49 protein-coding genes and 5 pseudogenes (1 of these 54 running past the window's edge) are annotated in these 57671 nt (G+C 32.6%); 19 read left to right on the top strand and 35 right to left on the bottom strand.

The genetic code is table 11. From position 1 onward, the window contains the following. On the bottom strand, positions 1 to 416 hold the 5' end (the start) of the coding sequence (locus ABH960_RS15975; RefSeq protein WP_404446540.1) for a glycoside hydrolase family 5 protein. Its footprint begins 817 nt before the window's first position; only the first 416 of its 1233 coding nucleotides appear in the window; the start codon lies at positions 414 to 416; the stop codon falls past the left edge of the window. Between the two features lie 422 nt (positions 417 to 838). On the opposite strand from ABH960_RS15975, the pseudogene ABH960_RS15970 reads away from it, so the two are divergent. The 3 genes and pseudogenes from ABH960_RS15970 to ABH960_RS15960 all read left to right on the top strand — a co-directional run. After that, a pseudogene (locus tag ABH960_RS15970) lies at positions 839 to 1213 on the top strand (aldo/keto reductase); the annotation flags it as partial. Positions 1214 to 1699: 486 nt separating this feature from the next. Further along, a complete protein-coding gene (locus ABH960_RS15965; RefSeq protein ID WP_404446537.1) occupies positions 1700 to 3355 on the top strand; it encodes a pyridoxal phosphate-dependent decarboxylase family protein in 1656 nt (551 codons plus the stop codon). Between the two features lie 100 nt (positions 3356 to 3455). Further along, positions 3456 to 4100, top strand: coding sequence for a GNAT family N-acetyltransferase (locus tag ABH960_RS15960; RefSeq protein ID WP_404446534.1), 645 nt, complete (start codon positions 3456 to 3458; stop codon positions 4098 to 4100). 843 nt (positions 4101 to 4943) lie between these two features. Here ABH960_RS15960 and ABH960_RS15955 read toward each other — a convergent pair. Further along, positions 4944 to 5354, bottom strand: a complete 411-nt coding sequence (locus tag ABH960_RS15955; protein ID WP_404446532.1) for a hypothetical protein — start codon at positions 5352 to 5354, stop codon at positions 4944 to 4946. A 116-nt stretch (positions 5355 to 5470) separates the two neighbouring features. Beyond that, positions 5471 to 5659, bottom strand: a complete 189-nt coding sequence (locus ABH960_RS15950; RefSeq protein WP_048524960.1) for a helix-turn-helix transcriptional regulator — start codon at positions 5657 to 5659, stop codon at positions 5471 to 5473. 160 nt (positions 5660 to 5819) lie between these two features. Between ABH960_RS15950 and ABH960_RS15945 the strand changes: the two genes are divergently transcribed. Next, positions 5820 to 6143 (top strand): helix-turn-helix domain-containing protein, encoded by a 324-nt coding sequence (locus ABH960_RS15945; RefSeq protein WP_131935256.1) that lies wholly within the window; start codon positions 5820 to 5822, stop codon positions 6141 to 6143. A gap of 160 nt (positions 6144 to 6303) precedes the next feature. On the opposite strand, the gene ABH960_RS15940 is transcribed toward ABH960_RS15945, so the two are convergent. Further along, on the bottom strand, positions 6304 to 7416 hold the full coding sequence (locus ABH960_RS15940) for a tyrosine-type recombinase/integrase (RefSeq protein ID WP_404446528.1): 1113 nt from the start codon (positions 7414 to 7416) through the stop codon (positions 6304 to 6306). Positions 7417 to 7828: 412 nt separating this feature from the next. Further along, positions 7829 to 11881 carry an HD domain-containing protein gene (locus ABH960_RS15935; RefSeq protein ID WP_404446525.1) on the bottom strand — a complete coding sequence of 1351 codons (4053 nt, stop codon included), beginning with the start codon at positions 11879 to 11881 and terminating at the stop codon, positions 7829 to 7831. 307 nt (positions 11882 to 12188) lie between these two features. On the opposite strand from ABH960_RS15935, the gene ABH960_RS15930 reads away from it, so the two are divergent. Beyond that, entirely contained in the window at positions 12189 to 12365 is a 177-nt protein-coding gene (locus ABH960_RS15930; protein ID WP_404446523.1) for a hypothetical protein, read from the top strand. Positions 12366 to 12545: 180 nt separating this feature from the next. Here ABH960_RS15930 and ABH960_RS15925 read toward each other — a convergent pair whose 3' ends face one another. Both ABH960_RS15925 and ABH960_RS15920 read right to left on the bottom strand, forming a co-directional pair. Next, positions 12546 to 13106 carry a recombinase family protein gene (locus ABH960_RS15925; protein WP_404446520.1) on the bottom strand — a complete coding sequence of 187 codons (561 nt, stop codon included), beginning with the start codon at positions 13104 to 13106 and terminating at the stop codon, positions 12546 to 12548. A 460-nt stretch (positions 13107 to 13566) separates the two neighbouring features. Continuing rightward, entirely contained in the window at positions 13567 to 14136 is a 570-nt protein-coding gene (locus ABH960_RS15920) for a zinc-ribbon domain-containing protein (protein ID WP_404446517.1), read from the bottom strand. 364 nt (positions 14137 to 14500) lie between these two features. Between ABH960_RS15920 and ABH960_RS15915 the strand changes: the two genes are divergently transcribed. After that, positions 14501 to 16063, top strand: coding sequence for a hypothetical protein (locus tag ABH960_RS15915; RefSeq protein WP_404446514.1), 1563 nt, complete (start codon positions 14501 to 14503; stop codon positions 16061 to 16063). Between the two features lie 362 nt (positions 16064 to 16425). Here the strand turns inward: ABH960_RS15915 and ABH960_RS15910 are convergent, their stop codons facing one another. Both ABH960_RS15910 and ABH960_RS15905 read right to left on the bottom strand, forming a co-directional pair. Further along, complete coding sequence (locus ABH960_RS15910) at positions 16426 to 17265, bottom strand: hypothetical protein (protein WP_404446511.1); 840 nt, start codon at positions 17263 to 17265, stop codon at positions 16426 to 16428. A 307-nt stretch (positions 17266 to 17572) separates the two neighbouring features. Next, a complete protein-coding gene (locus ABH960_RS15905) occupies positions 17573 to 18748 on the bottom strand; it encodes a hypothetical protein (protein ID WP_404446508.1) in 1176 nt (391 codons plus the stop codon). Between the two features lie 722 nt (positions 18749 to 19470). Between ABH960_RS15905 and ABH960_RS15900 the strand changes: the two genes are divergently transcribed. After that, complete coding sequence (locus tag ABH960_RS15900) at positions 19471 to 19599, top strand: hypothetical protein (RefSeq protein ID WP_404446505.1); 129 nt, start codon at positions 19471 to 19473, stop codon at positions 19597 to 19599. Positions 19600 to 19722: 123 nt separating this feature from the next. On the opposite strand, the gene ABH960_RS15895 is transcribed toward ABH960_RS15900, so the two are convergent. Next, complete coding sequence (locus ABH960_RS15895; protein ID WP_404446502.1) at positions 19723 to 20697, bottom strand: hypothetical protein; 975 nt, start codon at positions 20695 to 20697, stop codon at positions 19723 to 19725. A gap of 285 nt (positions 20698 to 20982) precedes the next feature. Between ABH960_RS15895 and ABH960_RS15890 the strand changes: the two genes are divergently transcribed. Further along, positions 20983 to 21273: a BRO-N domain-containing protein gene (locus tag ABH960_RS15890; RefSeq protein WP_404446499.1), complete on the top strand. Its 291-nt coding sequence runs from the start codon at positions 20983 to 20985 to the stop codon at positions 21271 to 21273. On the opposite strand, the gene ABH960_RS15885 is transcribed toward ABH960_RS15890, so the two are convergent. From ABH960_RS15885 to ABH960_RS15875, 3 genes are read right to left on the bottom strand one after another with little or no spacing between them, the layout of a single operon-like run. Further along, on the bottom strand, positions 21251 to 21715 hold the full coding sequence (locus tag ABH960_RS15885) for a hypothetical protein (protein ID WP_404446496.1): 465 nt from the start codon (positions 21713 to 21715) through the stop codon (positions 21251 to 21253). The genes ABH960_RS15890 and ABH960_RS15885 overlap by 23 nt on opposite strands. A 54-nt stretch (positions 21716 to 21769) precedes the next feature. Next, the gene (locus tag ABH960_RS15880) at positions 21770 to 22105 is read right to left on the bottom strand and encodes a hypothetical protein (protein ID WP_404446493.1); all 336 of its coding nucleotides are present in this window, start codon (positions 22103 to 22105) and stop codon (positions 21770 to 21772) included. 38 nt (positions 22106 to 22143) lie between these two features. Continuing rightward, positions 22144 to 23148 carry a hypothetical protein gene (locus ABH960_RS15875; protein ID WP_404446490.1) on the bottom strand — a complete coding sequence of 335 codons (1005 nt, stop codon included), beginning with the start codon at positions 23146 to 23148 and terminating at the stop codon, positions 22144 to 22146. 845 nt (positions 23149 to 23993) lie between these two features. On the opposite strand from ABH960_RS15875, the gene ABH960_RS15870 reads away from it, so the two are divergent. Further along, positions 23994 to 24554: a hypothetical protein gene (locus ABH960_RS15870; RefSeq protein ID WP_098542558.1), complete on the top strand. Its 561-nt coding sequence runs from the start codon at positions 23994 to 23996 to the stop codon at positions 24552 to 24554. A 677-nt stretch (positions 24555 to 25231) separates the two neighbouring features. After that, a pseudogene (locus ABH960_RS15865) lies at positions 25232 to 25351 on the top strand (recombinase family protein); the annotation flags it as partial. A gap of 431 nt (positions 25352 to 25782) precedes the next feature. Here ABH960_RS15865 and ABH960_RS15860 read toward each other — a convergent pair. Further along, the gene (locus tag ABH960_RS15860) at positions 25783 to 26415 is read right to left on the bottom strand and encodes a hypothetical protein (RefSeq protein ID WP_404446487.1); all 633 of its coding nucleotides are present in this window, start codon (positions 26413 to 26415) and stop codon (positions 25783 to 25785) included. A 757-nt stretch (positions 26416 to 27172) separates the two neighbouring features. Here ABH960_RS15860 and ABH960_RS15855 point away from each other — a divergent pair. From ABH960_RS15855 to ABH960_RS15845, 3 genes are all read left to right on the top strand, one after another. Then, positions 27173 to 28591, top strand: coding sequence for a right-handed parallel beta-helix repeat-containing protein (locus ABH960_RS15855; protein ID WP_404446763.1), 1419 nt, complete (start codon positions 27173 to 27175; stop codon positions 28589 to 28591). Between the two features lie 581 nt (positions 28592 to 29172). Further along, a complete protein-coding gene (locus tag ABH960_RS15850; RefSeq protein ID WP_404446484.1) occupies positions 29173 to 29538 on the top strand; it encodes a hypothetical protein in 366 nt (121 codons plus the stop codon). 138 nt (positions 29539 to 29676) lie between these two features. Next, entirely contained in the window at positions 29677 to 29949 is a 273-nt protein-coding gene (locus ABH960_RS15845) for an HU family DNA-binding protein (protein ID WP_404446481.1), read from the top strand. A gap of 297 nt (positions 29950 to 30246) precedes the next feature. Here ABH960_RS15845 and ABH960_RS15840 read toward each other — a convergent pair whose 3' ends face one another. Together ABH960_RS15840 and ABH960_RS15835 are read right to left on the bottom strand one after the other, a co-directional pair. Further along, positions 30247 to 31773, bottom strand: coding sequence for an FAD-dependent oxidoreductase (locus ABH960_RS15840; protein ID WP_404446478.1), 1527 nt, complete (start codon positions 31771 to 31773; stop codon positions 30247 to 30249). A 1144-nt stretch (positions 31774 to 32917) separates the two neighbouring features. After that, complete coding sequence (locus ABH960_RS15835) at positions 32918 to 33052, bottom strand: hypothetical protein (protein WP_258550636.1); 135 nt, start codon at positions 33050 to 33052, stop codon at positions 32918 to 32920. 247 nt (positions 33053 to 33299) lie between these two features. Here ABH960_RS15835 and ABH960_RS15830 point away from each other — a divergent pair, with 247 nt between their 5' ends. Further along, positions 33300 to 33410 carry a YjcZ family sporulation protein gene (locus ABH960_RS15830; RefSeq protein ID WP_000540371.1) on the top strand — a complete coding sequence of 37 codons (111 nt, stop codon included), beginning with the start codon at positions 33300 to 33302 and terminating at the stop codon, positions 33408 to 33410. A gap of 88 nt (positions 33411 to 33498) precedes the next feature. Here the strand turns inward: ABH960_RS15830 and ABH960_RS15825 are convergent, their stop codons facing one another. Both ABH960_RS15825 and ABH960_RS15820 read right to left on the bottom strand, forming a co-directional pair. Further along, positions 33499 to 33813, bottom strand: coding sequence for a fucose 4-O-acetylase (locus tag ABH960_RS15825; protein ID WP_113937343.1), 315 nt, complete (start codon positions 33811 to 33813; stop codon positions 33499 to 33501). Between the two features lie 274 nt (positions 33814 to 34087). Then, the gene (locus ABH960_RS15820; protein ID WP_404446472.1) at positions 34088 to 35269 is read right to left on the bottom strand and encodes a DUF7018 domain-containing (lipo)protein; all 1182 of its coding nucleotides are present in this window, start codon (positions 35267 to 35269) and stop codon (positions 34088 to 34090) included. Positions 35270 to 36105: 836 nt separating this feature from the next. Here ABH960_RS15820 and ABH960_RS15815 point away from each other — a divergent pair. Next, on the top strand, positions 36106 to 36594 hold the full coding sequence (locus tag ABH960_RS15815; RefSeq protein WP_113937345.1) for a hypothetical protein: 489 nt from the start codon (positions 36106 to 36108) through the stop codon (positions 36592 to 36594). An 886-nt stretch (positions 36595 to 37480) separates the two neighbouring features. Here ABH960_RS15815 and aiiA read toward each other — a convergent pair. Both aiiA and ABH960_RS15805 read right to left on the bottom strand, forming a co-directional pair. Then, positions 37481 to 38233 (bottom strand): quorum-quenching N-acyl homoserine lactonase AiiA, encoded by a 753-nt coding sequence (gene aiiA / locus ABH960_RS15810; RefSeq protein WP_113937346.1) that lies wholly within the window; start codon positions 38231 to 38233, stop codon positions 37481 to 37483. 385 nt (positions 38234 to 38618) lie between these two features. Then, complete coding sequence (locus ABH960_RS15805; protein WP_404446469.1) at positions 38619 to 39893, bottom strand: alpha/beta hydrolase; 1275 nt, start codon at positions 39891 to 39893, stop codon at positions 38619 to 38621. Between the two features lie 258 nt (positions 39894 to 40151). Here ABH960_RS15805 and ABH960_RS15800 point away from each other — a divergent pair, with 258 nt between their 5' ends. Next, on the top strand, positions 40152 to 40601 hold the full coding sequence (locus tag ABH960_RS15800) for a MarR family winged helix-turn-helix transcriptional regulator (RefSeq protein ID WP_000798525.1): 450 nt from the start codon (positions 40152 to 40154) through the stop codon (positions 40599 to 40601). A 168-nt stretch (positions 40602 to 40769) separates the two neighbouring features. On the opposite strand, the gene asnB is transcribed toward ABH960_RS15800, so the two are convergent. Beyond that, positions 40770 to 42596: an asparagine synthase (glutamine-hydrolyzing) gene (gene asnB / locus ABH960_RS15795; protein ID WP_113937348.1), complete on the bottom strand. Its 1827-nt coding sequence runs from the start codon at positions 42594 to 42596 to the stop codon at positions 40770 to 40772. A gap of 400 nt (positions 42597 to 42996) precedes the next feature. On the opposite strand from asnB, the gene ABH960_RS15790 reads away from it, so the two are divergent. Together ABH960_RS15790 and ABH960_RS15785 are read left to right on the top strand one after the other, a co-directional pair. Further along, the gene (locus tag ABH960_RS15790; RefSeq protein WP_113937349.1) at positions 42997 to 43566 is read left to right on the top strand and encodes a TetR/AcrR family transcriptional regulator; all 570 of its coding nucleotides are present in this window, start codon (positions 42997 to 42999) and stop codon (positions 43564 to 43566) included. 55 nt (positions 43567 to 43621) lie between these two features. Further along, positions 43622 to 43849 (top strand): annotated as a pseudogene (locus tag ABH960_RS15785) (IS4 family transposase); the annotation flags it as partial. Positions 43850 to 44387: 538 nt separating this feature from the next. Here the strand turns inward: ABH960_RS15785 and ABH960_RS15780 are convergent. From ABH960_RS15780 to ABH960_RS15765, 4 genes are all read right to left on the bottom strand, one after another. Beyond that, complete coding sequence (locus tag ABH960_RS15780) at positions 44388 to 44915, bottom strand: nuclear transport factor 2 family protein (RefSeq protein ID WP_113937350.1); 528 nt, start codon at positions 44913 to 44915, stop codon at positions 44388 to 44390. Positions 44916 to 45069: 154 nt separating this feature from the next. Beyond that, positions 45070 to 45462, bottom strand: a complete 393-nt coding sequence (locus tag ABH960_RS15775; protein WP_085313303.1) for a nuclear transport factor 2 family protein — start codon at positions 45460 to 45462, stop codon at positions 45070 to 45072. A gap of 4 nt (positions 45463 to 45466) precedes the next feature. Continuing rightward, positions 45467 to 46288 carry an MBL fold metallo-hydrolase gene (locus ABH960_RS15770; RefSeq protein WP_113937351.1) on the bottom strand — a complete coding sequence of 274 codons (822 nt, stop codon included), beginning with the start codon at positions 46286 to 46288 and terminating at the stop codon, positions 45467 to 45469. 285 nt (positions 46289 to 46573) lie between these two features. Beyond that, a complete protein-coding gene (locus ABH960_RS15765; protein WP_113937352.1) occupies positions 46574 to 47194 on the bottom strand; it encodes a DsbA family protein in 621 nt (206 codons plus the stop codon). Positions 47195 to 48394: 1200 nt separating this feature from the next. Between ABH960_RS15765 and ABH960_RS15760 the strand changes: the two genes are divergently transcribed. Then, positions 48395 to 48799, top strand: coding sequence for a DUF3221 domain-containing protein (locus ABH960_RS15760; protein ID WP_113937353.1), 405 nt, complete (start codon positions 48395 to 48397; stop codon positions 48797 to 48799). Between the two features lie 83 nt (positions 48800 to 48882). On the opposite strand, the pseudogene ABH960_RS15755 reads toward ABH960_RS15760, so the two are convergent. From ABH960_RS15755 to ABH960_RS15710, 10 genes and pseudogenes are all read right to left on the bottom strand, one after another. After that, a pseudogene (locus ABH960_RS15755) lies at positions 48883 to 49277 on the bottom strand (IS3 family transposase); the annotation flags it as partial. A 211-nt stretch (positions 49278 to 49488) separates the two neighbouring features. Next, complete coding sequence (locus ABH960_RS15750) at positions 49489 to 49728, bottom strand: hypothetical protein (protein WP_113937458.1); 240 nt, start codon at positions 49726 to 49728, stop codon at positions 49489 to 49491. Between the two features lie 335 nt (positions 49729 to 50063). Then, on the bottom strand, positions 50064 to 51746 hold the full coding sequence (locus ABH960_RS15745; RefSeq protein WP_404446460.1) for a DUF2075 domain-containing protein: 1683 nt from the start codon (positions 51744 to 51746) through the stop codon (positions 50064 to 50066). Positions 51747 to 51893: 147 nt separating this feature from the next. Next, on the bottom strand, positions 51894 to 52223 hold the full coding sequence (locus ABH960_RS15740; RefSeq protein ID WP_078205664.1) for a nucleotide pyrophosphohydrolase: 330 nt from the start codon (positions 52221 to 52223) through the stop codon (positions 51894 to 51896). Positions 52224 to 52291: 68 nt separating this feature from the next. After that, positions 52292 to 52654: a hypothetical protein gene (locus ABH960_RS15735; RefSeq protein ID WP_404446457.1), complete on the bottom strand. Its 363-nt coding sequence runs from the start codon at positions 52652 to 52654 to the stop codon at positions 52292 to 52294. Positions 52655 to 52711: 57 nt separating this feature from the next. After that, a complete protein-coding gene (locus ABH960_RS15730) occupies positions 52712 to 53635 on the bottom strand; it encodes an HNH endonuclease (RefSeq protein WP_404446454.1) in 924 nt (307 codons plus the stop codon). 566 nt (positions 53636 to 54201) lie between these two features. Next, positions 54202 to 54948 (bottom strand): zeta toxin family protein, encoded by a 747-nt coding sequence (locus ABH960_RS15725; protein ID WP_340853228.1) that lies wholly within the window; start codon positions 54946 to 54948, stop codon positions 54202 to 54204. A gap of 577 nt (positions 54949 to 55525) precedes the next feature. Continuing rightward, a complete protein-coding gene (locus ABH960_RS15720) occupies positions 55526 to 56896 on the bottom strand; it encodes a lytic polysaccharide monooxygenase (RefSeq protein WP_404446450.1) in 1371 nt (456 codons plus the stop codon). A 129-nt stretch (positions 56897 to 57025) separates the two neighbouring features. After that, positions 57026 to 57220 (bottom strand): annotated as a pseudogene (locus ABH960_RS15715) (ArpU family transcriptional regulator); the annotation flags it as partial. Between the two features lie 103 nt (positions 57221 to 57323). Continuing rightward, positions 57324 to 57446: a DUF3983 domain-containing protein gene (locus ABH960_RS15710; protein ID WP_087943100.1), complete on the bottom strand. Its 123-nt coding sequence runs from the start codon at positions 57444 to 57446 to the stop codon at positions 57324 to 57326. Positions 57447 to 57671: the final 225 nt, after the last annotated feature.

The raw sequence follows: 57671 nt of genomic DNA, 5'->3' as shown, positions 1-57671 counted from the left end.
CATCGATCACCAGGTAAAGATAACATTGTAAGAACAACTTTCATTCCTTGCGATTGTGCGGCATCTAAATCCGCTTTTAATTTTTCTAGATCCTCCTTTACTAATCCCTGATAGTTATCTGCATTACCTATCAGAAAATCCTTTCCAGAAGTATCTGGTTTATCCTCAAATAAAAAATCTTTATCTTTTGCCCATTTATCAGGTGCTAAACGAACATATTCAATATTAGCTTCCTTTGCACTTTTATAGTTTTCAGGTAATGAAGTGCTATTCATAAAATTAGTACCTTTTCTTTTTGAATCCCAAAAATGAATTTTGGAATCGCTCTTTTGATAAGTATCAGCTTTCACATTCATTTCCTGTACTCCAAAACTTATGATGCCTAATAGTGCAACGATTGGCAAAACTTTTTTCACAGTTTTTCCTTCTTTCTATATATATTTTACACACATAACATACCTTTGTTTTGTTACAGGAATATGGCAATTTCCCAAAAATACCTTTTAAGTTTATAAAGTGAAAGTTCATTCACATATAAAAAAGACAGAGATATTTAGAATGTTGCTTCGTTTTCTAAAAAATAAAAAAGGAACCCTTTACGGATTCCTTTTTGCCTTGCACTCTTTTTCAAATAGTGCATTTTTGCACCTATTTTTAGTATACCTTATAATTCCTATAAAATAAATAAGATTAAACGAAATTTGCTACTATATTTTCATAAAAGGATTCGAGTCAGAAAACTAATACAAGTAAGTTCACTTGCGAAAAATTTATGTTCTTTCACAAGTAATAAAACGTCATACTTTCTTAGGATTCTACAGATAGAATAGAGTATTATAAAGAACCTGAAAAAGACATCCTTCCTTATATTGAAAAACATAATTTAGGTGCTGTGATTAGAGGTCCACTTAAGATGGGGATTTTAACTGGGAAATTTAATCATGAAACTCAATTTCCAGACGACGATTTAAGAAAAGATTGGCCAAAAGAAAATTGGTTTAAAGATAGCTTAAACAAAGTAGAGAAATTAGGTTCACTTGTACGATCAAATCGAAGTCTAGCGCAAATCGCCTTACGTTATGTTTTAAGCCACCCAGCCGTTTCAGTTGCGATTCCTGGTGCAAAAAATTCTACTCAGGTTGAAGAAAATTCTTTACACTTAACTCGTCCATTATTATTAAATAATGAAATTGAATTCATTAAAAAACTTTGATCCAATAATTATTCTTCCATAAAAATTCATGCTAATTTTACTATCAAATCCATACCACTACTTCTTCTCCACTAGAACATATCTTTAACACTTCCACCTTATTTTTTTATCTTTTCCTAACAATATCTACAGTCTATAAGGTAGTTGAACACTTTTATTCAACTACCTTATAATACGTTCTACATTATATTAAAATATCTACTACACTAGTTCAATACATGTTAGGACAACATATAAATTAAATAAACAATTAATTCAGATATATTTTTAGAAACTTCATTATCTCACAATTACTTTTTTAAAAATCAATCAAAAAATTTTTCTTTACTTTAAATTCCATAGTTCATATAATTTTCTATGGAATTACATTTTTTTCTAAATAGCTCCTCATTTCTAAGGATTCAAAAGGGCAATTACAAATTATTATACCCTTATGTTTAACCAAGTAAAATAAAAATCCAGTTTTTTACAAGGAGAAGTGACTGCATGCAAGATATTTTAAAACTATTTCCGAGCGTTGACGGAAATGAAGAAAAACAACAACTTTTATTAGAATCTATGCAGAAAATAATTAAAAATCTTGACCAATTAAAAAATGAAGAGCGAGCTACTTTAGGTAAATGTGAGGAAAAATCAGAAGGATACTATAATAGCTTAATTCACCAAAGTCATATACCACTAGCTGGAATCACTATGTCTGAGGTTATAGAAGAGCTAAACCAATTTATGAATGGCCATCCTTATCCCAATAAATACTACTTGTCTAATGCTGTACCACTACCAAGTATTCCATCACTATTGGGTATACTAACCATGGCACTTTTAAATGGTAATGGCGTTTGGGATGTCTATGGCCCAGGGGCAGCTGAAGCAGAGGTAAAAGTTGTATCCATGCTTTCAAAACTGATTGGTTATAATCCACATAATAGCGGTGGTTATACAACATGGGGTGGACAAGGTTGTGTATTTTCGAGCTTACGTTTAGCAATTTCTAAACAATTCCCATTAGCAAAAGAACATGGTGCTCCACAAAATGTTTATTGCTTTGCTTCTGAAAATGCACATTATAGTTTATTAAAGTCAGCTGAAGCAACTGGCATAGGGTCAAATCACTTAATAAAAGTGAAGACTGATCCTTATACAAATTCTATGGATATAGAAGATTTAGAGGCTAAAATGATACAAGTTATTAAAAATGGCGGTATCCCCCTTTATATTCTAGCTACTATGGGGTCAACAGATACATTTACCATTGATGATATAAAAAAAATTAAAGAGAGCGCTGAAGCAATACAAAAAAAATATAAATTAAAACCTATTTATATCCATGCGGATTCTGCAATGGGCGGATTCTATAGTTTCTTTAATAATTATAGTTTTGAAGAAAATTCACTCTCATTTGAACCTAATGTAAAAAATGCCTTACAATACGTACAAAATAAAATGCAATATATGTCCCTTGCAGACAGTGTATGTTTTGATTTTCATAAATTAGGACAAACACCTTATGCTTCAAGTATTTTAATCGTAAAAAATCATACTGATTTACAACTGATGGACATTGAACAAGATGATACACCTTATCTTGGTAATAGATCCTATGGGAGTTATCATACAGGCTATACCTTAGAATGTTCACGAGCTGGTAGCGCTATTCCCATGTATATCAATCTATTAGCCTTTGGAATTGAAGGATATCAAAAATTATTAGCAAATTATGTTCGTGTAAATCTATTATTTAGAGAGAAGTTGCGTGTAGCTCTACCTCAAGTCGCAATCACAAATGATTTTACATATGGACCAATTACAACTTTCCGGTACTATCTGAATGGAGATGGCCAAGAAAATTGGGAAAAAGAACGAATGGGTCTTGCAACAAAAGAAGAGATTGAGGATACAAACCGATTAAATATAGAACTATTTAATTATCTAGGAAAAAATCGCGATCAAGTATTTTTTGGTGATACAACTCGTTCTTGTGTAGTAGATGTATTAAACAGTAGCGATAGAAATCCGATTTCCACATTAAAATTCTTTTCTATCTCTCCATATACAACTGTTGAATGTTTAGATGATATCGTTTCATTTCTTTATAAACATATTTCGATTGCTACTAAACAGATTCATTCATATGTTTCATAACCATATTTGTTAGCGCTTTAATAGTTAAACTTAACCAAATGAAATAAAATTTTTAATCCTTTTAATTACTATTAACTATATTAGGAAAGAGGAAAAACATATGAATATTGAGCTACTTGATACACACCACGTGAAAGACGCAGCACATTTACTTGCACATTCTTTTGTGAATAACGAACCTCTTGTAAGCAGTTTACAAATTCCCTTTGCTCCTTTTCACAAAATGTGCGAAGAAATGATAAAGCAAGCTGTATCTCAAGCTATGTCATTTGTAGCAATAGATAATTTTCAAATTGTCGGCGTTCTTTTAACAAGAAAAGTAACCCAGCCAATAATAGATAAAGATAAGGCAACTGAACTATGCCCACAAATGGATCCTATTTTTCAACTTTTAGATACATTAGAGACAGAATCTATTGAGTTTTCTCATTTAGATAAAGAAAAATTGGTCTATCTGGATATGGGCGCTTGTCATCCAGATTGGATGGGAAGTGGGATAGTCACCAGCCTTCTTTCACATGCCATTCAAGAAATAAGTAAAAAAGATTTTGATTTTATTGCTGCTTGTACAAATAAAATTTCTCAAAAAATCCTAAAAAAACTGTTTACGACCTTGGAAATGAATGAAATAGTGTATAGTAATTTTTCTTATAAAGAAACATATCCATTTGCTAACACGACAACTTCCTTAGCAGCTCAATTACTATATATACCTCAATCCCAATTCGTCATCAAGGCCATATAAATTTGTGTAGAAGTCTAGCTGTACTTTTGTACAGCTGCTTTTTTATATAGAGTAAATTAGCAATAGATATCCTTACATAAGTGACACCTTTCATACTTTAACTTCTTCGAATTCAAAAGCCACTTTCTCAGCATGCCTTATTTCTCTCCTTAGCCTACCTCAAGATCCCCTTCTATTTATTTCAACATGTTTCATCGTGTTTTAATTTGTTATGCTCCATTATTTCATCTATACAAGTAACTTAAATACTATTCCCTATCTTAATGTCTAATCTTTTACTTCTTAAGTAACGAGTGATACATAGATTCCCACTCTTAAACACTTTAAAACATATTACCTGATAACCCCTTAATATTCCCTATAATACTGACGGTTACAAGTCTCTATCATTTCATTTATCTATTCATATTACATACCCTATAGCTATCTACTCTCCTTTAAAGAATCCCATTTAAAATACATGATAAAAGGAAACAAACGTGTGATATTTAGCATTTAAGAAAAAAGAGTGAGAATTACTGGATTCCTCTTTCTTCTCTTCCTTTTAAAAAGCTCTATTAAGTCAAATTCAATTATATTCTTGCTTAATAACATGCTCACTAATCATTAACAATTTGTATAACTGTATAAAGACATTACTAAATTACTAAAGGAATCTCCTTTCCCCTATCGAATTATTGTAGAGGAAAGGAGAGGAATACATGGAAATTCTAGGATTAGACCCTCGCGCATTAGCGACTTTAGGTGCACTTGAATACACCAATCGCCGTAATAAATTAATCGAAGACTCGGAGAATAATTTATACGAATGTAAAGAAATAAAAGAAATACTTCAATCACTTCCTAAAGAGAAGCAGATTGAGGTTCTTGAGAATCAAGCTCACTTTGAGGCTGTGGCAAAGATGATTGAACAAAACAATTTAATTCTTTTAGAACAGATGAAAGCTCTACAGCTAATTCAGAAATAATAAACTTATGATTAATTAATTCTACATATGCTTCCATAAATAATGTATCTTTATTTATACCATCAGCCTCTGTTTTTGCAGGGGCTTTTGTTTTGCCTTGATTCATATTTTGAATTTGAACAGTTTCTTTCACATGTATGAATAGATCTTCTAATAAACCTGGTGTAGACTCTAATTCCTGCTTTTCAATTTCCTCTGTTACAGCACTTATAAACTCCCATAGTACTTTTGCACCTAGTAGTTCTGCTAATCGTTTTTCACGCATTTCAAATGTTTTCATGTTCATATTTAAACACTCCCCTTATCTAATATTTTCTTGAAAATAATTAATAAATTATTTCGTTTTAGGAAAACAATATAGAAACAAACTTCTCACCCCTATAAATTACACGTATCGTGACATTATTCTTCAAAAAAAAGAGTCCAATCAAAATTTAGTACCTTAGCTATATTCTTTGCGACAGGAACACTTGGATTTCTTTCACCACTTTCAATCATTGCATACATACTTCTAGATATTCTTGCCTTATATGCAATATAATCTTGTGTTTTTTCTTTATGTTTACGTTTTTCCAATAACCAAAACCTCATTATTCCCCTCCTTTCATTGTCACAGTATGTGTAACTAATGATTATATTACACAATAATAAGTTTAATATCAATGTTTTTTACACATTTCGTGTACTTTATTAAATGTTACATATTGTGACGTTATAATTGATATAGAAAACATCTAAAAGGAGGTAGCATATGTTTGGCACAAGACTACACACTCTTCGAAAAGAACGCAAACTACGTCAAGAAGACATGGCAAAACAACTAGGGATTGCCCGAACTACATATGCAATGTATGAACAAGGAAATCGTGAACCCGATTATAATACATTGATAAAATTAGCCACTTTCTTTGAAGTATCAATTGATTACCTCCTCGGTACAACTAAAATAAGACAAGTTACAGACATACAAGATCCTGACCTTTATCAATGGTTTAAAGATATAAGCAATGCGCCCCCTCAAAAACGTGAGGAATTAAAAAAGTTTTGGGAGTTTATAATACAAAGAGAAGACTAGATTATTTAAAAACCCTCCACCTTGACAAGGTGGAGGTCGTGAGTTCGAGCCTCTCCGGGGTCATAGTATTAGAAACCGTGCCAAATCAACGTTTGATGCGGTTTTTATTTTGTAAACTTGTATTCAAAGGGCGGCGTGGTCACAGAATTGGTCACATTACCTACAAAATCTCTTCTATTTTGTTAACCGCATCTTCTTGCATCGTTGGTAGTAAATGCGAATAAGTGTCTAATGTGATTTTGATATTACTATGTCCTAGTCGCTCAGAAATCACTTTCACATTCACACCTTTAGCCAATAATAGAGTTGCATGTGTATGACGTAAATCATGAAAGCGAATCTTTGGAACAGCTGCTTTCTTAATCAAAGCGTTTAGACTTCTTCTAACATTAGCAGGATTGATTGGCGTTCCAGAAGGAGTACACATCACCAAGTCATTGTCTTGGTACTCCTCACCTTGACTCAGCTTCTCTTTCAATACGACTGCTCTATGCTTCTTTAGCTTAGCTACAGTCGATGCAGGCAATAGTATCTTTCGTAAACTTGATTTTGTCTTTCCTCCAAGTAAGAACGTCTTACCATCATGACTTAACGTTTGGCTAATGGTTAAATGTCCCTTTTCTAAATCAACATCTTTCCATCGCAACCCCAATAGTTCTCCTTGTCTCATGCCAGTTACAAGAGCTAAGTGAAATACCATAAAGTATCTGCTATCCCTTGCAGCTTTTAGAAAGAGTTGTACCTCTTGTTCATTCCATACCACTAACTCTTCCTTATCACCTTTCGGTAATTTAGTTTTAGCAGCAACATTTTTACTCACTAGTCCTAAATCCATGGCATGTTCGAGGGAGTTCCTAATGATCTTTATTATCTTTTCAATTGTCCCTCGTTTCAGTCTTTCATCCCTGAGTGAATTAACATAGTTTTGCATCTGCAATGATGTTAATTGAGCTAATTTGATATTACCTAATACAGGAACTATACGGCTATTGAGGTAACCTTCAAGTACTCTAGCAGTCTGAACGCCCAAGCTATGCTTCTTTGTATTGAACCAGTTCTTTAGGTACTCACTGTAGAGAAGCTTACTTGGCTCTACATATGTTCCAGTATGAATTTCTGAGAGTGACATAGCTAAAGCATTTTCTGCTTCCTTTTTTGTACTAAATCCTCTTTTCTTTTTTTGCTTTCTCTTACCTGTTAACGGATCAGTGCTGATGTCAACAATGTAAAAATATTTTCCTGTTTTTTTATCTTTTTTAATGCTTCCTTGCATAGTTAAGAGCCTCCTTAGAGTCCTTAACTGTACTGTATATGGTGACTTCATTATAACAAATAATGTCTAATAGTGATTAAGATTTTCCCTATTTTCGAACGGGATAGTATCACTCACTAGCAACTGAGCAATAGGAATTATCAGCCCTTCATACCTAATGCTGTGAAAACTTCCTCATATACATTCTTCTACTCCACTCATCCGATACCAAGTGATTTATTTTCAATTGTATCAACATCTTAATAAAAAATATCTATATATTTACTAGAGTTGTTATGTGAAAAATGCATCTCACACAAGAGCAAAGTAGAATTAAATTAAAAACAGCACTCTATAACAAGAGTGCTGTTTAGTCAATGTTATTTCTAATAATTCTAAACAAGGACGTAAGGAGCGATCTTAAAATAACCTCTTATTTATCCAAGCAATTCATTTCACTATTAAAATACCAAGGAAAATCGTTTATATCAACTTGGGGCATTTGCTCTCTTTCATCCACTAAATCCTGATTCACTAATTTGCCCCAAAAGGATACTAATTCTCGCCTGAATTCTTTAAAAACCTCTGGATCTCTAATAAATATACCTTTTGCTATCTCTGCATGTCTACGTGAATGCAGTATTTTTAACCACTCTATATCTATGTCTATTTTATTGACTGAGGTTGACATTATAGAATTGAAGTTGGTACAAAGTTCTCTAAAAAGGTATTTAGCTTGTTCATTCTTATATCCATTATTATTAAATAGTGGTCTAATCAAAGGATGAGACTTATTAAATCTATGATAAAATTGTCCTCTATTACTGGGAACACACAACATCTCATTCTCTGCATTATTTAAACTACATGTAATATGGTTTACTATGTCATAATCGTCAATAATATTTTGACTTCTCTCCTTATCAAATACCTTGATTTCTATACCCGAAACTGGAGAAACAAGAGTTATATCCGCAAGAAATAAACGAAGTCCGCCACCATATAATTGATTAATAAAATCGTCCCCATGAACATTTTTCGAAAATTTACTAAGTGCAATAATAGGTAAATTTTCCTTGGATGCATACTCTGCTATATTAGGTAAGAATTCTTCTGACCAAGTTCTATCTATTACACCTAAGTAGCGATATTCTTTCAAATCTTTAGCCTTTTTTCGTAAAATTCTTCCATCAAATGTAACGATAGGGAAATAAATAAAATCGAAGAAGAGTTTTTTAGCCTCCTTGGAAAGTAACCGAGTTTTTATTGGCGCTCCTAAAAAACCAATATCAATTAAAGAATCCATGTAGCTACAATATTCATCAAAAGAATGAGAATCAATATATAAATTCAGGTGTTTCCTAATCTCAGAGATAATTAATCCTTCAATTTTTTGCTTTAATTGCTGATACTTATCATCCAAAAGTACATCTGTACGATCTGGAGTGATAGTTAGACACCCTTTCTCAACAAGGTTAATATTTGAGTAAACGTTTGTCCATTTCGGAAAAAGATCTTGAATATTATTAGTCGTTGTTATTTTAAAATCCTCTTTACTATGATTAGGAGAACCTATTTGAAAATTACGCTGAGATACATTCCCAAATAATCTTCCCTCAAAATTTAAATAATCTACACTATTTACTATATACAACTGACCTTCAATCCCTAGTTTTAACAATTCATTGGAATCTATTTCAAACAAATAATGAGTGGGTTTGGCATTTCGCTGACCCTTTTGTTCATCAAAATCGCTATTAAGCTTATCATCTTCAAATCGTATTAGCTTACCTCTATTTATATCTTTTTTATAAATTACCTTTCCATCATCAGTTTTAATCTCTATAGGGAAAGGTGGATGTGGAATAATTTGTTCCACTACTTCTTTTATTGATTGGGTAGTGAACGGGTGATTCTCCTTTAAAAGTAACTCAACACTTGTTCCTACATTTATTCGATTAGAATGCCTCTTTACACAATAACCATGAGCCGTAGGAATTTCATAATATATTGGTAAAGGCGGATTGAGACGGTCCTCTAGCTCACTCAAACTTTCAATTACCATTGAATCTGCAATCATGAATACTGACAGTACACCAATACCAAAATCGCTAGTAATACCGAGATCAGCTTCTTTAAACCTTCCTGTGGAATAATAGCTCTTCCCAACTTGTAAAAAGTAATCAGTAAAAACTTTATCATCCATACCAATTCCGTTATCTTCAATAATTAATTTATTACCTCTATATGTAATAGAAACTGATGGTATAAAATTCTCTAATCGATTGTTATATAAGTATTGTCTTGCCTTTATCGCATCTATAGCATTCTGGAGTAGCTCCCTTAATGCTGTTATTGGATTACGATAAAGACGCTCACCCATCAATAAATTTATCATCTTCTGATAATCCAGTTCAAACTTAACTTCATTGTAAATATATGATCCATCAGAAGTTACTCTATCCGCTGTAATAGGTTTGTTTAAAAGTAGAATATATTTTTGTGAGATAGAATCTGTATATCCTTTTAACAACTCAATACTTTCTCTTCTCTCTAACTCAATCCATTGAAGAAACAGTCTTAGAGTTCTCTCAACTTCTGGGAAGTTACACTCTGCCTCAACCACTACATAATTCGGTGTTATATCCCATCCTATTAAAGACCTATGTTTCCGCCATTCTTGAATACTCGCATTGTTCTTGGGGTTAACAAATTCATGGAGTACCCTAGGTGTCCTCTCTGGGTCTAAGTCTAGAATATCTGCTAACCTTAAAATAATCGTGAGGTACTGAATGTTAACATAATGCCCTTTTATTAGTTTATCCCTTGGCCATAATTTAGTATTATACAAGGATGTCACGGGTTCACCATGTCCATTACAAATAGCAATAACATATTTAGAAAGTGAAATATCATCAATTGATAATTCAAACTTTCCACCATTTAATAGTCTCTCAATATATTCTGCGCTTCTTTTCACATGATTCTTCCTTAAATACTCTCTGAATATATTGTCTTCAATAAAAGTTGCTGCACGGTGGTCACCTGTTTTTTTGTAATTCAGGTAATCTTCATATTTAGAGTCTGCTTTTATGAGTTGTTTAAACTCATTGGATTCTATTATCTTTTCACGTTCTTCTGTTGAACAAGTCATACCTATGTCATGTATATAACCTGATACAATAAGTAAAGTTAATTCTATACTATTTAATTTTTCCAGAGTTTCTTCTGGAATTATCTTACCCATTATATTAATAACCTTAATGCTGTGGGTGGCATCGTGCAGAGTATATTCTGGCATGTTCTCAGGGATTCGTGCTAAGAGTGGATCAATATGACGAACTATTAATTTTACTTTTTCCGATAATTTTTCCTCTGGATTTTCTCTATCTATTAGTAGTTGATAAAGCCTAGTCTCCTCCAAACCTTTAATAGGTCCTTCCACCTTAATTTCCCCAATATTAGAATTTGGTTTACTTTCATTTATTACAGTTAACTTTTCTTCCCTCCTTCCCTGTTCACTGTCTAAAAAAAGTTTTTTTCCCTGTTTTTTTTCCCATTTAGTGTTTCTTGGATCAAATTCATAAGGAACTTGTATTCCAACTCGAGTTTGCTTATTTATTTTCAAAATCGAAAAATTATTCCTATATCTTGCACCACTATAAGCTGCTCCACCAATTACAAGATAAGATCGATCAAATTCCCTTGAAGCATTTTCAATTGCACCATGGACGTGTCCTGATAATATTAAATGAGTTCTTTGGGCTAGGTATCTATAAGTACTTGGGCGTGGATCGTAAGTATGTTGCTCTTCATCGCTTAGCCAACTTTTAGGGTGGTGCGTTACTCCGATTGATATAATACCTGTGTCAAATTCGTCAGGATGTAAAATCTGTTTTGTAGCTTGCATTAATTCCAACTGGGGCAAGCCAATCCATAGCTTCCCTCGGTCTTGATTTCCACGACAAAACCATGCACTATTAAGAACAATGAATTTGATTCCTTCAATTTCTCTTTGACCTATTAAATTAGACTCTTGATTTAAAATGGAGAGTTTTGGAATACCCAAATCCTCACAAAAACTTTCGAATGCAGAGAATGGACGAGTGAAATTTTCCAGATTCTCAATACTTAACCATGAATCAGCCTCTGCTGAATTGCGTGGTGGATTTATACCTAAAGTCTTATTTCTTTCAATATCGTGATTTCCAGCACATACAACCAGTTCATTAGAAGTAAGATTAACTGCGGATAGCAATTGTAGTATCCACTGTTTTGCTAAAGTATAAGCATTACTCTTTCCTTGCCATGCTATATCACCAGAAATTACAACTATATCTGGTTTATCTTCCTGCTCCAACCTAGACAGAGCTAGAATCATTTCATCTAATGAATTTTTCCTATGTGCTTGCATTGTGATATCTCTTGTTGATTCCATACCAAAATGAATATCAGAGATATGTAAGACATTGACATTTTCTTCCATCTTGTATCCCCCATAATATGTTAATTATTCTTTAGTACTGTATATTTAGTTTAAATATACTTAGTATAAAACACAATCACAAACTATTCGCATTATCATAAAAGAACCTAACAATTATTCATTGCTTTTCTACTAAACAAAGTAACTTCATAAAATCAAAATTTTATAAAGTTTTATCGCCTCACTCACCATTTTTTAAGCTGAAATTTTACTTAGTCTAAATTCTTGCTTTTTGCTAAACTATCAACTAAGAATGATATAATAAAAAAAACGTGCCTAAGCATCTAATTTCGAAGGAGTGATATCAATGAGAACCAATAAAGAAATTTGTCCTTACTGCAATACTGATTTACAAGGAGAACCTATACCAAAACAATCACAAAAAACATATGATGCAACTCATTTTTCAAGAAAAATTGGGATCAGTAGCATTGAAGCTGATAAAATCGTTAAATGGCGTTGTCCAGACTGCAGTAATGAGTGAAAAGTAAAATAGTTAGCCAGCATGAAACTTCTATTAATAACCATCGTTTCGTAGAAGCTATTTTTTTCGTGAGGTGGATTTTTACCTACTCACCTCCTACCTTAGGATTGGATAGGCATTAGAAGTGGGAAATCCCCCCCCATTCAAATGTAAATAAAAAGAGACCCCTTTAAGAGTCTCTTAGCTTTCTATCTGATGCTCTTTGATTAACTTGTCTAGTGTTGGTCTTGATATCCCTAGTTCTTTAGCAAGCTGAGACTTAGACACTTCTCGATTCATATATCTTTGATAGTGTGTTTCAAAGTCTGAGATAGATACTTCTTTTCTTCCTTTGTACTTTCCTTCTGCTTTTGCTATCGCAATGCCTTCACGCTGTCTCTCAAGCATGTTTTCACGTTCAAAATCGTTAATAGCACTAATCATCTTTAACATTAGTCTGCCAGTTGCTGTTGAAGTGTCAATATTCTCCTTAATTGATACTAATTGAACTCCTTTTGATGCTAATAGTTCGACTAGTTGTAATAAGTCTTTAGTAGAACGTGCTAATCTTGAGAAGTCTGCAACAAAGATCGTATCCCCTTCTCTTACAAAATCTAGCATCTCTTGTAACTTTGGTCTATCTGTATTTTTGGCTGAGGCTTTTTCTTGATACACCTTATCTATTTTATATTGTTTCATAGCTTCAACTTGTCTTGCTTCGTTCTGTTCAACTGTTGATACTCTGATATATGCTATGTTCATGTTCATCGTTCCTTCTGTACTTTACTAATGAATCAAAGGTAGCATATTGTAAATTTAGATTCAATAACTTTATTTGCATTTTGTAAATAAATCATAATATCAACTTCAGATTTACAATAAAATGATGCTTATCGGCTGCAAACTTAAGGCACGATCTAGATTTACATATAACTTAATGACAATAATATTTTAGAGGAATATCGTTCCTTTGATATAACACCCGATTGGATACACCTATGTTATCGGTTATCAGCATCGAACAACATCAGTTTATTACTATCTGATTTAACACTTTACCTATCAAAAACTTAGCATTTATTTGAGTCGTGTCGAAATATTCCCTATTGAGTGTATGTGGATGAACCTACTATGGGTTTATCCCTCGCTTATATCCCCGTAAAAATTTTGAAATATACCCCATATCCCCAATCTGAAACATACTAACATTAGTATGTTTATTTTACTTTCCTCTACACTTTGGACACCATTTCCCTTGCTGAATATTATTAGGTTTTGCTTCCCATATATGTCCTTCTTGGCATTCCCATTCTAAGCGAGTATTCATATTAGAATAGATCTTAGAAAGACATTTTCCTCCTTTTAGTTCAGCTAATTTTTGCATATCTTCTATTGTTTTCCTTCTTTTTTTACCCGCTTTTTCTCTACCACAAATTGGACACCATTTACCCGCTTTAATAGTATTAGGAGTAGCCTGCCAGATATGATTCTCTTGGCATTTCCACTCTAAATAATTGTTATTGCCCTGATAACTCTTAGAAATACACTCCCCACCATTTTTCACTGCTAAAGCTTGCATATTTTCAAGTGTATCTCCTCGTTTCAATCCTCTACTTTTTCTCCCACATATAGGACACCATTTACCATACTTAACATTACTTAAAGTAGCTTCCCAAGTGTGTCCCAGTTCACATTCCCATTTAAGTTTATATTTCCAGCCATCAAACGATTTAGATAAACATTTTCCTCCTCGTTCAATTGCAATAGCTTGAATCTCTTTTATAGTAATCATAGGTTAAATATGCCCCACTCATTTTTATACTTATCATATAAAAAAATTCTAAATAAAAACAAACGAATGAAATCGGAATTTCATTATAGGAGACTCTTTGAACGCCATCACAAGCCATTCTGAGCGTCTGGGTGTGCTTTATTGCCAACGCTTTATTTCTGATAAGCTTCTCTTCCGCTTTACATATCCATTTATAATGCATCAGTAAGATAAAGATAAGGATGAGGTCGATGGCTACCGAATGCCAGAAATTCCAGCGTCCATAATGAAAGTATGGCTAGATAAATTTAACAATTTAAGTTAATCTTATATTATAACAATTGGGATATTTACTAATAGAGATAAATATAAGGTGGGTTTGAACATGTCTTTTTTGGCTACAGCATATCAAGTATTAATCGCATCCCCCTCTGATGTTTCAGAACAAAGAAAGAAAGTCCCTGAGATTCTAAACAAGTGGAACACATTAAACTCTGCTTATTACGAAGTAGTTTTTCTACCTATAAAATGGGAGACTCATACCGTTCCAGAAATGGGGGACAGACCGCAAGCGATTATAAATAAACAAATAGTAGATAATTCAGATATTTTAGTTGGAACGTTTTGGACTAAGCTCGGTTCTCATACTGGAGTTGCTGAATCTGGTACAGTTGAAGAAATTCAAGAGTTTATGAAGAAGGATAAGAAGGTTATGTTGTACTTTTCATCTGCACCTGTAGTCCCTGATAGTATCGATTTTGACCAATATCAGAAATTAAAGGTTTTTAAAGAAGAATGTCAACAAAAAGGTTTATATGATAGCTACTCATCTTTAGAGGAATTTGAAGAGAAGTTATACAACCACTTAACTTCCTTTGCACAGAGTCAAAAAACAAAAAAAAAAGAAATAATCAATAGCAAAAATGAGAATGAATTATTAGTTCAATACTACTTACCTAAATACTGTGATTTTTCAAGTCGTTTTAAAGCTTTTAGGAGAGATGATTTGGCAAACTCTAAATTTATACATGAGAAACAGGGAAAGCTAAAGGAACTAATTAAAGATATATCAGAAATTAAGTTAAAAGCATTTAGTGAAATAAATAAGGGAAAATCCGATGGTGAGGATGAAACCCACAGCATTAATCTTTCAGCTTTTGGAGGTAGCCTTTTAACCTCTAAAGAATTGTCACCTAAGAAACGAGCGGATGTGATTCAAAAGACAAGTAATCTGCTAAACATACAACTAGAGGATAGTTTTTTTAACGTTGGTGGATTAATGGAGTCACGGTTAAGTTTTTCTAGTCCATATTTTAACAATAAGAGTATAGAGGGGACTGAAACAGAGAAAGAGAAAGGTGAAAAAATCCAAGATTTTTTAAGGGGATTGAAAGCTTTAGAAGGATATTTAGAAATGTTTAACTATATAGGTTCGTATTTTGTTATCCCTTTAGTTTTAAGGAATACAGGACAAGAATTTAACGAGTCAATTACTGTAAAGTTAAAATTCCCTAAGGAGGTTGAAATTCTAGAACCTCAGGACCTTAAAGTACCGTCTCCTCTAGTTATTGAAGAATTTACTGATGGGATTTTAAACTATATACTTAGACACAATAAAGACAGTAAAGTTCAAGAGAACTTTGAATATAGTCCTCTCCCTTCACCACCAATACTTTCTCTTTCTCAAAGTTATAGTGAAAAAGTTGAGAGTTTGAATGAAGATTACAGCGATTATATTAACAGTTTGTTTAATGTTGAAATATATAATGAAGATGAATATCACGTGTTTGAATACTATTACAGAGAGTTGAATCCAAAGGAAAATATCTCATTCCCATCCTATATTTTATTAAAGGCTTCGGAAACCTTTAAGTTTTCTTACGAAATAACATCAAAAAACTTGCCCGATATGTTAACGGGAGAACTAGACTATCAGATTGAAAATTGATATGAAAGTATCACTTAGTTTAGGAACTTGGAGAGTTTCCAAGTTCTTTTTTATTTGTTGTTGAACCTTTGTATCCATTTGTTTAAGTGTATTCATTCACAATTAATATAACCTGCTGTATTAAATAATAGGGATAGTTTAGTCTTCATAAAATGACAGATTTATTAATCGTTGTGCAGCTATATCTTGAACTCGCCCCTATGCCAATATCCGCCCAATATAAGAAAAAAGGAATAACTCAAACCTGAGTCATCTCTTTCCTGTACATTTTCAAATAGTAGAAATGCACCCGTTAATTGAGAAAAAGTTAAAAAATGTATTTGTACGTCAATTAACTATTTAACTGTCCAAAAGTTGCCCCGTTATAAATTATCATCTGCTTTTTCATCTAAACACTCTTTTTCGGGCTTCATGTTAACCTGTTTCCACTCTCCATTTCCTACTTTACGAAATTGAGCAATTTCTACGTCAGTTCCATTTGTTAATGTAGCAAAAATAATACAATAATCCGCTCCATCATTACCATGAAAGTAAATATTTTTAACGTATCCATTTTTCATAGTTGGGAACATATGCTGAATCAATTTGCACCAATTTCCATATTTCACTTTTACAACCGCTTCCCCCTCATGGTCCCAACCATGATATGGTGCGCATAAAAAATCTTCTTCAATTTTACTCAAATCAGAAATACGAAAACCTTCTTTTTCGTATTCAAGTTGGATAAATCCGTAAGAATAGCCGAAATACTCAGCGTTCTTGCCTTCGAATCCCTCAATCGTTTCAATTTCATAAAAAAATCTTATTCCCCGTCTTCCATCTGGCACTCGACAAAGCTTTAGCAAACTCGCATGCCCTATCCCAGCAAACGAATTAAAGTATTCTTCATAGCTTAATTTATTTTGATACTCTTTAGACAAAAAATTATATGCAATAGGAAATGGTATACGTGCCTGACCAATAGAACCGCAACTCCTTCCGCCCATATTTTCAGCTTCACGCAAAATACTAAAATAGTTAAGAAGGGTATCTTCGGGGGTTTTTGTCAATTCTGTAGGTACTTGGATTTCTGTTTGAGATTTATCATAATAAGGAGCGAAAAATTCCCAATTGCTAAATCTTAAATTTAAAGCTTTCAAGCAAGATGGACGAAAATACTTTTGATGATAAGAAGTTATGTCCTGTTGATTACGTTTTAGCATTTTTATCACCCTAGTTTCAGTTTATGGGCGATTGAAGGATTGGTGAAGAACTGTATTTCCTTCTGATAAAATAAAAGCATTTCATAAAAGATAGTGGCAGTTTAATCAATAACAGACATGTTCCTCTCAAACTAATCTGCCTCTTTAAGTAAATTCCTTCACAATCAATATAGTTTAACAAACAATAAAAGACGGGTTTTATTAGTTTGTGTAAGTCGAAGTTATAAGTTCTGACCCGTTGCTCAATTGTCTGAGCCAATATACAAAAAAGAGAGCCTCAATTAAGAGACTCCTTCAAAGTGTTGCTTTAGGCTTTTAACTTATACAAATCAAATAGCTGCTCCATACGCTCTATATAAAGATTCTTCAAGTGCAACCTCTTAACCCCTGGTTCATATCCTGCAATGATATCCTCGAGTTCTTGCTGTGTGTAAAAATATCTAATTAGTTCTTCATCTTCTGCTGTTGCAAATCCAACCTTCATTTCCTTGTATTCCTTTAGCTTCTGCTTGTGGCGTTTCTCTGCCTTCTTCATGAAATTAGCTTTACGTTTAAGCACATAGTTCGCTTCATTTTGATCTATGAATAGATCTTTATTATTCATATAGGCTTCTAATGCTTCGGCACAATACTTTTCAAGATATCGATGCACTGCTTTACTTGTAGCCTTTAATATCACTTCGTATTCTTTCCAGTAATACTTAATGCCTAGGACATTGCCAAGCTCATCTTTTACTTCTGCTAATGCTTCTTTCCATTCGAGCTGAAAGTTTATAACCTTTTTAGCATTACGATGTGCAAGTAGATTGAATTCAACAACATCATGTTTCTTCATCAGATCCCGTCTAGTCTTTTGAATTCTCTTCATTATTTCGGGATTTATACTGACCTTTCCATCATGACTATATCCAATCCAGTTTTCATAGAATAAGATGATACCGCATTTGTTCATACGCTCTAAGGTCTTAGCCAATTGTCTATATATCTCAAGGCAGCGAAGTGTAAACTCATCTAATAGTTTCGTTTGGTCTTCTTTAAGAAGACCATTCTCAATAGTCAAATCAATATGATTTTGACGTAGAGTACTTCTGTGTCTAGAATGTATTAAGTCAGATTCAAGTTCTGAGATTAGTCCGAATTCAACTGCCCATTTACCTAAACTCATACTGGCTTGTTTCGTCATATCGTATTCTAAGTGAGTGGCTACAATTATGTCCATTGGGATTCTATGTTCAACTTGTTCTCTACCGCTTCTTACACGACCGTCTTTCTTCATAACCTTTTCATCACGCTTTGTACATACGTATATGTTACTCCTACCTTGTTTAACAATATCTACTACATATTCCTGTTCAGCTGTGTTAACAACAGACTGTTTAGTTCTAGAACCTAATTTACCATCGCTTTTGAACTTAGCCTTCTGTACCTCAGTACCAAATTTCATTACAAATTCTTCTGTTGTTAATGTGATGTTTTGATCCAATATTATTACCTACTTTCAATTAGAGACTGCAAATGACAGCCATTTCACTCACTTCCTTTCATATAAGTTTAGGTCGCTTACAGATAAGTAGACTGTTTAAAATAGTGTGCAAGTTTTGTCGCAATACTATTAATACTTACAGATATAATATTATGTCAAAAGATGCGCGCTTTTTATAACGTTATTAAAGCCATTGTTATTACTAGGCTTTCGGGATTTAATACTTCATTTATAGGGGTGAACTTGATAGGGTCGTCACCTTTAGGTTGCGAAGTGACCGCAGGGAGCGTCCCAAACAACGACCTTAGGGAGGCGTAGCAGTAAGCGAAGCGAACGCCCTTTATTCTATCAAATTCATTTTGACCGCTTCTTAAAACAACGCAAAAAAGGAGCGAACTACACGCAGTCCCTCCTCGTTAGAAAACACACTTATCCCTGTGATATGTAGGCAAGAATAGCCCTATCCTATTTATTGCTTCAAAGGATTACAGAAATATATAGTGTGCCTCCTAAAGAGGCGGTTGCATGTAAGTTCACTCCTAACAAAGTTTATTTATTCGCTCAATTTTTAACTCTAACATTATATCACTATCTATTTCGCAATACAATAGACTAACTTAAATTATATCTATTGGATGATGAACATCCTATTTCCATTCTTTAAACACTCAATATAATCCCCCTGTTCCACCTCCTAACATTCCATTAGCAGAGATGTAATATTGGAATCAAAAAGAATCGTATCGAGGTTAGTATTATATCTACTCGGAATCGGTGGTTTAATTAGCCTAAAAACACCAAAATTCCCGTCTCGCATCGGGATATTTTCACACCGTGTTGGTGCGGAATAATGTACTAGCCCTACAAAATTGAAAACTGTTTTACGACAGCAAATAACTATCCCTTTACTGGTAGAAGTTTATTTCTGCTTTCCTAAATAACCAAAGATGTCTAGGACAAATACAGTATCCTCCCTATGTTATCTTTAGAACATTTTTTAGAATGTTTTCTATATCATTTTGCTCACGATAATTGATTCTAACTAGGTTTATATTATTCTTCTTAGTATATTCATTCTTAAGCATATCATGATACTGTTGAGTTATTAGATCGTGTTCTTCGTGTACCTGTTTATCATGAAATTCTCCATCATACTCAATTAGAAGTTTAAGACATCTTTTTTCGTTAAATATAGCAAAATCAAACCTTAGCTCCGAGCCTTTGACACCTAGCAAATCTTCAAATTTATACTCCCTTTCAAACGATATTTTATATGACTTTAAAAATAATCGTATTCGTCTAGCACCTTTGCTTTCCTTACACAAAGGACATCTCTGTCCATGGAGAAAATTATTTGGCTTGATATACCATGTATGATTATCGCACGAGTCGTTAATATGTTGGATCTTAATTTTAGTATGATTGTTTGAATAATTATCACTTAATACCCTATATTCTCCAAATGTTAAGGTTAAAACTTCTTCTTTAAATTTTTCAATGGTTTTTCTTTTATCATCAGCTCTCTTTTTATATGAACACTTCGGACAGCGCCTATTAAGTAAAAACTTATGCGGTGTAACGGCATATTCAAAATTATCACAGGATTCATTATTATGTCTTATTTCTACCTTTTCGTCTGTTCCGTTATATCTGCTTAAAATTGTATATTCGTTACCAACTAACTTGAATACCTCTATTATAAATTGTTCATGAGTTTTGGTTGTTTTTTTGTGACTACGTTTATATCTGCATTTTGGACATCTTTGACCACTTAGAAAATGAGCTGGAGTCATTAGAAATCCTTCAGTGAAGCCCTGTGAACAGGTTTCATCATTATGTAAAAATCTAATTTTTGTCGTAGCACCAATATAATGTTCAATTACTATGTATTCATTTTCAGTTAAATCAAGTACTTGCTGAACAAAATCTTCATGGTTTTTTTTAGCCATATATACCTCCATTTAATTACCAGTAGAGTAGACCAGCATTGTTTTGATCTCCTAAATTGTTATCTTTCATAATTTTCATTAATCTATTCCTCTTTCTTATCACACTCCAATGCTCCTAATAAAGATGAGACTCCTTTTTTGTTCTCTTTTACAATTTTTCAATCCATTAACAATCACTGCTTGTTCTTATTATCTGTATATTTCTCACAATTATTCTAAAAAGTTATGTAGCTATTAAAACAAAAGTATTGCAAATAACATTAAACAAAAATGGATGAATAAATGATGACAAACGAATTACAAGTGATTCACGACCAAGAAGTATTAGGTAAAGGATTTAAGATTTATGGAGATGCAGATAATCCATTATTCTTGGCGAAAGATGTTACTGAATGGATTGGTTATGATCCAAGTAGCGTAAATAAAATAATTTCCAATGTAGACGATGATGAAAAGCTGAACGGAACAATATTCCGTTCAGGTCAAAATCGTGAAGTGCTTAATAAGCACTTGAGGTTAAAACTGATAAATGTGGTTCATAACAGAAGATGTATTAAACAACAGTGGATGAATTAATGATGACAAACTCCTCCCCTGTGTACGGTAAAAGTGCAGTAGTCTGTTCTGCTGCTCCAATTCTCTTTGTTGGTTCGATCAGTGTAATTAACTCTCCAAATATTTTTGAAATGTTCCCTCTGTTAATTTCATCGATTATAAAGACGTATGGATCAATATTTTTTTCTACATTGATTTCTTTAGTACTAATATACTTTTCAATTAAGTTAATTACCCCTTCAATATCCATCTTTCTTAATGGATATACAGTTTTCCTATCCAATTTTGTATTCTTGTTTAGGGCGTATACTTCTTCATTAATATTAGTAGCAATCCACTTCACTTTTCTTTTCCTTGGATATCTTTTATCAGACTCATCAAATTCATAAGACCCATCTATAATTCCTATTGCATCAATAGTTGTATTACTTCTTTGAATAAAGACAAGATCTTGTTCTTGCATTTCCTCTTGGAAATTTAACAAAATCCTTCTTACTGTACCGTTTACACTATCATTTTATTCATTTATAAATGGATCTTGCTTAGCCCACCCAATCTTGATATAACCATTCTTAAAACATTCTTCTTTGAGTTTAGTTTGCCCCGTCCCTTCAAGAAGGACATTCCACACGACAGGGTGCTTTCGTATCTTTAAGGTAGGTGCTTTTACTCTAACCTTTTTAGCCTCTTCACAAAACTTTTTAAATACCCCAGAAGTATATTCATATTTTAAATCTGATATGGAATCTTCATCTTGTTGATTAATTACCGGTTTTATTCCTTCAATAAATTCTTCATATCCGTAGGATTGATGAAATGTTGTAAAAGCAACTCTTCCTTCTCTTTTTAACATTTCATAACGATCTAGTACTTCTTTATAAGGCATTTCCTTTAATGACTCAATACTTTTTCATCACAAATGGCAACTGCGTATAAAACCGTATTATACATTTTACCTGTTCCAGGTGGTCCATACAAAATTTGATTCTTTGCAAATCCCACGTCATTACTCCCCTTTTGTGAAGGATTTGTTTCTTGCTGTTTAGTTACCGTATTGTACAATTGAGATACTAATCGTTCACCAGCTCCCTCTGTCAACAATCTCGTTGAAATCCCTTGTGAAAGCCCTTTATCATTATCAACGGGTAAAAACAAACTATCGGTAATATCAATCTTCATGTACTGTTCCCCTTGCCATGTACCTAAGTGTTGAATCACTTCTTCACCTTTTAATCCAGCTTCATTACATGCCTCCCGAATGGCTTTTAAGGAATTCTTATCCGGCATCATCTGTACTTTTTTCGCTCTCTCAACATTTGCACTTTGTCGTGAAACAGGTGTGAAATCTTCATCTAAAATAAACAAATTGCCTTTTTTATCACCAATATAATAAACATTTCCTATTTCATAGGCACGCTCAAACGTTATTTTACCTTCCATCTTTAATTCTTCAATAATTACTCCAACTTTTAAAATACGGTCTATCTCAGCCAAGTTCTCACTTGTAAAATCCTCATCTAGATATCTCTTAAATCCCTTAAGTATTTCAAACATTTGAAACGGTAACATAACAGTGTCCCTTTTTCTGTTTTTATTGCTATGTTTATACCTGTAACAAATAATCGGATTTTCTATAATTTCTCTAACAACTCCCATATGTGTAATCATCGGCGAAGATATAACTTTTCCCTTTAAATCTTCGAATATATAATCACGAATAGAAGCTCCTGTTACCAGGTAAACCCTATCCCCAACCACTTCTTCTTTTACATTTCCGCTATCGCTTTGAGACTTTGTAAGTTTAGTAAGTGATCTAGGCCAATAAATTGTTTGGGATTTTACAAAGATTTCATATTCCCCTATTGTATTTGAAAAAACAGCAAATTTTTGTGCCATAAAAATTTCGACTCCATTCTAACTAAACTGAGTATCATATTGCCTTTACCATAAAAATAATCACAAATGAATTTCTCTCTTATCCTATTATTGTATCATTTGTTTATGCTACTCTTATGAAATATATTAAATTGATTTTTTGTTAATAACCCATGAATTATTTACAGTTCGGTTTCAGATGACAAACGGAGACCACAGTAGTTGATGTCCCTTCCCCCACAATACATTTCGATTTCTATTTTATTAATACAAGATATAAATCGTCAGTTTGAATTATATAGTTGAGAAGGAATGCTAATAAAAAGGAGGAAGATAATGATGAAATATCATGCAATATCTCCATCATTTTATTTTCTTACAATTTTCTTTTTTTCATAAATCTCAGCTCTTTCTTGCTATCTATATTTCATCTATGTATATCCACTTCCCCACTAAAAGGTTTTCAGACACAGTGTTGTTTTTATATCTCATGTGTAGTAATTCCCAATACAAAAAAATTCGCCTACTACAAAATTACGTTTTTTTGTAAGATAACCCTATTTTAACATTAGAGATTTTTAATTCTTAAAAGGGTAATAATGGATTTTTTATTAATCTATCAATTCATTATTAATTACTCACTACCTAACATTATTTCTATATTCACAATTTAATTGATAAATAAAACACAGAATATTCAAATAATTAAATTGTAAGTATCTTGAAACCGCGGTTTTAAAGGTAATAATCATTGGATTTCATTATTTTTCCGCTTTCTGAAGGGTATATATTTTTATAGCTTTATGTATTAAGATAGAGCTGTGCTAGAAAATACCGGTAAAAAAGCATAAATAAGGAAAAAAGGGATGGGATTAAAAATGAAGACTATATTAAGAAATATTGTATCAATGGCGCTCGTACTCGCTTTGTTTACAACTTCTTTCGCTGGAATCTCCAAAGCGCAAGAGATTAATAGTGAAGAAGAAAAATTAGTACAAGAAGTAGCTGCACAATTAAAATTTGTTGTTGAAGAAGCTGCAGTTAAAGATAAACATGGAAGAGTAGTAGATATTGATATTGATATGATAGAAAACAAATATGGTAAAACTGAAGAATTAGAACAATTGAGACAAGAAATCAAACGTGTAAATACACCGCCTGGCTATGAAGATCCATTCAAACAAGAAACGGAAGCTGTAGATAACTGTATAGAAAGAAAACTTATAGCAAATTATAAAGAATTTCTATCAGTAGGCTTTATAGGTTCTATTATTGCTAATATTACTAACAAAGAATATGAATTAGCAGCTAGAAAAATGATTAGATTAGGCGTCAAAGGTAATTTAATTGGTTTAGCTGGTCAGCTTGCTTGGTATCTAGGTACATGCATTTATGAAGAAGAAGGCTGGACAGGAAAAACATGGTGATTAATAAAAAACAACCTCTTATTTTCTAGAGGTTGTTTTTTTTGAAGAAAATAACCACATCATAATTTCAAAAAACGCTACTATAAATAGTGTTTTTATAAGGTTTTCAAACCAATTGAAATGATTATGATTTGCATAGTTAAAAGCTATCAATACAATATACAGTAGGACTATAAAAATTAACGGTCTCTTATATGTGAAATTCAAATTAATCACCCCTTAAATACTTACTTAGGAAAGTTACCTTAATACTATGTTAACCCAAAGCGCAATCACTTTCGATGATTTTCTATATTTCTCCATATTTGTAACAGACGCTATTTCTTTATAAAAGGTTCTCATAATTAATTCTAAAATACATTTATCTGAAGTTAAACTAAACATGACTCTAATGAATTCTAATATTAAATTATCCTCCAAACCTTAAATCATTTCATACCTTGATACTTCAAAAGGTACTCCTTTTAGAAATAAGAAAAATTATTGAAGAACACACATCAAACAGTATAAAAAATACTATTGGAACACTTCAAAATCCAAAGGTACCTTTTAGTATATTTTTGTTATAGTTCAAGTTAACTAGATTGAATAATATTAAGATTCCTACTTTGAAAGAGATTGTTATTTTTTAAATACAAAAATTAGACTATGTTCGTGTTTCCAGTAATACTCCGAACGAAGAACAAAAAATAAATTTAGAATTCTTGAAAGAACTATTTATAATAGTAATTTATAACGGTAATAACACAAATGAAGTCATTAAAAGCACTATCCAAAAGTCAACCGCACACACTTTATAATCCTCTACTCAGCTTTATACAAATCAAACTTTTCCTAGTTCATCAAAAATGAATTGTAATCTCTTTACCTCTGTATAACAGAGCCTACTTTGTATTTAAAATCATTCGTTTCTTCTATTTCTTCAGTATCTACAAGTTCTTATTTTAATTCCTTATTGAACTAATCTAATCCGTTATTGGATGAAGAATTTTTAAATAATTATATTATTTTTTAATTGACTTTAATATCCCTGCACAGTCACAACACTTTAATGTGTTTTAACTATGTTCCTTTTAAAACATGAAATACATAAAACGTGCTCAATAAATAATTATAATTATTAACATGAAAAAGGCGTATCTTATTTATTAGATACGCCTTTTCACTATTTTTCTATACAACTACCAAATAATATTTTTATCTACTTTGAGAGATTTACAATTACATATTATCTATTTTTTATAAGGTTTATTAAACCAATAGTATTTCCTTCATCTATTTTATGATTAGTATCTCTTTGTAATTCCTGAATCGTTCTTAATTCATCTATTCTTCTTTCATTATGTCTTTCTTGCTCAAATATATTCACGCAATCTTTATAGTTATCTGCTCTATAATTAGAAAGATAATTCTCAAACCTACTAATTGCATATGGATAACGATAATCTACAGGTATCTTTAATATATCTAACTGTTCTACTAATTGTTTCTCAGCTAGTATTAGATTCGTTAATGTATGATTATTTTTTTCAACTCTTTTCTTTATTTGTATCCTATTTAATCTATAAATTACCTCGGTATACAATCTTGCCCCTAAATATATTGAACCACCAAAACTAATCCATACAAATATAAATCGTATTATTGCAAAATACTCTGGAATTATACTAAAAACTAATGCAAAGGGAATAAAAGCTATAAATATAAATACTATACTTAAGATAATATTTAAGAAGTTTGGAAGTTGATCTAGATCAAAATATGGACTACTTAATCTATAGTATTCTTTCCTAACATTATACAATTTTCCTACTAAAGGTTTCCCCTCACAAATATTATTGAAACATATTTCTCTTTCCATAGATGCACCTCTTATACAATTAATAATTATATATATTAATATATTATATTTATAATATCAATATTTTATTAATATTACATACTAAATAGTATACGCTGGGTATCTCCTCTTACATATTAACTGTTTTTATTGATACACGTCATAAATCGTAAATTTTGACTATGTGGTTGAGAAGGAATACTATAAAATAAAAAATAGATATTAATTTATTTGTATATCCTTATTCTTTATGTTATGATTTAATGGTTGTTAAATTAAGTAAAATTATTGCGTTTTGCTTACTTAATGATTTATAATAAAAAACCAATAAAGATAAAATTCAGCGGAGTTCTTTTCTGTTTCACCTCCGTAATTATACAAATTAAAAGAATGGCGATTAAATTTTTTATGCTCTACTATAGTGAGCACAAAAAACTGCCTCCCAACTGTTAGACATGTCTAACGATTGGGAGGCAGTTTTTTTCTATAAAAAAATACAAATACTCTTTGTACAAAATAAATCAATGACTAAGAAAATCTTAATGATTCAAGGGTAGCTTATTTAAGAGATGTCTTTTCAATTCCTTTATATTGAGACTCACCATGTAATGTCATTCTTGATTCACTAAAGACTTCTACAAATTGAGTATACCATGGGAGTTGGCGTTTCTTGATCCAAAATACATTACTGGGTCTTTTTTTATTAGTACAAGATATAAATCGTCAGTTTGAATTATATAGTTGAGAAGGAATGCTAATAAAAAGGAGGAAGAAAATGATGAACTATCAGGAAATATTCCCCTCATTAAAAAAATCTCTTTTTATCATCATGTTTTCACTCAGTATGTTAATTTTCACACTTCCAGTACCAGCCTTTGCACAATCCAATAACAATGTAAATTCTGTTACAAATTACTATGTATCTCCAACAGGTAACGACCTCAATCCCGGCACATTAGATCGACCTTTCGCTACCATTCAAAAAGCTGCTAACGTTGCTAAAGAAGGAAGTGCAATCTACATAAGAGGCGGGATTTATAACCAAAAGGTTCGTGTCACTCATTCTGGAGTCTCGGGAGCACCTATTACTTTTCAAAATTACCAGGATGAAAAAGTAATTCTTGATGGTTCCACAGTCAAGTTAGAGGATGATGGGTTATTTACAATAGAGGACAAAAATTATATCCAGATAAAAGGATTAGAGTTTCGCAATTTAAAATCAACAAAAGTTAATGAAACACCTATTGGTATTTATATTACTGGAACAGGAAGTCATATCGAGATTAGAAATAATTATATCCATCACATTGAAGCAAATGTTAAGGATGGAAACGCACACGGGATTGCTGTATACGGTACTTCATCTAGTGCACAAAATAATTTAAATCATATTGTCATTGATAATAACGAAGTAGCAAATTTGAAGTTAGGACTGAGTGAAGCAATTGCTATGAACGGGAATGTAGATTTTTTTGAAGTTACTAATAACAAAGTACATGATAACAATAACATCGGAATTGTTCTGATTGGACATGAAGGAGTATCACCAGTAGCTTCTTTAGATCAAGCACGGAATGGAGTCGTTCGTAATAACATTGTTCATCACAATTCATCCATCAATAATACGAGTTATAATGAATATTCAGCTGATGGTATTTACGTGGATGGCGGAAAAGAAATTATCATTGAGCAAAATCAAAGCTATGAAAACGACCTGGGGATTGAAGTAGCTAGCGAACATGCAGGAAAAAGCGCAAGCCAAATTACCGTTAAAGACAATACAATATCCAATAATATCATGAGTGGTATTGCAATTGGTGGATATGACAACCAACAAGGATATGCTGAAAATAACACGATTACGAACAATGTAATTTATAAAAATGATACAAAAAATCAAGAGAGTGGCCAAATCGAATTAAATTATGATACCCGCAATACTGTGATTACCAATAACCAAGTCTATGCAAGTAATAGCCGTATTTTTATTAGCAATAATTTTAATAAAAACACTGGAAACAAACTTGATTACAATCAATACTATGGCGAATTCGATCAAAATAATGGCTTATGGCAATGGAAAAGAAAAACGTATAAAGGATTTTCACCTTATCAAGCAAGTATGATGCAAGAAGGAAATGAACAACATAGTGTATTTAGCAAATTGTCTCCTTCATTCAAACTTATTTTAAAATAAAACAAATCTACTAAACCAGCTTTATCTTAGCTCATTCCCCTTCCCTCTCCTATAAAAGTGAAAGAAAAATGAAAAGTCGTAAAGACTCTGTATTGATGATTCTATAAGTAAAGAGGTGATCTATAATATTTAGTAAGCCGCGATTAATTCCTCTTAATATGAAGGGTTCACGCCCCTTGAAGAAGAAGTCTTGTTGGCTAAAATGATAAAAAGGCTCAAGGAAGTATCAAGATAGTAATTACCGATGATAGTAAAAGTAAATCTGAACAGATTGGAAAATCCACAACAAAAAAGCTAACAAGGCAAAAGTAAACAAAATATAGATTTGAATTATATTTCTCAACAACCCAAATTACTTAATCTGGCAAAATAATACTCGGGTTGGCACCCAATACCATATTACGATGGTTCCAGTCGCAGGAAGGCACCTTAGGGTGTCTTTTCTTTTGTTTGAAACATATTCTGCCAAAATAACTGTATCTTTGTTGAATTACGACTCATATAATCCAACAAACTTCGTATATATAATTTGTTACCCTAAATGGGTTGACAATAAGAACAGTTATAGGAGGATTTTGTGAATGGTAAAAACAGCATGTGTAAGTATTATTACTAGCATTCTTTTAATATGTTCAACAGGATGTGCCACTCAAACTGATTCTATTACAACTAAAACCCAATCAGTAGATGATGGCACATATACAACAAAAGAGCTCACAGACACATTTCCTGTAGGAACACCCATAACTACTTACATTCGAAAAGAAGAAAAACTGAACGTAAAACATCTCACCAGTATTACACTTACAGATGGTGGCGTCGGTAGAGTTTTGGAAGCAACGGATGGTTTTGTTGTTGTATGTGGGAATGAAAAAGGAGTTTTTGATGTATTAATATTTAAAACCATGGAAGATGTAAAGAAATATGAACAAAGTTTAGCACGATAATTAATATCCTTCTTATGCCTTTTTCACAGAAATTGTCCTCTATCTCTTGCTATGGCTTTTCCTATGTACAGTATAATTGCATCATGAGTAATCACACGTTATAATAGTCACCTAATTACATATGAAGAGGTGCAGAAAATGAATAAAACAGAATTAACAAAAGTAGTAGCAGAAAAAGCTGAACTTACACAAAAAGATGCTGCTGTAGCAACACAAGCGTTATTAGATACAATAACAAATGCGTTAGCAGATGGAGAGAAAGTACAGATTCTTGGCTTTGGTACATTTGAAGTACGTGAAAGATCTGCACGTACAGGACGTAACCCACAAACAGGTGAAGAAATGCAAATCGCGGCTTCAAAAGCACCTGCTTTTAAGGCTGGAAAAGAATTAAAAGAGGCAGTGAAATAATTATACATATTGAAAAGGGTTTGATATTCATATCAGGACCCTTTCAATAGCCTTTTTGTTCATAAATCAAAAAAGTATCATCCAACATATATTAGATGATACCTCCTTTCCCACCTACTCACTGGGCTGTGACCCTTCACGCTCCTTGAGGAAGGAGTCTTCTTGGCAAAAATGATAAAAAGAAACATATACCTGCAGAAAATAAGAGGTTATGTTTCTTTTTTGATATAGTTTGTAAGATATACAAAATTAGAGTATATCAAATACAAATATTCATTGATTTGTACTACCTTTTCCTCATTTGGCATTAGAAATTAAAATGGAAGAGAATAGATTTGGAATGCTATTCTCAAAGGCTAATGTAAAGGAAGGGATTAGTTCATGTATTCTTTCTTGCAGTGGTCTCTTATCTGCTGCTCCAAGTTCGTCTAAAAGTTCATTCTCTTCCGAAGACTTATCTCCAGTGATTAACATGTTTAACATATCTGAGTTAATTACTTCATGAGGTGAATGGACTAGTCCATTCATCATTATATATTTTTGAAGCATGGATGAATTACCCTCATTTGCTTGCTTCAAAGCTTGTTTAAGATATAAATCAAAATATTTCTGTGCAAATTTCACACCTTTTAGTGGAACGGCTCCTACATGTTCAACACCGTTCCAACGTAAATCCGCAATTGAACTCAACCACCATGCCGGCTCAATAGCCTTTTGCATACGTTGCAGCACTTTGCGTTCGAACCCGGGTTTATGAGTAGCATGTTCTTTTAAGCAAGTATCTAACATATCAGCTTCGATGGCGGCTACGGTCATCCCTTGCCCATAAATCGGATCAAAGTTACAAAAAGCATCACCTAACACTAATAATCCAGATGGCCAATTTTCCATTTGTTCAAAATGTTGACGAGTTGACTCATGCGCTCTAAATCCTCTCGGGACACTAATTGGTTCTAACTCTTTGATTAACTCCCTCATCATAGGTGTAACTAATGAATCCAGTTCTTGTTCATATTCTTTTGAATTGGTTGGTGGATAGTGCGTACCTCCAGCAACAAATAGTAGCGCTTGAGCTATGTTATCTTCAATATATAATAGCCCTACAGCTCCAATGTTTTTAGCAGGATCTCCTTCAGAAATTGCACTCAACTTCTCTTTGATATGTGGGGGTACTTTATAATATCTCGTGCTATATCCAAAATTCACCTTTAAACGTTCTGGTTCCGGAACATCATATCCCATAGATGTAAGCCATTTATTGAGTTTAGATTGACGACCACATGTGTCAATTACCAAATCAGTTAACACAGTTCGCTTTGTTTTTAATTCATCTCGTTCTTGAATATTGATCCCAATAACGCGCTTGTGATCAGACGAAGTTAGAAGTCCTGTCACCACTTGCTTTGAATGAAAATGTACATTAGGAATTTCTTGTACACGTTGGCGGATTGTCCATTCTAACAACGCTCGACTGCTCGCTGCACCTTTTCGTTCTATAACTAGTTCAAGTGCCCCATAAGGAGAAAATCGAATCATTTTATCATTCTTGACATTATGGGCCCCTAGATTTAATAAATCATCAACATATCCAGGAAAGAAACGGTTCATAATTATTTCTCCGCGTGGTAATACACGATGAGGATGAAAGTCTTGGGGTGTACCTGGACGTTCAGATGGTTTTTGAGGTAACTCATCTTTTTCAACAACTATCACTGTCTCAAAATAACTGGAAAGCACGCGTGCAGTAAGCAAACCTGCAATACCAGCTCCAATCACGAGTGCCTTTTCTCTTTTTTGCTGTTGATATAGTAATTGATTATCCATCAATAATCTCTCCTCTTCCTAAAAAGTATATTTGTTCAGCATGAATCTATTAAAACTTTTCCAGAAATCAGAATAAACAAATAATGATTCTTCATTATTTCAGTAAGGAGCCCGATGAAATAATAGTTAATATAGTGAAACAGATACATATCAAAACACTACAATTCCCCCTGTTATTATAAGCTATTACAAGTGAGAAATAATTAACGTGACCAGTACAATTGTAGTATCTGATAGCACTGTTCTTAAATAGTTTGTTTTTCCAGTAATAAATGTGTCAGTACACCCAGCACATTTTATAGTTATACTTTGAAGTTTAATTCTCTCTTAAATATATATGTTTACATTTTTTTAGATATACGATTTTAAATCCTTCTGAAAACTCAATTGACAAATGCCCCCGTATCATTACATTGCAAAGTTCACCCTAAAATAGTAATCTGTTGAAAAACTCACTTTAACGAACAGGTGCTTTAATTAGATAACTTTATTATCTCTGCAAAGGTATTACAATTTTAAATACGTTTTTCAACCCTTTGGCTTAGGTAATACAATTCATTTAAATAATAAGATTATACTGTATGCTAGGATACCTAAAGCAATCTTGGTAATTCCTTTCAATATACCCATATTAGATCTGTATCCAACATTCATATTATTAAAATTAAGTTGGTCCAAGTCAGAAAAAGTACACTTAAATGAGTATCCTTTTTCAACAAAATTCAGGTTCATATAACTTGTATAACTGCCCACCGCTTATAATTGCTTTTTTAATACTGCTTTTTCCCCCTTTAATATTTTTTATAATTTGCACCTTAAATGTATCACTTTTGTTATCCTTTTAAATATTTTGGGTTTTTAGAAATATTTATTTGATTTTTAGTAATATTAGAATTCTATTTTATCAAATAGAAAATAGAGGATTTGATAAAAGTATGTAATAATGCATAATAAGCCAATCAGATATTATGATATACTTTCAAAGAGCTGATACAAAATTTCTTTAAATTGGAAAACTAAAGTTTTATCTACCTAATTGTGGGGACGCCTTATGGCGTCTTTTTTTATTAATAGAAAACCCTTAAGCATTCATATGCTTAAGGGTTTATCGATTGAAAGTTAGTGCCGTTTGGAATTCCTTAAATTAAGAACAAAGCGGGATTACTCTTAAACCAATTAATAAAGCTGCAGCAAACGCTGGAATTGGCGCAGGAATCTCGATACCTTCTACAACTAAAAAGTATTGACCATTTACTAATTTAAAACAAACTAATTGCATGGCTAATCCTCCCTTCTGTTAGGATTAATACATTATATTAAATAATCTTATTATTAATATAATTAAATTTTTTGTTTTTTAGAAAATGGGTAATCAATATTCCGGGGAAGCACATTAAATGATCTCTCCCTTATTTTCAAAAGGACCTGCTCAATTCATACGTAAAAACATAAGGTAAAGTGAACCCATTAAAACACATGGAATGACCCCTAGTCTTTTTCTCTTATCTAAAGGAGGAACTATTATTATGGGATATGGTGGTAGTTGCGGCGAAGGCTGCGGTTTTGCTGGAGGCTTTGCTTTACTCGTTGTACTCTTTATACTTTTAATCATTATTGGATGCAGTTGCTTCTGCTAAAAAACTATTAGAAAAGCACCTTAGGGTGTCTTTTCTTTATGCGTAAGAACCTCGCCATCTTATGGAAATGACGAGGTTCTTACCTATATTATTTAATATCTTGTTCCAGATTTTTATCAAGATTAGAATTACTATCATTATGGTAGCGTTGGTAGTTCTCTTCATGTAGCCTTTGTTGTTCTTGTTCAACTTTATTATCATGATCAATCACCTTAATAACAAAAAATAATATTACGATTACAAACACAACAAATGGGATGAGAGCAGTTTTAGAAAGCTCCTTTAAATCCTCTTTTGCTTGTCGCTTTTCTTCTCCTGTTGAAAAGAGATAAGCAAATAAAGCTATTATAAATGCGAAAAAACCTAAGAGTATTTCTACAACTGCAAAAATAGCATCTAACATTACTTATGTATCCCCCTAATATAACATATATGTATTACTAATTAGCCAATAATTACCTTAAACATTATATCAGCAAGAGTACACAGAAGTATAATAAATTATTTGTATAGTTTATTTTATTAATTAATATACTTTACTATAAAATAATTCAAGTCGCCCGAAGACCCCTTAAGTTTTTTTCTTTTTTGTGAAAAGATAAGATCCTAGCTCCGATCTTACCTTTTTTTATTTGTTAATTTGCAATAGGGCTACCGCCATACACCCATTCTCATGATTAGTTCGTTTTACTTTTAATACTCTCAGTTGCTTTTTTAAATAGTTTCATTGCCTGTTCTGCTTTATTATTTGCCTGTTCCAACTTACTATCATTTTGTTCTTCTAATGCTTCTGAAAGTAATCGCAGAGCATCCCAGTAATTATCCATTGCCTGTTTTATCTTTTCTTGTTCAACTTCTAACTCTTTAGGTGCCTCAAGGTATTTCATGTCTCTTACGTGTGTTTTTGCCATATCCAAACTCAGTTGGATTTCACTTTTCTTTGACTCATAATCCTTTACATCTGAATGTCCTATATCTTGTATCAGTCTGATAACTTCATCCATCTTATTTGTATTTCCTATGATGGCTGCTTTGTATTTATCAACTTCTGAACCACTAACTTTTTCATTTAAATCATCCTCACGATGACCCTCTTTCGCATGTTTCTGGTTCTCTTCCTTTACCTCTTGCTCTATATCAGGGTATTTCTCGTTTATCCCCTTAAATACTGTCTCCCATTTAGAAACACCATCATCTATCCCAAACATACCGGTTTGTATGATTTCTTTTGCTTTATCCTTATTATATTCACTATCATACTTACGGTCATCATACTGTCTAACTGCATCTTCTACTTTTATTAGGTGTTTTCTAATCTCTTCTACCCCTTCTTGTATTAAGAATTGGTAGTCTTCATACTTTGTAGGTGGCTTGATTTTTTCAAAACGGTTTATATCCAAACTAATGTGACTAATTAAAGAATCTATCTCACCTATGTAGACACTCTTTTCTGTAAATAATTCATCAGTTTTCTTTTCTAGTTTTTTCAAATGATACTGGAATTCTAAGTGCAGTTCAGTCAAACGATAAGGGTAATCATTTTCAGATACCTTTACCTTCTTTTCACCTTCCGTGTCTAATACATTTGATTTACTTTCTTTACTACTTGATTCCTCTTCCTTACTTCCCTTTTCATACTCAATTCTAGACAATGCGTTTCTTAGTTGGTTTTCAATGTGCTCATCACTATAGTGCAATTTCTTTAGGTCAGATACCATTTTATCTGCATCATAATACTTATCTACTTTTCTATACTCTGACTGTGTAAGTCCATATGTATTTAATGTACAACCTACTAGCATGAAACTAACACTTAACCCTGCTATTGCGATACCCTTAAATGATTTATTAATACTCATTTTAAACTTATCCCCTTTTTCTTTTAGTAATTCTTTTCTTCAACAATAGACAGGCCTTCATGAGTTTTTACATTGTCTGCTGCGTCAGTTTAGCTTTCCTAACTTATTGTTTCAGTCTTAACTTGAATTTCTTCCTTATAATTACAAAAAGGATATACCTAAACATATAACTGCTAGTAAGATATATCCTTATATTATTTTATAATGATAATAATTAATGAGTCAAAGTGATTTTGCGAAAATTATACAAAACAGGCATAATTTATTAGTTACTTGTCAAGTTATGCTTGGTACCACAATAAGATACTAGAGAATTTCTCATTGTAGTACCCTCTACTATCTTTACAGGAGTAGCAACATGTCTTCATCAACCTAAGAAAGCAAATAACCAAACATAATTTTGTGCTAACTTGTGACAAAAAACCTCATTTTTTCGTTTCGGGGAAATTCTGAATTCTTAAATTGATGTGCATGGGTTACCGCCACATCGCTATCAACCTAACAAAACAAAATACACCCTAAAATAAATTAGAACTATTTGTTCAAGAGATTCAAAGTTACTCGTACTTATCTCCCAATTAATTGTGCATTCTAACCTTTTCATCTACTAAGTTTTCTTACTAAGAAATGGAATCTAAAAAAGAAATAGAAATGAGCCTTTTTTATTATTTTGTTCATTTTTTTCGTTTTAGGAGAGATTTTGTTTTTTAGCTTGATAACAATGTGGAGATATCCTAGGTTTAAAAATCCCTTTAGTTACTACATACTAGCAACAACCTTTTGAAATTCAGGTTACTCCGATGTATAATTATCAAAAAATCTAAGGAGTTATATATATGGCTAATATAAAAATAATAGCTGAGGTTCTGAGTATAGGGTTACAAATTGGTTTATTTTCAAAAACTGAAATAATTGATTGGGCTGATCAGACAATTGAAGCATTAGATAGCCCTTCTATTGAAATTATAGAAGTTTCTCTATCTAGTAATGATAAGTTGGTTGACATCGTACCGAAATTAAAAAACGTAAAAGGAACGTATGATAAAAAATTACCAGTAAAAATAATACTGGGGCTGTTATGGGATAAATTTATCCTAAATGAAGAAAATGTATTGAAAATAAAACCATTTATATCTAATTTGATACATAATAATTGCTGTGAGGGATTCAGTTATGTAGATGAACAGCTATATAATTTTAATGAGGAAATTAATTTAGCCGCAGATAATATATATGGGAATCTAGAGGATATTAGTCAAGAATTAAAAAGCTTTCTATTTCCTTATAAAGACTTTAGTAATTACTTCAGTTTTTGGGAAACTTGAAAAATATTAAATTGATGGTAATAGATTATTCGGAAATGTATTCCTATAAAATAGTAGTTTTATTATTACAGCTATCCTACAAAGTGGTTTATCTGTTCATGAAAAAGAAGAATTCATTACATATAATACCGAAATTTATTTTCCTGCTTTAAACCTCACTCCTATAGAATAGCTAGTACAAATAGTTGAACTCTTAAAAAGAGCTTAAAAAAATAAATAGTAAGACCAATTTTCAACCACCCTTTACAGGTGATCTTTTACTTTTTCTACTTCACATATACAAAGGCTTCATTTGTCGTAATATAGTATATTCCCCCCTTTTCATTCATGATTCTTTACTTTTTTTCTCCCTCTTGCCAATGAATATGGTATATAATTGAGCACCTTCCAAAACTGTTTTTCTTCCACATTAAGATAAAAATTCACTATCAACTAAAGTTTCTATTTCTTCACCGTTTCCCCAATACATAACTGGATTAGGTCTACTGGAGGCTAAAGAGGCTAGAAAAGCAGCAAAGCTAGCGTAAGGTGCTAAATTCCCTCAAAGCATCTCAAAAGCTGAACAATTATTTAATATTCCTATACTCTCCATCTAATATTTGCAAATAACCCATGAGATAATCTCCTTATATACTACATATGAAGTTTATCACTTAATATTTATTGAAGAAAAAACGATGCATACAATAATCAAATCTAATTAACATATCATTTGATTATCGGTAGCAAGATCAAAGAGACTCCCTACTCTTAGAAAGGAACCTCCAATTCATATTATTACCCCATGCCCATCAACTTACGAATTTTATAACACCTCAAAACAAAAAGTCATGAGCTAACTTTCGGGGGTCACCTCAAACGAGCCTATGACTTTTTATATGCTATATCACAAATAATCTGGGAACACTTTACAGCCCTTTTCTTGCTCCATATCATGTCCAAAGAAAATAATCGGATTTTCTTTCTTAACAACATCTTTTAAACGTTTTATTGAAGATAAAGCTAAATCCGAATCAAATCCAGCAAACGGTACTTCATCTTCAAAGTTTTCTTTCGTATATGATGCATCAATAGTTAGCAACACTGGACCTGATTTTTCCGTCTCAATTAATAATGACTGATGCCCTGGCGTATGTCCCGGTGTATATATTAATTGCACACCTGGCACTACTTCATAATCCCCTTCAATGATTTTATAGTTTAAATTCGGCAATATACATTCTTTCAAATATTCCTCTCTGTGGAGTGCTACCTCATATTCAGCACGCTGCACAATAATTGGTGTATTTGTAAAAACGCCATTTCCTCCTGCATGATCAAAATGCAAGTGAGAACTAATGATATAAAGAAGATCTTCTGGCTCATATCCGGCACGCTTTAAAATATTTATGATCCTATCGTTCTCATTCATTTTAGGTAAAACTTGTCCTTCAACAAATGTACCTTTAAAAAGATTCTCATTATTAAGAGCACTTTCTGGCATACCTGTATCTACTAAAATAAGTCCCTCTTCTGTGTCCAAAAGATAACACCAAACAGGTAAGTTTAGTAGTTTACCCGGTGTAAGTGTACTATTAACTGAAGAATGATCCAACATACAACGACCTGCTGGGAGGAAATAAAGCTTCTTTACTGTCATTATGTATCCACCTTTACAAATAATTTAGGATAAAACATTACAATATAATATTTCGCTTATTAGAAATAAACTCCTTCTCACCTTTCATTATTTCAACCATTATTTTTTCAATTGTTCACAACTTTTCATTACAAATTCAGTGATACTGGAAAGCCTATGCAGGAATTCAATCCGCCTTTAGGAATAGGATAAAATTATAAATCCCTTAACATTTCCTGTAACTTTCCTCCGTATTTTTCAGCAATTCGAAGTCTTCCGCACTTTGAATATCCTCATCAATGTCCATAATTATGAGGAGTCTAAAAATTTGAAGAAAACAACAAAAATAGTGTAAAAAAGCTACATACTATTTTTGTTGTTTTCTTTTTTAATCAGTATAAATTTGTTAATTATTACAAGCGTTTAATTTATTACACTTTTTGCGTGCTTTAATTTCCTCCGGTTGAGTACCAAGCCAATAAGTTGGAAAAGCTGTCCCTTCAGTAACACCCCCATCACGATGCATGTAATAACGCTCATCATGGTTAGCTTTAAAGTTTCCTTCAAGTGCAAGTTCCACCCACTCTGCACCAAAACGAAAAATTTCTGCAGCTACTCCACCAAGCGGGTGAAATTCATTCTCATAGACGCGTATCTCCTTTGGTGCTTCTACAAACTCATAAAGACTTAATGCTTCTTCCAAACGGGTAAGTTCATCAAATTCTCCTATTCCCATGAAGACTGGACAAGTAATCTTTGGCGCCAATTTCCACAGGTTCATCTGTCTACTCAACTCGTTTTCAAAAGCAACTTCATCAGTGTAACCAGACATGTACATAAAATTGGCTTTGAAACTCGGCTGAGCTCTGTTAAAGATGGTATCAAATTCACCATATACACCTTCAAAAGTGGCTATAGCGTTTATACGATTATCACTCGCAGCAGCTCGCATCCCCCAATACCCACTCATACTGATACCAAAAAATCCAATCCGCTTTGGATCAACCTCAGGCCGTTTTAATAGAAAATCGATATAACAACTAACGGCGCGTTCGTAATTAGTCAAATCGACTTTTAGACCTTCAGATACAGATTCACCTTGACCCGGTCCTTCAATTGATAGAGCTATGATACCACGCGACGTATAATAACGTTGCGCAATCTGTATATAGTCTTCCTTAATCATATCCATACCTGGACCTAATATTACTGCTGGTGCATTGTGAACTTCACCTGAGGGCAAATGAAGTAGTGCATATATCTGTTTGCCTTCAAATTCTAGTACTATACGTTGTACTGTTCCCCCTCCAAGTGATGAAATAGCTGCCACACATTCATTACAACGCTCTCGAAATGCCAATTTTCGTGGATCATCATTAAAATATGAGTATTGTGCACGTCCCCACATAACAGCAGCTCGCTGATATAGATCACGAGCAGTAACAGTGAATCCCTTTTGTTCATAATGTTTTGCACGTTCTTGAGCCTGAGAAGCAACCGTCGCCCATGCTTTTGGTATCATTGCTCCACTCTTTACTTGAGAAAAAACTTTATCAAAATCAGTGTGGTCGTGTCCTAACTGTTCCATAGTTGCCTTTGCTTCAGGATGCAAAGCATCAAACCCACCAAGTGCAAGGGCTATATCTAAAGCCCATCCTTGAGATTGTGAACGTTGAGTCATAATAATCATCCTTTACGTTTTTTAATTAAGCACTTAACAATTAAGTACTTAATTAAAATAATGAAGTATAATATGTACTTTTGTCAAGACTACAAACCAAGTCGTCTTATTATTTTATTGATGATTTAAGGTGAGCATATATAATATTGCTTGGAAAATGAATAGCCAGTCTCTACTTAATTTGACTCTACTCTTTTTCATATGTTAATGTTAACACCATATAATTAAGTACTTAGTTAACAGGAAAATGGTGATGTTATGAAAAATTCTTCAAATAAGTTAACTGCGATAGACGAACTTAGTCAGGCTATATATAGTCTGACTGCAGCCGATGGACGTTTAAGAGGGCGAGCTACTCGTACATTAGGGGCAGTTTCAATGGTCCATGCTCGAACCCTTAAAGTATTAGCTGAAGAAGGCGAATTGTCAGTCAAAGAATTAGCTGATCGAGCAGAAACTACCGCCGCTGGTATTACTCAATTAATCAATGGATTACAACAGGCTGGTTACGTTGAGCGTGTTCGTTCAAATAACGACCGGAGAGTTGTCAATGTCCAACTTACGCCTAGTGGTTTAAACTGTCACTTAGAAAGAGAGAAAAAACTAAAACATATTCTTAATGCGAACCTTTCAGATTTTGATCCAGAGCAAATCGAGAAATCCTCTGAAATAATTAGATGTCTAGTTCATGTTCTTGACCAACTATAATAGTATTGAGTTTTTAGAACTAACACATCGCTATTATGCTAAAAGAACTAGTTACCCCAAAATAATAAAACCGCACCTCCAAGTATTAGATAACTATCTAATACATTTGAGGTGCGGTTCACTTAGGTCATTGATGTTTCAGCTATTCTCTTTATTTGAAAATTACATCTACCATACTAATTTAATATTATATTCCTGAAGCCAACTATTAACTTGAAGTAAATAATCTATTATACCTCGTGCATCATTACCTGAAATTACTTCGTCTTTTCCTTCTGCAATAGCACGAACTCTTTCTACATTTATTAATGGTAAAATAGGTGATTGAGGATTGTTCAACACATGTAACATCCAATCACTAATACCTTGTAGATAAGAAGCATCCTTTGTGCTTGGATATGCACTTTTTTTGCGATAAAGTACATCCTCTGGAAGTACATTTTCAAAAGCTCGACGTAAAATACCTTTTTCAATATTGTCTATGCTTTTCATTTCGAATGGAACATTCCATAAGTATTCTACAAGCCGGTAATCGCAAAATGGAACTCGTACTTCAAAGCCATTCATCATACTTGTACGATCTTTTCGTTCTAGCATAAATGGCAAGAAACGTGTAATAAACATGTAAGACATTTGACGTTGCTTCATTTGCAGATCACTTTCACCTTCTAAAAAAGGAACCTCAGCAACCGCATCTTCAAATTTTTGTTTTTGATATTTTTCAGGGCTAATCTTTTCTTTAAAATCCTCTGATAAAATTTCTGTACTATACCATAAATTAACACTCCAAGGGAATATCTCTGCATCTAAAAACTTCTCTTGATGGAACCATGGATATCCTGAGAACACTTCATCTGCGGATTCGCCTGAAAGTGCAACTGTTGCGTCTTTTTTCATTTCCTTAAATAGCAAATAAAGAGACGTTTCTAGTTCCCCAACTCCCGGTAGATCACGCGCTCGCATTGGAATTAATAAATGCTCTATTAAACTATCTGATCCCAACTCTATAGAGTGATGCTTTGTTCCTACATATTCAGCCACACGTTTCACCCAAGGTTCATCACGATCAAAACGAAGGAAGTCTTGCTCAAAGTCTTTTTCATCATTGATGAAATTCAGGGAATATGTATGAAGGTGTTCCCCTTTATTCCCAAATTCGTTTCCTGCTAAACCTGTTAGACCACTTGAATCTAAACCTCCGGAAAGCATAGATACCACTGGCCTATCAGCAATTAACTGACGTTTAACCGTATCTTGTAAAATGGAGCGGATTGTCTCCACTGTCATATCAATATCATCTATATGTTTTTTACTTTCAAGTTTCCAATACTGTGTCGTATTTGAACCATTAGAGGTAAACGTCATATAATGACCCGCACGTACTTCATGTATATCCTTAAAAATCGCATGACCAGGAGTACGTGTTGGTCCAAGACAAAATACCTCAGAAAGTCCTTCTTTATCTACTTCTGCATTTACAAGCGGATGCGAAAGCAAAACTTTTAACTCTGAACCAAAGAGAATTGCGCTTCCTCTTTGAGCGAAAAATAAAGGCTTCACACCTAGATGATCACGACCAAGCATCAATTTCCCAAATCTTTCATCCCAAATACCAAAAGCAAAAATCCCATTTAAGTGTTGAACACAATCTTCTTGCCATTCTAAATAAGCATGTAGTAATACCTCTGTATCAGACTTTGTCTGAAATTCATGACCTTTCCCCTCAAGTTCTTTACGTAATTCTTGATAGTTATAAATTTCTCCATTGAACGTAAGGCCAATCGTATCATTTCCATCTTTATACAGCATAGGTTGAAGGCCACCTTCAGGATCAATGACGATGAGACGTCGATGACCTAATGCTGCTCGTTTTGAAAGCCAATGCCCCTCTGCATCAGGCCCTCGGTGAGTGATAGCATCTGTCATTTTTTTTAACGTTTCTTGTTCATGAGACAGGTCTTTAGACCAGTCTATCCACCCTGCAATTCCACACATAGTGTCTACCTTCTCTCAAATAGTATAGAAACCGACTAAAATTAAATATCAGTCGGTTTTCCGTAAAAAATCCGACTAAAAACATCTTTTAGTCATGTTTATATAATAAAACGAATTGAATAAAAAATCAAATAATTCAATCAAGAAAGAAATCACTGTCCCCTTTCACTTGAATTCTCATCGTCCGATTAAAAAGTTATTACCTTAAACTTTCATTTTTATCCTAAGTTATAAAGTTGCATTCTATTATAGTTATATACTAGAAATGAGAATGGTGTATGTTATTCTATAAGAAGCAAATAGAGGACTTTCTATTAGGAGTTAAAAAATTACAAATGGACTGATACAGAATGTAATGAAAGAAAACTTCGCTAAATATTTCAAGGATAGGGTGTAGACAATGATCAAATTAGAAAAAGAAAATAAAAAAATGAAAATCATTCAATCTGCCACAATACTGTTCTCTACGGGTGGTGTCCGTAACACAACGGTCGATGAAATTGCAAAGAAAGCTAAAGTTGGTAAAGGTACTATTTATTATTACTATACAGATAAAACTGAAATATTATGTGACTGCTATATGCGTCATATTCAGCTTATACGTTCACAATTATTTGATTTATATAAAGAGGAAAAAGATGTTTTACTTCGAATACAAAAAATCCTTCATTATATCAGCCTAGAATATCATCAAGATCCGTTTGTTTCTACACTCTTTCAAGAATATAAAGAGTACCATTCACCTGAAATTACAGCTTGTTTTAAAAAGTCTGAAGAAGAAGCAATTAAAATGATAAGTAATTTGCTCGAAAGAGGTTATCAGCAAGGAGCTTTGCATAAGGTACCATTACCACTTACAGCTTTTATGTTAGTACGAATGATTTTTAACTACGAACAGGATTACATAAAAGATGATAAAAGTGATAAAGAATTTCTGCAGTTGCTAAAACATATGCTTCTTAAAAACTAGTTTTAACCACATACAAAAAAATTGCGGTACAAATATATGAAGAAGAACGTGAATAATGGATGGTTTAATAAGCTCTTTTCAGTCTGGACAAACCTGCAAAATATCCAACGCTTATGTAGGAATGACTGATAAAAGAACAACAGCGATTACAAGATCAAACTGTAAGGGAAAAAAGAATGAAATAAAGTATTCTGCTCGTAGTTCAGTTTTAGCAATATTAATGAGAAATACCAATCATTTACTTGTGCTGATAGGAGAAGTAAATGATTGGTATTCTTTACGTTAGCCAATATGATTTTAATTTAACGAATTCCCCGAAAGAATTCTCCTTCCTCAAGCGTGTGAAGGGCGTAGCCCAACGGTAGGTGGGAGATGAATTTCGGTTTGGCATAGCCAAAAACTTTTGATAAACTAGCTATATGAAGTTCTTTGATAACTTGATATATGAGGTTGCAGGAAGAAAATAGAGTGCGAAAACCAAGCCATTCGGTTCCTGCGTAAAATATCAACCGTACCAAAAGAGCGTCCAAGCGTTGGACATCTAGGGGTGGAACACCCCGAAGTAACGCTCAGGGAGACGAAAGGGTACTTTCGTCGTGGAACTGAGAAGCTCCCACTTCAAGCTTTGCTAAGTGGCGAGTAGTTCACTAATCTAATAACAAACCTTTAATTTAAACAAATCTAGTTCAAGCAAAAAAAGATGTCCTAGTACCATATCTACTAGGACACCCCTTCATTTTAATCATATATACATAACTTCTCTAAATTTCTAAATTCTATACATCTCTATCAATTAAATAATAATTAGATATATCTCCTATCTAAAACATAGTATTATTATTAGCTGTTTCATTTGGAATCTCTTGAATTACATCCCAGTGTTCGACAATCTTACCATCCTTTATACGAAATATATCCACTATAGCAACTCCCTTATCTTGAGAATTAGTACGAGAATGTACATGAAGAGCAACTGTATCTCCTTCAGCTACTACACGTTTAATCTCTGCAGAAGAGTTAGAGTTTTTAACAAAATCCTCCTTAAAGAAATCCATGAAAGCTTTTCGTCCATCAGCCACAAAAGGATTATGTTGCTTATAATCTTCACTTACATATTTAGGTATAATATCGATATTATGTTTGTTAAAAACTTCATTATAGAAATCAACTACCATCTTTTTATTCTTTTCTTTTTCTGTCACATTATCTTTCGATACTGATGCAACATTCCCGCTCTTTATTGCGTTACCTTTGTTTTTACCTGTGGAAGCTTGAAATATCAAAGTCGACACAATTCCTAAAATAAACACAGAAATAATTATTATTATTAAATTTTTATCTAATTTCATATACATCTACCTCTTCTAATCATATAAGTTATATTCCATAACATACTTGAAGAAGGAGAAACCTTCCCCAAAATGTGATATAAGGGGTAATGTTAGCAAAATCCGTTTATCCTAACACTACTCCTTATACAAGGTATGTTAGAAACGATTAACTCTAACTCAATACCTCATTAACAGTTGCACTGTCCACAATTTGAATAAACTTTTTAACCTTATCATTCTCATCAAATTCGTAAAGATGACAAAAATCTGCTACAAATGATTTTCCTGTTGCTTTATATGTCCCACTATACTTTCCATAAACGATTACAGTTTTATCATTAAATGCATAGATTTCATCCTTTGCACTATAGTCATTCCATTCTGTCCCAAGACGTTCATGTACGTTTTTCACTACTTCATCTGGACCTATATAAGTCCCTGCATATGGAAATCCAGCGGCTTCTGTCCAAGATACATTCTCATTTAAATACGCTTTGAAAGCATCCATTTTCCCTTCACCAGTCAATACATACGTTTCATGTAATAGTTTTTGATATTTATTCATAGCATTAACCCCATGGCATTTCTTTTGTTACAACTTTTGCACTTAATTCTAATACACCTTTATTAGCATAGCCTGGATATGCTGTTTCAAGCTTTGCCACAAAATCTTTTGAAGTGTTACTTTCTTCAGAAGCTTGAATTGCAGTGCTTAGATAATCCATAGTTGCAATAATCGCTTGATTATCTAAGGATTTTTCGATTGATCCATGGCTTGGTACAATAATGTCAGCATTTAACGCTTGTAATACTTGCAAGTTCTCAATCCATGCCTCCATTGCTGCTTTTGAACTAGTATCTGCTAAGAACACATGGATTTCGTTAAATACATCAATACCACCAATTAATAGTTTTAACTCTTTATTAAATAAGCTAGTTCTGTAATTATCTAAGCCTACAAGTTCAAATGTTAAGCCTTGAAAGTCAATAGATTTACCCCTAAACACTTGAGGTAATACCACATTGCTTGGTGCATTTTCTCCAAGAGCGTCTTTCCAAACTTTTAATTTACCTAAGACAGAATGAACAATATGTTCAACAGTAGATTCTGTAGCATAAGCAATGGCCTCTGGGTATACTGCTTTAATGCCCTCTAAACCAAAATAGTAGTCAGGATCTCCATGGATAATAAAGATTTTCTCTAAAGATAAGTTATTTTTCTTGAGGTAATCAACAATTTCTTTCGAATCAGATTGGGTGAATTTTGAATTTATTAAGAATGCATGTCCTGCTTTCTCAACCAAGGTTGCAGTTACCATAAAACTTTTTTCATCCGAACTAAACACCGTTAATTTCACATCTTTTTGATTTGTATCGATTGTTTTAAACATAGTATGTTATTCTCCTTTTTGTTAAAGTTATTGAATAGAAAACACATTTTTATCTTGTCCCACCAGAATTCCTCCCTCCTCAATTTCCGTGAAGGTTTGATTGCACCAGCAAATAAGTGGGAGATGAATGTCGGGTTGGCGTAAGCTAATAAGTTTTAGTAAAATTAAAATTGGACCCTCGTCAAAAACAAATTGAAAATATAACTGATATCAGAAAGATTTAAGTCCATCTACTTCTATTCTTCTTTAAAACGTTAAATGTTATATACTTTAACTTAAAATTTTTTAATATAAATTTTTAAAACGCGCTTCAATTTTATCTGGGGTCATTACCCCGCCACCAATAGGGATAATTTGATTATCCTTTTGTAAAAGCAAAGAAGGATAACTATTAATACCAAGCTGTCGAACTTTATTGAAGTCGTTTTGGACATCTATTATTGTTTCTTGAGCGTTTAAACGTTCTAATACTTGTTCAGGATTCAAACCAAGCTCAATCGCAATCTTACGGTATGTTTCAGGATCACTTAGACTTTGTCCCTCATAATAAAACGCTTTTTGCATAGCCGAAGTGAATTCTAACAAACGGTCTGGCGCTAATGAGCGTAAAGCTGAAAAGCCCATTGCAGCATCTTCCGAATTCATTTTAAAAGTACCTTCTGCCACCAACTTTTGGTATGAAGGGCCAAATTCTGCACCTGTAAGTTGATTAATTCTTTTATTTCCCTCTTCTATATATGAGAAATTTTTCATTGGTAAATTATCTAAAAATAACCCTCCACATAAAACCGTTAACGGCACTTCAGTGTGTTTTTTGTAAAATCCTTTAATACTTTCTGAAAAGCCATAGCACCATCCACAATATGCGTCCCATACATATATAAGGTTTTCTTGTTTCGTTTCCATTTAAATCTCCTACCTTTATTTTTATTAACCAGTCCAGCTATCACTTAAAATGCTCAGCCAACTTTTTGGTTTGTAAAAGTACCTCTTTTTTAGTATCTTGTTCTTTTTTGAGCCACCTTACTATATTTTTCAAAACTAACCCTTCCAAAAAAGATCAGATAAGATCTTTAACAAAAGATAGTGCTGCACATTATTGCTTCAAAATAGAAGATACGAAAGTTCGGTATATACATTAGCCTTTATACGTTAGTAACTTTCTACATTGGGCGACAACATGCAGACGACCATTCTTAATTAAATATATACAACTAATTTTCACTTTAAATAGGTTTAAGTTGTAACTAGATTAATTACAACTTCATGTAACTATTTTAGTTACAACATAGATGGAAGTCAATTCTTTTTTAACAAAAATATTAAATCTCTACCCTAACGCTTTTATAATTCTAGTATTAACAGGTGGCTTTCTGTTCTTAAGTTTGTTAAAACCCTTAGTAATCCCCTCAAAATATATATACTATTATGTTGATAAAAAGCTATACGTTCCCCTAGCCCTGTATTTTCTTCAGGGTCTTTATTCATTATTTTTATTTTTTGATCGTGTGCAACTAATAATAAATTCAAAAAAGAAAAAACAATTTTAAATTTATTATTGTATTCTTAAAGTATTCCATAACAAACAAGATAGTTAACACCATAAATATAGTATTAACTATCTTGTTTGAATATTAGTAATAATAAGTCTAAATATTATCAATTCACTTTATATTACATATATGTAAAAATAATAACATGATAAGCTTTTTCAAATTTTATCCCTACTAAAGATTTGAAATTAGCATTTCATTACTCTCCTTACTGTTAATATGCCTGGAAAAAGAACCTATAGGGTTCTTTTTCTGTTCATTACATAGAATCCTATATTAATAAAGTAAAAAAAAGAGGGATCTCTCCCCTCTTCACCAATAAAATCAAACATATTTACAATTAAGGACGGGCATCCATTCATCAAGAGATGAAAAGAACAAAAATAGTTCACCTAGTGAATTATAACACATAATCATTCCTATTAATAGATAATATTAACATTTATGGTTTTTTTGTTACAAAATTGTTAAGCATCTTAATATTAAAAGGCTTTATAGGTATATATCTTGAAAGTTGATAGTGTAGTGATAAAATATAAGGAGGCTATATATTATGTTTACAAAAAAACAGACATTAGTAACAACCGTAACAGCTTTAACATTAGGATGTGGATTTACTTTCGGATTAACACCAGCCTTTGCTGATTCTAGTAAGGTGTCCGTAGGCACTACACCTATTCATTCTATTCAAAAACAAGAACAAGAACCTTTTACTGGATATGTCATTTCAGTAGATAACAATTATTTAGTCGTTGCTGCTACTTCTACAAAAGATGAAGCGCTCGCTTATCAACATGATTGGTGGGATCTAGTTTCTCAAAATAAGATTTTAAGAGTTCCAGTTTCCAATGGAGAAGACTACAAGTTAGGTGAAAAATTAAACGTATATGCAGTTGGTTGGACTGCATCATTACCACCAATTGCTGTTATGCCTACCATTGAAAAAGTATTTCAGTAGGTAAAGTTTCCGATAATAAAGCTACCCCATATAAAAGGAGTCATTTAACCTGTATCCTTTGTAAAGGGCATTTTGAAAAAAAGTTAGGCAACATCAAAAAGATGATTTCTGTATCCAACAGGAGTCATCTTTTTCAAATTCCATTGATATCTATAGTGATTATAGTACATTATATATTTCTTATCTCTTGATTCCACTCAACAAAGAACACGAAAGATTTTTTATGTGCTTCATCTTTCAGATGACCAAAAAATGATTCTTGTGGGACGTTATCCCCACAGTTTCCTCTTCTTGACATGGATTGTCCAAGATTTAGCTTTTTGACTAGCTTTTGATTGGTAGGACTTGTGTAGTGGGATCCTTGATCTGAATGAATATATGCACCTTCAGTCAATCGAATCCTCTGATTCCTTTTTAGTTTATGAAGGATTGTCGTTACGAGGCCTAATGTCATCTGTTCTAAAACATGGTAAGCCAACCGCTTAAATTTTATTTACCCTCCAAAAATAGTTTTATGAAAATCATCATTTCTAAGTTAATTTTCATAAGACTATCGTATTAGAGAATTATGTATGATAAAAAACTTGCGCATAGTATAAAAGACTTTGAAAAGCTAAGGGAGTTATATCATCATTTTTATATAGCAAATGGAAGCTTGTTCATTGTAGAATGTAGATTGATTTTTACTATTACAATTTGGTAGATTGTTCTTCAGCTAAGTCCCTAAGAAATTTAGCTCTTTTAAGACCTTTGTATTCGTCTAAAGTTATATCTCTAACAATTGACCACGAACCAAGCCACATTGTTTCTCTGATATAACCATTCGGGATTTTAATTTTGGAAGTATCGCAAGCATTTCTTCCACACATAACAAATAAAGCTTTATTATAATCATCTTTATAATCTCTATTGAATCTATGATCTTTCATATATTGTTCAAATCCGCAATTACTACATTTAATTTGCACCTTTCTCAGCCCCTTGTCTTTTGTTGTTCCACGTATCGTCCAATAGGTATGATTAATAACTTTGGAGGTGTTTGTCAGAAGAAAAGGATTTACATGGTTCGGCATTAGATCCAAGCTCACTAGGCCTAAATCACCACCTAGCCCCTCATTTATAAAGATTTCGTTTACAATTTACATTTGCAATAATAAAATTTAAGCAAAAAGGGACGCCCTAGGACATCCCCTTATTTTTACTCATCTTATACATAACTTATCTAAATTTCCAGCTCTTTTTTACTATCAAAGCTCTTTTTTATTTATTGACTTACTTTTACTATTTCCTTTAGATATCTCTGCATATTTTGATTTACTGCATAGACGTAACATCCATTTATCCCGCGAGATAATAATACGTAATAAATACGTTTAATATAGGATGTTAACTCTTCATTATTTAAATCCGTTCCCTTAATCGGAAGTCCGTTTCGATCCTTATACTCTTTTGGGTTGACGATGATCTTTGCTTTATTCAAATCATAGTCTCCATTTTCTTCACCTGTATAATTACAATCAATTTCAGCTCCTAAGATCGCACCAATATAATTTAAATCAGCACCTTGGGTAGTATGAATACATCCTATTTCCTCTACACTATTCTTAAAATTAATCCAGTCCTTTACCTTTGAGTTCCATACAAATGTATTACCTGTAACAGGATCTTTTATATCATATAGATTCTTATCCTTTTGTGTAGCCCATTTCCAAGAATAACCCGCGACTACGCGACATAATTCATGGTCTTTATTTAAAGATTTCATGGAATCATTTAATTCTGTAATAGAGTCCATTACTTTAAAGTCATAGCCCTGCAATAATCCTTCCTCATAAACACCAACATTATTTGCTATTTGTAGATATTTACGCAGCCATGCTAGATATTGGTCTCCAGATTTCAAACGAAATTGTTTATGTAAGGGATGCCTCTTATAATTCACTGTCAACCGTTGAAATACATCTGTATCTATATCTGCAGGTCGAATTGTTTGGTATGGATCATAAACCACAGTTAAGTGATATGCATATGTTTCTATTAACTCCAACTCAGTTGTATAACCATTATCAGTGACTAAATGTTTTAAATCACGTGCTTGTTTACCAAAATATTGTTTCAGACGATGCGCTTCGTCCACAAAAACATATTTATATTTTGTACCCCTACTTTTTGCCTGCTTAATAAATTGTGAAGGTGACAGTACTGTAATACTTTGTAGACCTAGTTTGTTCATTAAACTCTTATATAAATTTAATGAGTGAGTTTGCGGAACTACAAGTGCTATATCTTCATAATTCAAGCCCTCTCGTGCTTTACCAGTTTTATTGTCGTAAGCAAGCGCATATAAGATATTTGTTAATACAATTGTTTTACCGGTACCCGGGTCCCCTGTAATCAAATGTCGACTATTTGATGTGGTAAGCATCGTATTAAAAATGTCTTTACAAACCTCAATTTGATTAGCCGATAGCTCTTTAAATGGTGAATATTTATAAATAAATTTATTATGTATCTCACCTAAATTCTCACTAGCTACCCCTTCTTCAATTAACTGATTCCAAATTTCTTTAAACATACTCTGAACATTTTCAATCCCGTTATAAGAATGAATCTTTTGGCCCCTTACTTTATTTAGTAAGTTAAATTTATCATCTGCAGATAAATATTCAATTAACAATGTTTCAATATGCTTAATCGAACTTTCATTAAATAATTCGCTTTTTATTACAATAACTTCATTGAATGTTTTACTTTCATCACTTAAATGTGCAACGAAACGCTCATATATATCTGTGGACTTACCTACATATAAATTCTTCTTATCTCGTTGAATATAGACTACTGGTACTTTATCAATTTCAAAGTCTCTCGTACTGCCTTGCTCAAACGCTTTTCGCTTCTTCTTAATTATTTCAAATAAAGATAATTTTGCTGCAAATGATATCATTTAAATAACCCCCACTTTTTTGGTTAAAGAATATTTGAGAGTAGTGAATATTGTATACAGTTTGAATCCAATACACACATACAACTCAAAATCCCATCCCTCTTCTTTTACACATTTATTTCAAAAAACTGTAAAGCGATAATCGCTTTACAGTTCGTCATATTTTTTATTACTTCCAAATGCCTTTTCTACTGGATATTTCTCTGCATTCTTGAGTAATTTAGCATATACTGCCTCTTCTAAATCAATATTCAATTTATCACTTAACATAAGCAAATAAATCATTACATCAGCCATTTCTTCTTTCATTTCCTGCATTTTAGTTTCTGTTGCTTCTTCACTAGACTTCCATTGAAAAGTCTCAAGTAATTCTGCTGCCTCTAAATTTAATGAAATTGCCAAATCCTTTGCATTATGAAACTGACCCCAATTTCTCTCATCTCGAAATTTTATTACTGCCTTTTGTAAATCTTGCATCACTATTAATCTCCCCTCTTTTTCGTATTATCTTTTCAAAATAAAACGCACTTTATATAGGGTCTCAACTAATCCACCTTAATCCAGATATAATCGTCCTCATATTTAACATTTAATTTTAATCGGATACCCTTCATATATGCATCTAATTGCTTTGATAGGCTCTCATCACCGACTTGATCATATCTATCTACATCTAAATATAACTTGAATACACTTCCTTCCTTTAACTCAAACTCCCATTTTAAAAAGTTATATAACATACTTTCCTGACTCATGTATTCATTTGCTTCCATATATTCTAGCAGCTCATGTAAATTATAATATACTAAGCTACTTGGCCTGAGATCTTGACATTTTGGACAATATTCTCTATATCTATCTTGCAATTGCATAATCATTTCTGTACCACATTGATTACAGTTATACATGTAGCAATCTCCTTCAATTCTCTTATGTTCTTCATACTCTTGAAATTATAAATTATACTATTTTGTTTTAAAAATGTTACTCTTATGCCACTTAAAGTATAATTTATTTTCTGGGCGAATTTCTATCTTAGCTTTGGGTGTTAATCCAAATATCAAATAATCTGTTTCTACTATCAATGGAGAAATATGCAATCGCCCCTGGCCATCAAATGTAATAAACCCTTTATCATACAGGGCATCATGATTACAGCAAAGGAGCACACCATTATAAGAATTTAAACGCTCCATACTTGTGCTATCTTTCCATGACTTTGAATGACTCGCTCTTAATAATTCTGGTAAATTTATTCCGCATAATGCACATTTCCCGTTCCACAGCTCCATTAATGCTTTCCTGAATTTTTGCTGCCCAATTCGGATTGTAGCTTTTACCTTTGATTCCGTTTCAGATATAACAGGAATTAATGTGTTATTTTCAGTCCTTCTTACCTCATCAACTGATAATTCTAATTGCTCATTTTTCTTCTTATAGATGTTTGAATCACTAATTAATTCAATTAATTTAAGAGCTAATTCTTCATTACATGGGTATAAATAACCTTGATTTCCATTTGCATCTGATTGAAAAGGCGAGTATTTAATTGGTAAAAGCTGCGATATCTCTTCAAAATTCTCAGGTATATTAATTGTTTTTTCTAACTCATGATATTTTAAAGGCACCAGATAGCCTTCATCATTCCATTGATCATGACTTTTCATAATCGATGGTTTATTCGATTCCTTACAATCTTCTTCAGCAATACTAACCGCTACAATATTCCCTTTTACATAATGAAAGATTCGATCTCCTTTTTTTACATCCATCATTCTTTTCCATGAATGTGGTACATTACCACCTCTATCTTTTTTTGGTGACCAAATAATTCCTAATTCCTTTTCTTCTTGATAAGTATGTCCCTGCATAACAATAAAATGGTTCATATATTCTCTCCTAAAGCGTATATTTACTACACTGATTTCTATTTAATTTAATACTAAAAAACTCTCCTACGATTAGCAAATAACCTATTTAAGTTTTTACTAATAATTAATTATACATTTATTATTTCATACGATTTTTTTCTCATAAATTAAATCCCACACACAATGATGTTAACATGTAAAAATAATATAGTTGTTTTACAATAAAGTACATATCACACAAATATCTACAAAAGCAGCACATGCGCTATTATTGATTTTTGTGATAAATGGAGAGTTTTAACTAAATACTCATTTATGCAAACAAAAGAGTTGACCTAAAAGGTCAACTCCTCTGCTTCAAATTCTTTATTTCTCTTCTTCCTTTTTTTCCATTTCCCGTTCATTTTTAGCGATTAAATCATGAAAATGCTCTTCTTTGTTTTCTTCTATATACTTCATAAGTTCTTTAAATTCCATTCATATCGCCTCCTATACTTATTATATCAATAATATTATAAGTTGTCAGGAGATTATAGAAATTAAATCTATTTATTATTTTATAAAATTTATTAAATGTATGTTCCCTAAAAAACAAGAGCTGATTTTTCGTTAAATTGATTATTTCGAGATTCATCAACAATAATTTCTTTTGCTTGTTTTGATTCTTTAAAAGCAAAAATTTCTGGTTGCTGACCCGTATTATCATATAAGCTATAACAATCTATCAAATCTTTAATTTTACAAAATGTAGTTGCTACTTTCATATGGCTTTCTTCAATAATATGTTCCGGAACCAATCTTCCTGTTAGTTTAAAACGCATGATTGATCGTTCTAAAGCAACCTTTATTGGAACATCTACAATGATTGCATTAATACTGAATTCAGCTTGTCTTAATTGTTGAATCAATTTTTTATATTTCTCTACATTTTTCATTGTACCATCATACATAAAGTTTATTTTTCTCTTCATACAGATTTTTAAAAGTTCCATGGTAATATCACTGCTTTCATCATGAACCAAAAAGGCTGCTTGTTTTATTAGTTCTGTGTCCCCTGATTCCATTAATTGTTGATATTCTGGTATTTTTTCTTTGATCTTATCAGAATCTATCCAAATTATATGTTTCTTCTTACGTTTATACCCCTTACTTACTAACTCTCCAATTGAGCTTTTTCCAGCAGCAGAACCACCACCAAGTAATATGGCTTCAGGTTCTTTTTCTTGCTGTGAATGTTCATTTAAAAATGATTCAATAATCTCATTATGTAGATCCTTACGTTCTATTACATACTCCCCATTGTTTACGTATCTTTCTCGGGTTGTTCTCAATTCGTCTTCTCCTCTTCTATAAATGAATTATTAGGTTCCCTTCAAAAGTTAGAGTACTTACTCTAACCCTGTACTTATAACTTTGATTTCTCGTCTCTACTTGAGATCATTCTTACTATGATTCCATATAGCTCTTTTAGTTAGATGCTATATTTTTCAATTCATCATTACACATTCCTTCTAAACAACCATATTTCTCTCTAACTTAATACCTACTCTATATATCCACTTAAACAAACAAAAAAGGACTCCTTTAAGTCGATTAATTGTGCATAGCAAAATAAGCTATATACACTAATCGGCTCAAAGAAGCCCTTTCAAAATTGAAACAAGAACACAACTTGCTTCTACAACTCAACCACAACACATAAGGTGTGGGAATAAACGGAATCAATTAAACTAACAATATACCTATATATTACATAATTCAGTTATTATTATCAAGATGATCTATTAATAATGCCCCTCTTTTTAAGAGGATGCGCTTAATTATAATATAAAACTTGATTTTGTCTCCTCTTAATTATTCATTTCAAATCTACTTGATTACATGAAAAATGAGCTACTAATTAAATTACTATTTTATTTCATTCCATAAAGATAAAGCAAAGATCCAATTCGGATCCCCATTCCCCTGATAGCTTTGGGCCGCCTCGTATTCCTTGCCTTCGTGAACTACTCTATCTCCTTTTTTATATGCTTTATACGAATCCCATTGCTCATAAGTGTTTTCTTGTTCCTTCGTAGTAACTGTTAAGACATCACTTTTCATTGATTCATTACCCGCCGTATCAACTGCAGAAACTGCATACTTGTATGTTGTATTTGCTTGCAAATTCTTGTCCATAAATAATGTGGTATTAACAGTACCTATTTCCTTCGTAACCCCCGCAATTTCTCTGTATACAATATAATGATCCACATCTATGTTATCTTCAGACGGACTCCACATTAAGTCAACAGTATTGGCAGTGATTCCCATACTGTGTAACCCTTTAGGTTGAGTTGGCGCTTCTGTATCTGGTTTTTCCACTGTTGTTTTAATAACTAATGCTTCACTTTCCTTAGATATATTCCCTACAGCATCTACTGCTTTTACTGTATACGTGTAATCTGTGTTTGGGCTTAATTTTTTATCAACTAAACTAGTACCCGCTACAGTATTAATTACTTCTCCATTACGTAACACTTGATACTCTTTCACCCCTACATTATCTGTTGCAGGCTTCCAATTAAGTTCTACGCTATTGGAAGTGGCTTTTACTACTTGTAGTCCAGATGGCTGAGTTGGTGCTTCTGTATCTGGTTTTTCATTATTAACTAGATTCACATCAATCACATTATAAAAAGCATTTACGGTATCAGCTACATCCCAAACCGCTAAAATGACATGATATCCACTACGATCAGTTGGTACATTAATTTTATGTGATAAATTATTAGATGCTGCAGAACCATCGTGTTTTACAGTTCCTATTAATTCAAGATCCGCTCTTGTTAGAGGTTTATTTGGATCCCATCCTTTTTTTGTGATGTAATAGTGCCATTGACTTGTTAAATGAGGAGCAGTGTATTTCCAAGTGAATGTATTCTCTCCACCCTTAATCGTATTCTTAAACCATCGATCAGCTGTTTGTTGATCAAGAATCCCACCAAACAGGCCTCCTGCTGAAGCAATTTTCCCATCAACCGGTCCACCTTGTGGGAATCCTTTAGGCGCTTCTAAGCTTTGCGGCTCATACATTACATTGCCACAATTTAAATTCAAAGCTCCATAATTCTGGCTACATAAAGCAGCACGGCTACCTGGTTTTTCAACGAACCCATGTGCATAGGCATTTTGAGGAATTAAAGTTGTACTCATAATCTCTACTGCTACTACAGCAGCACTTAATCCCTTTTTATTTGTAGTCATTTTTCTCAACTGCTTTAGAATTTTTTTATTCATTTTAATAGTCCCCTCCTATTAATTTGCTTACTATATTAAGAGCATTGATGTAAAAGAATAATAAAACATAGATTACAAAGATTAAATAAATAAAAACGAAACCTCATAACTTCATACTTAAATATTCATTTAACTTCCTTTACATCCAAATAGCTTTATAATTAAATTATTACATGATAATTCATTAAACTTATACTGAAATTGTGCACAGTTTTTGAACTTTCTTCTATTCTTATCTACTATTAAAAACTGATTAATACGGAATGACATTAACTCCAACCACTCTTCATGCTCACTTTGCTGCAAATTAGCGATTGCCACATCCCCTTTCAAAAATAAAGAGGACACCATTTCTTAAAACAGCTTTATTGCTGCTCTAAAAATTGGTATCCTCTAGTTTTCTAGCCGGACTGTATTCTGTTTTCATTTATTTAATAATACCAGCCTGCACAAAGATGTTTCTCCAAGCTTTGTTAACTTGGTATTTATCAACGGATATCGCACGACGAACGATAGCTTTTCTTATTTTCTTTTTCTTTGCATTTGCCATTCCTCTCATCCCTTTCATGCAAACGTCTCTCATTTCCATTTTGGAGCGTTTTACTCCTTTTGATACCTTATTACATTCAAAAATGATCTAAACGTGAATTGTACCTATTTTATAAATTCTTTTTCCCCACAGTTGCGATAGGTAAGACTTTGAAGTTATCTCCATCTTTTCCCCCGCTTAGCACTGTACGTGCGACTTTCATCGCATACAGCGCCCCATCTTATC

It is taken from the genome of Bacillus sp. RC252 (genome assembly GCF_044909215.1).
In the GTDB taxonomy this organism is placed as follows: domain Bacteria; phylum Bacillota; class Bacilli; order Bacillales; family Bacillaceae_G; genus Bacillus_A; species Bacillus_A mycoides.
The sequence above is the reverse complement of the archived record's forward strand: the minus strand, read 5'-3'. Positions and strand labels throughout refer to the sequence as shown.

Coding starts and splice junctions, on each gene's coding strand:
- ABH960_RS15710 (WP_087943100.1), bottom strand. CDS start 57,446: ATGGCAAATGCAAAGAAAAAGAAAATAAGAAAAGCTATCGTTCGTCGT.
- ABH960_RS15825 (WP_113937343.1), bottom strand. CDS start 33,813: ATGTTAGATGCTATTTTTGCAGTTGTAGAAATACTCTTAGGTTTTTTC.
- ABH960_RS15765 (WP_113937352.1), bottom strand. CDS start 47,194: ATGGAAACGAAACAAGAAAACCTTATATATGTATGGGACGCATATTGT.
- ABH960_RS15750 (WP_113937458.1), bottom strand. CDS start 49,728: ATGAAAGATCATAGATTCAATAGAGATTATAAAGATGATTATAATAAA.
- ABH960_RS15800 (WP_000798525.1), top strand. CDS start 40,152: ATGAAAAATTCTTCAAATAAGTTAACTGCGATAGACGAACTTAGTCAG.
- ABH960_RS15875 (WP_404446490.1), bottom strand. CDS start 23,148: ATGGCACAAAAATTTGCTGTTTTTTCAAATACAATAGGGGAATATGAA.
- ABH960_RS15845 (WP_404446481.1), top strand. CDS start 29,677: ATGAATAAAACAGAATTAACAAAAGTAGTAGCAGAAAAAGCTGAACTT.
- ABH960_RS15935 (WP_404446525.1), bottom strand. CDS start 11,881: ATGGAAGAAAATGTCAATGTCTTACATATCTCTGATATTCATTTTGGT.
- ABH960_RS15815 (WP_113937345.1), top strand. CDS start 36,106: ATGGCTAATATAAAAATAATAGCTGAGGTTCTGAGTATAGGGTTACAA.
- ABH960_RS15910 (WP_404446511.1), bottom strand. CDS start 17,265: ATGCTAAAACGTAATCAACAGGACATAACTTCTTATCATCAAAAGTAT.
- ABH960_RS15805 (WP_404446469.1), bottom strand. CDS start 39,893: ATGACTCAACGTTCACAATCTCAAGGATGGGCTTTAGATATAGCCCTT.
- ABH960_RS15740 (WP_078205664.1), bottom strand. CDS start 52,223: ATGCAAGATTTACAAAAGGCAGTAATAAAATTTCGAGATGAGAGAAAT.
- ABH960_RS15920 (WP_404446517.1), bottom strand. CDS start 14,136: ATGATTACTATAAAAGAGATTCAAGCTATTGCAATTGAACGAGGAGGA.
- ABH960_RS15775 (WP_085313303.1), bottom strand. CDS start 45,462: ATGAATAAATATCAAAAACTATTACATGAAACGTATGTATTGACTGGT.
- ABH960_RS15890 (WP_404446499.1), top strand. CDS start 20,983: ATGACAAACGAATTACAAGTGATTCACGACCAAGAAGTATTAGGTAAA.
- aiiA (WP_113937346.1), bottom strand. CDS start 38,233: ATGACAGTAAAGAAGCTTTATTTCCTCCCAGCAGGTCGTTGTATGTTG.
- ABH960_RS15855 (WP_404446763.1), top strand. CDS start 27,173: ATGAACTATCAGGAAATATTCCCCTCATTAAAAAAATCTCTTTTTATC.
- ABH960_RS15930 (WP_404446523.1), top strand. CDS start 12,189: ATGAGAACCAATAAAGAAATTTGTCCTTACTGCAATACTGATTTACAA.
- ABH960_RS15790 (WP_113937349.1), top strand. CDS start 42,997: ATGATCAAATTAGAAAAAGAAAATAAAAAAATGAAAATCATTCAATCT.
- ABH960_RS15915 (WP_404446514.1), top strand. CDS start 14,501: ATGTCTTTTTTGGCTACAGCATATCAAGTATTAATCGCATCCCCCTCT.
- ABH960_RS15835 (WP_258550636.1), bottom strand. CDS start 33,052: ATGCAATTAGTTTGTTTTAAATTAGTAAATGGTCAATACTTTTTAGTT.
- ABH960_RS15760 (WP_113937353.1), top strand. CDS start 48,395: ATGTTTACAAAAAAACAGACATTAGTAACAACCGTAACAGCTTTAACA.
- ABH960_RS15870 (WP_098542558.1), top strand. CDS start 23,994: ATGGGATTAAAAATGAAGACTATATTAAGAAATATTGTATCAATGGCG.
- ABH960_RS15730 (WP_404446454.1), bottom strand. CDS start 53,635: ATGAACCATTTTATTGTTATGCAGGGACATACTTATCAAGAAGAAAAG.
- ABH960_RS15745 (WP_404446460.1), bottom strand. CDS start 51,746: ATGATATCATTTGCAGCAAAATTATCTTTATTTGAAATAATTAAGAAG.
- ABH960_RS15830 (WP_000540371.1), top strand. CDS start 33,300: ATGGGATATGGTGGTAGTTGCGGCGAAGGCTGCGGTTTTGCTGGAGGC.
- ABH960_RS15885 (WP_404446496.1), bottom strand. CDS start 21,715: ATGCAAGAACAAGATCTTGTCTTTATTCAAAGAAGTAATACAACTATT.
- ABH960_RS15850 (WP_404446484.1), top strand. CDS start 29,173: ATGGTAAAAACAGCATGTGTAAGTATTATTACTAGCATTCTTTTAATA.
- ABH960_RS15960 (WP_404446534.1), top strand. CDS start 3,456: ATGAATATTGAGCTACTTGATACACACCACGTGAAAGACGCAGCACAT.
- ABH960_RS15880 (WP_404446493.1), bottom strand. CDS start 22,105: ATGTTAAAAAGAGAAGGAAGAGTTGCTTTTACAACATTTCATCAATCC.
- ABH960_RS15820 (WP_404446472.1), bottom strand. CDS start 35,269: ATGAGTATTAATAAATCATTTAAGGGTATCGCAATAGCAGGGTTAAGT.
- ABH960_RS15940 (WP_404446528.1), bottom strand. CDS start 7,416: ATGCAAGGAAGCATTAAAAAAGATAAAAAAACAGGAAAATATTTTTAC.
- ABH960_RS15945 (WP_131935256.1), top strand. CDS start 5,820: ATGTTTGGCACAAGACTACACACTCTTCGAAAAGAACGCAAACTACGT.
- ABH960_RS15720 (WP_404446450.1), bottom strand. CDS start 56,896: ATGAATAAAAAAATTCTAAAGCAGTTGAGAAAAATGACTACAAATAAA.
- asnB (WP_113937348.1), bottom strand. CDS start 42,596: ATGTGTGGAATTGCAGGGTGGATAGACTGGTCTAAAGACCTGTCTCAT.
- ABH960_RS15840 (WP_404446478.1), bottom strand. CDS start 31,773: ATGGATAATCAATTACTATATCAACAGCAAAAAAGAGAAAAGGCACTC.
- ABH960_RS15955 (WP_404446532.1), bottom strand. CDS start 5,354: ATGAACATGAAAACATTTGAAATGCGTGAAAAACGATTAGCAGAACTA.
- ABH960_RS15780 (WP_113937350.1), bottom strand. CDS start 44,915: ATGAAATTAGATAAAAATTTAATAATAATAATTATTTCTGTGTTTATT.
- ABH960_RS15965 (WP_404446537.1), top strand. CDS start 1,700: ATGCAAGATATTTTAAAACTATTTCCGAGCGTTGACGGAAATGAAGAA.
- ABH960_RS15950 (WP_048524960.1), bottom strand. CDS start 5,659: ATGAGGTTTTGGTTATTGGAAAAACGTAAACATAAAGAAAAAACACAA.
- ABH960_RS15735 (WP_404446457.1), bottom strand. CDS start 52,654: ATGTATAACTGTAATCAATGTGGTACAGAAATGATTATGCAATTGCAA.
- ABH960_RS15860 (WP_404446487.1), bottom strand. CDS start 26,415: ATGGAAAGAGAAATATGTTTCAATAATATTTGTGAGGGGAAACCTTTA.
- ABH960_RS15770 (WP_113937351.1), bottom strand. CDS start 46,288: ATGTTTAAAACAATCGATACAAATCAAAAAGATGTGAAATTAACGGTG.
- ABH960_RS15895 (WP_404446502.1), bottom strand. CDS start 20,697: ATGGCTAAAAAAAACCATGAAGATTTTGTTCAGCAAGTACTTGATTTA.
- ABH960_RS15925 (WP_404446520.1), bottom strand. CDS start 13,106: ATGAACATAGCATATATCAGAGTATCAACAGTTGAACAGAACGAAGCA.